This is a genomic window from Pseudoalteromonas luteoviolacea NCIMB 1942 (genome assembly GCF_001625595.1).
GTDB classification, from domain to species: Bacteria; Pseudomonadota; Gammaproteobacteria; order Enterobacterales; family Alteromonadaceae; genus Pseudoalteromonas; species Pseudoalteromonas luteoviolacea_A.
Window position 1 is genome coordinate 1 of sequence record NZ_AUXT01000007.1, and the last position, 57671, is coordinate 57671.

General features: G+C 43.5%; 56 protein-coding genes and 2 pseudogenes (1 of these 58 running past the window's edge). 12 read left to right on the forward strand and 46 right to left on the reverse strand.

The features are described 5' to 3' along the window. Positions 1 to 202: 202 nt before the first annotated feature. Positions 203 to 796: an outer membrane beta-barrel protein gene (locus N482_RS00895; RefSeq protein ID WP_063375307.1), complete on the forward strand. Its 594-nt coding sequence runs from the start codon at positions 203 to 205 to the stop codon at positions 794 to 796. Between the two features lie 91 nt (positions 797 to 887). Here N482_RS00895 and rplQ read toward each other — a convergent pair whose 3' ends face one another. The 32 genes from rplQ to N482_RS01055 form a co-directional block, all read right to left on the reverse strand. Next, positions 888 to 1289 carry a 50S ribosomal protein L17 gene (rplQ, locus tag N482_RS00900; RefSeq protein WP_063375308.1) on the reverse strand — a complete coding sequence of 134 codons (402 nt, stop codon included), beginning with the start codon at positions 1287 to 1289 and terminating at the stop codon, positions 888 to 890. 38 nt (positions 1290 to 1327) lie between these two features. Then, positions 1328 to 2314 (reverse strand): DNA-directed RNA polymerase subunit alpha, encoded by a 987-nt coding sequence (locus N482_RS00905; RefSeq protein ID WP_063371527.1) that lies wholly within the window; start codon positions 2312 to 2314, stop codon positions 1328 to 1330. Positions 2315 to 2338: 24 nt separating this feature from the next. Continuing rightward, complete coding sequence (rpsD, locus tag N482_RS00910) at positions 2339 to 2959, reverse strand: 30S ribosomal protein S4 (protein ID WP_017218390.1); 621 nt, start codon at positions 2957 to 2959, stop codon at positions 2339 to 2341. A 22-nt stretch (positions 2960 to 2981) separates the two neighbouring features. Next, positions 2982 to 3368 (reverse strand): 30S ribosomal protein S11, encoded by a 387-nt coding sequence (rpsK, locus tag N482_RS00915; RefSeq protein WP_063375309.1) that lies wholly within the window; start codon positions 3366 to 3368, stop codon positions 2982 to 2984. A 13-nt stretch (positions 3369 to 3381) separates the two neighbouring features. Beyond that, a complete protein-coding gene (gene rpsM / locus N482_RS00920; RefSeq protein ID WP_010386936.1) occupies positions 3382 to 3738 on the reverse strand; it encodes a 30S ribosomal protein S13 in 357 nt (118 codons plus the stop codon). 129 nt (positions 3739 to 3867) lie between these two features. Further along, positions 3868 to 3981 (reverse strand): 50S ribosomal protein L36, encoded by a 114-nt coding sequence (gene rpmJ, locus N482_RS00925; RefSeq protein WP_002959476.1) that lies wholly within the window; start codon positions 3979 to 3981, stop codon positions 3868 to 3870. A 21-nt stretch (positions 3982 to 4002) separates the two neighbouring features. Next, positions 4003 to 5331, reverse strand: coding sequence for a preprotein translocase subunit SecY (gene secY, locus N482_RS00930; protein WP_063355767.1), 1329 nt, complete (start codon positions 5329 to 5331; stop codon positions 4003 to 4005). Positions 5332 to 5342: 11 nt separating this feature from the next. Further along, on the reverse strand, positions 5343 to 5777 hold the full coding sequence (rplO, locus tag N482_RS00935; RefSeq protein WP_063355768.1) for a 50S ribosomal protein L15: 435 nt from the start codon (positions 5775 to 5777) through the stop codon (positions 5343 to 5345). 4 nt (positions 5778 to 5781) lie between these two features. After that, positions 5782 to 5961: a 50S ribosomal protein L30 gene (gene rpmD, locus N482_RS00940; RefSeq protein WP_010378276.1), complete on the reverse strand. Its 180-nt coding sequence runs from the start codon at positions 5959 to 5961 to the stop codon at positions 5782 to 5784. Between the two features lie 6 nt (positions 5962 to 5967). After that, on the reverse strand, positions 5968 to 6474 hold the full coding sequence (rpsE, locus tag N482_RS00945) for a 30S ribosomal protein S5 (protein WP_063355769.1): 507 nt from the start codon (positions 6472 to 6474) through the stop codon (positions 5968 to 5970). Positions 6475 to 6483: 9 nt separating this feature from the next. Beyond that, positions 6484 to 6834 carry a 50S ribosomal protein L18 gene (gene rplR, locus N482_RS00950; RefSeq protein WP_063355770.1) on the reverse strand — a complete coding sequence of 117 codons (351 nt, stop codon included), beginning with the start codon at positions 6832 to 6834 and terminating at the stop codon, positions 6484 to 6486. A 9-nt stretch (positions 6835 to 6843) separates the two neighbouring features. Next, the gene (rplF, locus tag N482_RS00955; protein WP_063375310.1) at positions 6844 to 7374 is read right to left on the reverse strand and encodes a 50S ribosomal protein L6; all 531 of its coding nucleotides are present in this window, start codon (positions 7372 to 7374) and stop codon (positions 6844 to 6846) included. Between the two features lie 13 nt (positions 7375 to 7387). Then, positions 7388 to 7780 (reverse strand): 30S ribosomal protein S8, encoded by a 393-nt coding sequence (gene rpsH, locus N482_RS00960; RefSeq protein WP_063355771.1) that lies wholly within the window; start codon positions 7778 to 7780, stop codon positions 7388 to 7390. A 20-nt stretch (positions 7781 to 7800) separates the two neighbouring features. Beyond that, complete coding sequence (gene rpsN, locus N482_RS00965) at positions 7801 to 8106, reverse strand: 30S ribosomal protein S14 (RefSeq protein WP_063375311.1); 306 nt, start codon at positions 8104 to 8106, stop codon at positions 7801 to 7803. Between the two features lie 10 nt (positions 8107 to 8116). Further along, positions 8117 to 8656, reverse strand: a complete 540-nt coding sequence (rplE, locus tag N482_RS00970) for a 50S ribosomal protein L5 (protein ID WP_063355773.1) — start codon at positions 8654 to 8656, stop codon at positions 8117 to 8119. A gap of 15 nt (positions 8657 to 8671) precedes the next feature. After that, the gene (rplX, locus tag N482_RS00975; protein ID WP_063355774.1) at positions 8672 to 8986 is read right to left on the reverse strand and encodes a 50S ribosomal protein L24; all 315 of its coding nucleotides are present in this window, start codon (positions 8984 to 8986) and stop codon (positions 8672 to 8674) included. Positions 8987 to 8996: 10 nt separating this feature from the next. Continuing rightward, entirely contained in the window at positions 8997 to 9365 is a 369-nt protein-coding gene (rplN, locus tag N482_RS00980) for a 50S ribosomal protein L14 (protein ID WP_063375312.1), read from the reverse strand. Between the two features lie 271 nt (positions 9366 to 9636). Next, complete coding sequence (locus tag N482_RS00985) at positions 9637 to 10473, reverse strand: polysaccharide deacetylase family protein (RefSeq protein WP_063375313.1); 837 nt, start codon at positions 10471 to 10473, stop codon at positions 9637 to 9639. 146 nt (positions 10474 to 10619) lie between these two features. Further along, positions 10620 to 14069: a glycosyltransferase gene (locus N482_RS00990; protein WP_063375314.1), complete on the reverse strand. Its 3450-nt coding sequence runs from the start codon at positions 14067 to 14069 to the stop codon at positions 10620 to 10622. After that, positions 14066 to 15148 carry a BtrH N-terminal domain-containing protein gene (locus tag N482_RS00995; protein WP_063375315.1) on the reverse strand — a complete coding sequence of 361 codons (1083 nt, stop codon included), beginning with the start codon at positions 15146 to 15148 and terminating at the stop codon, positions 14066 to 14068. Before N482_RS00995 ends, N482_RS00990 begins: the two co-directional genes overlap by 4 nt. A 107-nt stretch (positions 15149 to 15255) precedes the next feature. Further along, a complete protein-coding gene (locus N482_RS01000; RefSeq protein WP_063375316.1) occupies positions 15256 to 17919 on the reverse strand; it encodes a family 20 glycosylhydrolase in 2664 nt (887 codons plus the stop codon). A gap of 148 nt (positions 17920 to 18067) precedes the next feature. Further along, positions 18068 to 18994, reverse strand: a complete 927-nt coding sequence (locus N482_RS01005; RefSeq protein ID WP_063375317.1) for a glycosyltransferase — start codon at positions 18992 to 18994, stop codon at positions 18068 to 18070. A gap of 76 nt (positions 18995 to 19070) precedes the next feature. Continuing rightward, the gene (locus tag N482_RS01010; protein WP_196763565.1) at positions 19071 to 19874 is read right to left on the reverse strand and encodes an ABC transporter permease; all 804 of its coding nucleotides are present in this window, start codon (positions 19872 to 19874) and stop codon (positions 19071 to 19073) included. A 2-nt stretch (positions 19875 to 19876) separates the two neighbouring features. Continuing rightward, the gene (locus tag N482_RS01015; protein WP_081227617.1) at positions 19877 to 20677 is read right to left on the reverse strand and encodes an ABC transporter permease; all 801 of its coding nucleotides are present in this window, start codon (positions 20675 to 20677) and stop codon (positions 19877 to 19879) included. After that, positions 20674 to 21660: an ABC transporter ATP-binding protein gene (locus N482_RS01020; RefSeq protein WP_063375318.1), complete on the reverse strand. Its 987-nt coding sequence runs from the start codon at positions 21658 to 21660 to the stop codon at positions 20674 to 20676. The genes N482_RS01015 and N482_RS01020 overlap by 4 nt, the downstream gene beginning before the upstream one ends. A 9-nt stretch (positions 21661 to 21669) precedes the next feature. Next, positions 21670 to 22752: a radical SAM protein gene (locus tag N482_RS01025; RefSeq protein ID WP_081227621.1), complete on the reverse strand. Its 1083-nt coding sequence runs from the start codon at positions 22750 to 22752 to the stop codon at positions 21670 to 21672. Between the two features lie 5 nt (positions 22753 to 22757). After that, positions 22758 to 23930: a radical SAM protein gene (locus N482_RS01030; protein WP_063375319.1), complete on the reverse strand. Its 1173-nt coding sequence runs from the start codon at positions 23928 to 23930 to the stop codon at positions 22758 to 22760. Next, positions 23914 to 25005, reverse strand: a complete 1092-nt coding sequence (locus tag N482_RS01035) for a hypothetical protein (RefSeq protein ID WP_063375320.1) — start codon at positions 25003 to 25005, stop codon at positions 23914 to 23916. Before N482_RS01035 ends, N482_RS01030 begins: the two co-directional genes overlap by 17 nt. After that, positions 25002 to 26297: an ATP-grasp domain-containing protein gene (locus tag N482_RS01040; RefSeq protein ID WP_063375321.1), complete on the reverse strand. Its 1296-nt coding sequence runs from the start codon at positions 26295 to 26297 to the stop codon at positions 25002 to 25004. The genes N482_RS01035 and N482_RS01040 overlap by 4 nt, the downstream gene beginning before the upstream one ends. A 3-nt stretch (positions 26298 to 26300) precedes the next feature. Continuing rightward, on the reverse strand, positions 26301 to 26570 hold the full coding sequence (locus N482_RS01045; RefSeq protein ID WP_063375322.1) for a phosphopantetheine-binding protein: 270 nt from the start codon (positions 26568 to 26570) through the stop codon (positions 26301 to 26303). Positions 26571 to 26800: 230 nt separating this feature from the next. After that, on the reverse strand, positions 26801 to 27565 hold the full coding sequence (locus N482_RS01050; RefSeq protein ID WP_063375323.1) for an SDR family NAD(P)-dependent oxidoreductase: 765 nt from the start codon (positions 27563 to 27565) through the stop codon (positions 26801 to 26803). Positions 27566 to 27776: 211 nt separating this feature from the next. After that, complete coding sequence (locus N482_RS01055; protein WP_063375324.1) at positions 27777 to 29729, reverse strand: AsmA family protein; 1953 nt, start codon at positions 29727 to 29729, stop codon at positions 27777 to 27779. A gap of 332 nt (positions 29730 to 30061) precedes the next feature. On the opposite strand from N482_RS01055, the gene N482_RS01060 reads away from it, so the two are divergent. Both N482_RS01060 and N482_RS01065 read left to right on the forward strand, forming a co-directional pair. Next, on the forward strand, positions 30062 to 31228 hold the full coding sequence (locus N482_RS01060) for a hypothetical protein (RefSeq protein WP_063375325.1): 1167 nt from the start codon (positions 30062 to 30064) through the stop codon (positions 31226 to 31228). 270 nt (positions 31229 to 31498) lie between these two features. Then, positions 31499 to 32185, forward strand: a complete 687-nt coding sequence (locus tag N482_RS01065) for a TorF family putative porin (protein WP_063375326.1) — start codon at positions 31499 to 31501, stop codon at positions 32183 to 32185. A gap of 47 nt (positions 32186 to 32232) precedes the next feature. Here the strand turns inward: N482_RS01065 and purT are convergent, their stop codons facing one another. Further along, positions 32233 to 33420 (reverse strand): formate-dependent phosphoribosylglycinamide formyltransferase, encoded by a 1188-nt coding sequence (gene purT, locus N482_RS01070; protein WP_063375327.1) that lies wholly within the window; start codon positions 33418 to 33420, stop codon positions 32233 to 32235. Between the two features lie 96 nt (positions 33421 to 33516). Next, positions 33517 to 34182, reverse strand: a complete 666-nt coding sequence (locus N482_RS01075; RefSeq protein WP_063375328.1) for a fumarylacetoacetate hydrolase family protein — start codon at positions 34180 to 34182, stop codon at positions 33517 to 33519. A 241-nt stretch (positions 34183 to 34423) separates the two neighbouring features. On the opposite strand from N482_RS01075, the gene N482_RS01080 reads away from it, so the two are divergent. After that, a complete protein-coding gene (locus N482_RS01080; protein ID WP_063375329.1) occupies positions 34424 to 35101 on the forward strand; it encodes a nitroreductase family protein in 678 nt (225 codons plus the stop codon). A 27-nt stretch (positions 35102 to 35128) separates the two neighbouring features. Here the strand turns inward: N482_RS01080 and N482_RS01085 are convergent, their stop codons facing one another. The 4 genes and pseudogenes from N482_RS01085 to N482_RS01100 all read right to left on the reverse strand — a co-directional run bounded on the left by N482_RS01085 (position 35129) and on the right by N482_RS01100 (position 40384). After that, complete coding sequence (locus N482_RS01085; protein ID WP_081227623.1) at positions 35129 to 36172, reverse strand: efflux RND transporter periplasmic adaptor subunit; 1044 nt, start codon at positions 36170 to 36172, stop codon at positions 35129 to 35131. Further along, positions 36156 to 39437: an efflux RND transporter permease subunit gene (locus tag N482_RS01090; protein WP_063375330.1), complete on the reverse strand. Its 3282-nt coding sequence runs from the start codon at positions 39435 to 39437 to the stop codon at positions 36156 to 36158. The genes N482_RS01085 and N482_RS01090 overlap by 17 nt, the downstream gene beginning before the upstream one ends. Before the next feature lie 16 nt (positions 39438 to 39453). Next, positions 39454 to 39750: an ArsR/SmtB family transcription factor gene (locus tag N482_RS01095; RefSeq protein WP_063375331.1), complete on the reverse strand. Its 297-nt coding sequence runs from the start codon at positions 39748 to 39750 to the stop codon at positions 39454 to 39456. A 372-nt stretch (positions 39751 to 40122) separates the two neighbouring features. Continuing rightward, positions 40123 to 40384, reverse strand: a pseudogene (locus N482_RS01100) (DUF6653 family protein). Positions 40385 to 40581: 197 nt separating this feature from the next. Between N482_RS01100 and N482_RS01105 the strand changes: the two are divergent. Then, positions 40582 to 42993: a serine hydrolase gene (locus N482_RS01105; RefSeq protein WP_063375333.1), complete on the forward strand. Its 2412-nt coding sequence runs from the start codon at positions 40582 to 40584 to the stop codon at positions 42991 to 42993. Here the strand turns inward: N482_RS01105 and N482_RS01110 are convergent. The 5 genes from N482_RS01110 to speA all read right to left on the reverse strand — a co-directional run bounded on the left by N482_RS01110 (position 42990) and on the right by speA (position 49100). Continuing rightward, positions 42990 to 43814, reverse strand: coding sequence for a substrate-binding periplasmic protein (locus N482_RS01110; protein ID WP_081227625.1), 825 nt, complete (start codon positions 43812 to 43814; stop codon positions 42990 to 42992). The two genes, N482_RS01105 and N482_RS01110, sit on opposite strands and share 4 nt — an antisense overlap. 264 nt (positions 43815 to 44078) lie before the next feature. Further along, positions 44079 to 45254 (reverse strand): mechanosensitive ion channel family protein, encoded by a 1176-nt coding sequence (locus N482_RS01115; RefSeq protein ID WP_063375334.1) that lies wholly within the window; start codon positions 45252 to 45254, stop codon positions 44079 to 44081. Beyond that, positions 45251 to 46168, reverse strand: coding sequence for an acetyltransferase (locus N482_RS01120; protein WP_063375335.1), 918 nt, complete (start codon positions 46166 to 46168; stop codon positions 45251 to 45253). The genes N482_RS01115 and N482_RS01120 overlap by 4 nt, the downstream gene beginning before the upstream one ends. Positions 46169 to 46218: 50 nt before the next feature. Next, a complete protein-coding gene (locus N482_RS01125; RefSeq protein WP_063375336.1) occupies positions 46219 to 47097 on the reverse strand; it encodes an acyltransferase in 879 nt (292 codons plus the stop codon). 122 nt (positions 47098 to 47219) lie between these two features. Then, on the reverse strand, positions 47220 to 49100 hold the full coding sequence (speA, locus tag N482_RS01130) for a biosynthetic arginine decarboxylase (RefSeq protein ID WP_081227627.1): 1881 nt from the start codon (positions 49098 to 49100) through the stop codon (positions 47220 to 47222). Positions 49101 to 49318: 218 nt separating this feature from the next. Here speA and speE point away from each other — a divergent pair, with 218 nt between their 5' ends. Continuing rightward, positions 49319 to 50182: a polyamine aminopropyltransferase gene (gene speE / locus N482_RS01135; protein ID WP_063375338.1), complete on the forward strand. Its 864-nt coding sequence runs from the start codon at positions 49319 to 49321 to the stop codon at positions 50180 to 50182. 57 nt (positions 50183 to 50239) lie between these two features. On the opposite strand, the gene hemE is transcribed toward speE, so the two are convergent. Further along, a complete protein-coding gene (gene hemE / locus N482_RS01140; RefSeq protein ID WP_063375339.1) occupies positions 50240 to 51307 on the reverse strand; it encodes a uroporphyrinogen decarboxylase in 1068 nt (355 codons plus the stop codon). A 680-nt stretch (positions 51308 to 51987) separates the two neighbouring features. Between hemE and N482_RS01145 the strand changes: the two genes are divergently transcribed. From N482_RS01145 to N482_RS01150, 3 genes and pseudogenes are all read left to right on the forward strand, one after another. Then, positions 51988 to 52458, forward strand: a complete 471-nt coding sequence (locus N482_RS01145) for an Rsd/AlgQ family anti-sigma factor (protein ID WP_063371498.1) — start codon at positions 51988 to 51990, stop codon at positions 52456 to 52458. Between the two features lie 199 nt (positions 52459 to 52657). Beyond that, positions 52658 to 52744, forward strand: coding sequence for a hypothetical protein (locus N482_RS26000; RefSeq protein WP_419555001.1), 87 nt, complete (start codon positions 52658 to 52660; stop codon positions 52742 to 52744). After that, positions 52738 to 53522 (forward strand): annotated as a pseudogene (locus N482_RS01150) (IS4 family transposase); the annotation flags it as partial. The gene N482_RS26000 and the pseudogene N482_RS01150, both read left to right, overlap by 7 nt. 40 nt (positions 53523 to 53562) lie before the next feature. On the opposite strand, the gene fkpA reads toward N482_RS01150, so the two are convergent. Beyond that, the gene (fkpA, locus tag N482_RS01155; RefSeq protein ID WP_063375340.1) at positions 53563 to 54318 is read right to left on the reverse strand and encodes an FKBP-type peptidyl-prolyl cis-trans isomerase; all 756 of its coding nucleotides are present in this window, start codon (positions 54316 to 54318) and stop codon (positions 53563 to 53565) included. Between the two features lie 275 nt (positions 54319 to 54593). Between fkpA and N482_RS01160 the strand changes: the two genes are divergently transcribed. Together N482_RS01160 and N482_RS01165 are read left to right on the forward strand one after the other, a co-directional pair. Further along, entirely contained in the window at positions 54594 to 55592 is a 999-nt protein-coding gene (locus tag N482_RS01160; protein WP_081227629.1) for a WD40 repeat domain-containing protein, read from the forward strand. Further along, the gene (locus N482_RS01165) at positions 55592 to 55804 is read left to right on the forward strand and encodes a SlyX family protein (RefSeq protein WP_063375341.1); all 213 of its coding nucleotides are present in this window, start codon (positions 55592 to 55594) and stop codon (positions 55802 to 55804) included. The genes N482_RS01160 and N482_RS01165 overlap by 1 nt, the downstream gene beginning before the upstream one ends. Before the next feature lie 44 nt (positions 55805 to 55848). Here N482_RS01165 and N482_RS01170 read toward each other — a convergent pair whose 3' ends face one another. After that, complete coding sequence (locus N482_RS01170) at positions 55849 to 56049, reverse strand: YheV family putative zinc ribbon protein (RefSeq protein ID WP_063371495.1); 201 nt, start codon at positions 56047 to 56049, stop codon at positions 55849 to 55851. 123 nt (positions 56050 to 56172) lie between these two features. On the opposite strand from N482_RS01170, the gene N482_RS01175 reads away from it, so the two are divergent. Continuing rightward, on the forward strand, positions 56173 to 57671 hold the 5' portion of the coding sequence (locus tag N482_RS01175) for an ATP-binding cassette domain-containing protein (protein WP_063375342.1). 424 nt of this gene lie beyond the right edge of the window; only the first 1499 of its 1923 coding nucleotides appear in the window; its start codon is at positions 56173 to 56175; its stop codon lies off the right edge, out of view.

A 57671-nucleotide genomic window follows, 5' to 3' on the forward strand; every position in this document is an offset into this window, starting at 1 on the left:
GCGCATTATAGGGAGTTCCCAAATTAGTGCAAGCAATTTTTTAATAAAAATGATAAAAACAATTTAACTGCTCAATATGTTGATGTGGCGTCGTTTACAAAGTTGGGCTGCATACGTGCCCTTCTTTAACTCACCTATTTTAAGTTCCCATCAATTAAGTCTAAAATACACCGACTTGTTATATAATAGGAACATTGATTCAATGAAGAAATCAATCTTAGCACTTACCTTACTAACAAGCATAAATGCTTTTGCAACGGAAGATGAACAAAGCAACGTAATCTTTTCTTTAACGGCTGGTTATGTGTTTGGTGGTGACACAGTTGGAGAACTGATATATGAAGATAACGACTCAGAAAGCATTAAAGCGGGTCAAGGTATCATTCTAGGTGGTGGGCTTTGGTATGAGTTCAATTCTAAATGGTCACTAGATGTTAGCGTAAATTATCAAGCTGATACCGCCACTGCAAAGCATGGTGATTTGTCTTTCGAACGACTAGCGTTTAACGCAGTCCCTTACTACAAAATTAATGACTCTTTTTCAGTAGGCTTAGGTCTAGGCGTACACACTGGCGTGGAATTAAGCAACGATTTTGGCTCTAATATTGAATTCAGTAACGAAAGCGCTTTTATTAGCAGCGTCCGCTATCATTTTGAAACTATCTCAGCCGACGTAGAGTTTAGACATACTCGTGTTGAATACTCAGTAGACCGTATTGGTAGTTCAAACTACTCCCCATATGATGTAACAGTAGACGGAAATAACACCGGATTACTTTTTCACTGGAAATTCTAATTAAGCCTGTTGTCATTTGTTCCACCAATTAGTGGGGTATAGAAACAAAAAAGCCGAGCTAATGCTCGGCTGTTTTGTGTCTTAAAAAGACTTACTCTGCAGACTGCGCGTCTTCTTGAACTTCATCAGTCGCAACTGGGCGATCTAGTAGTTCAATATAAGCCATTGGCGCATTGTCACCTGCACGGAAGCCACACTTAAGAATTCGAGTGTAACCACCAGGACGATCCGCGAAACGAGGACCGATCTCAGAGAACAATTTACCAACTACTTCTTTATCACGCGTGCGAGCAAACGCTAAACGACGATTTGCTACGCTGTCAGTCTTAGCCAGTGTGATTAAAGGCTCAATTACACGGCGCAACTCTTTCGCTTTAGGCAAAGTTGTTTTGATGATTTCGTGCTTCACCAAAGAACCAGCCATGTTGCTGAACATCGCTTTGCGATGGCTGCTGTTACGGTTTAATTGACGACCACTCTTACGATGGCGCATGACCCTATCCTTCTAACTAAACTAATATAGTAATCTGATTATTCTGCTAAGCTTGCAGGTGGCCAGTTTTCTAGGCGCATGCCTAGTGATAGACCACGAGAAGCTAGCACATCTTTAATCTCTGTTAGAGATTTCTTACCAAGGTTTGGCGTCTTAAGAAGCTCAACCTCAGTACGCTGTACCAGATCACCGATATATTGAATTTGCTCGGCTTTCAGACAGTTTGCAGAACGTACAGTTAGCTCTAAATCATCAACAGGACGAAGTAGAATCGGATCAAACTCCGGCTTCTCTTCTTTTTCTTCTGGCTCAGAAACATCACGCAAATCTACAAACGCTTCTAGCTGTTCAGCTAGGATTGTAGATGCACGACGGATCGCTTCTTCAGGATCTAGTGTGCCATTAGTTTCCATATCGATAATTAGTTTATCTAAGTCTGTACGCTGCTCAACACGGGCTGATTCAACCGAGTACGCAATACGCTCAACTGGACTGAATGAAGCATCTAGCAACAGACGACCAATTGGACGCTCATCGTCATCAGAGGATAAACGACTTGACGCCGGAACATAACCACGACCACGCTCAACACGGATACGCATGCTGATTTCGCTATTGTCAGCCGTTAAGTGACAAATAACGTGCTCAGGATTAGCAATTGTTACATCGCCGTCGTGCTGGATGTCAGCCGCAGTCACAGGGCCTACACCAGACTTAGTCAGGGTAAGGAAAACTTCATCTTTACCTTCTAAAGTAACTGCTAGACCTTTAAGGTTTAACAGAATTTCAATGATGTCTTCTTGTACGCCTTCTTTCGCGCTGTACTCGTGTAATACACCGTCGATCTCTACTTCTGTCACTGCACAACCCGGCATAGACGAAAGAAGAATACGACGTAAAGCATTACCTAAAGTGTGACCAAAGCCACGCTCTAGAGGCTCTAAAACTACTTTAGAACGGGTTGAGTTGATAGCGTCGATATCGACTAATCTTGGTTTTAGGAATTCGGTTACAGAACCCTGCATTTTATCCTCTCTTAACTCTTAACTTTACTTCGAGTAAAGTTCGACGATTAGTTGTTCATTAATGTCCGCAGACAGATCAGAACGCTCAGGTAGGCGCTTGAAAGTACCTTCCATTTTCTTACCGTCAACTTCAATCCAAGTTGGCTTTTCGCGTTGCTCAGCCAACTCTAGAGCAGCGATGATACGTGCTTGCTTTTTAGACTTCTCACGAATTACTACTACATCTTCAGGAGTAACAACGAAAGAAGGGATATTAACAACACGACCATTAACCATAATCGCTTTGTGGCTAACTAGCTGACGTGCTTCAGCACGTGTGCTTGCAAAACCCATGCGATATACAACATTGTCTAGACGTTGCTCTAGAAGCTGTAACAAGTTTTCACCTGTGTTACCTTTAAGGCGAGCAGCTTCTTTATAATAGTTGCGGAATTGCTTTTCTAATACACCGTAAATACGACGTACTTTTTGCTTTTCACGTAACTGTAAACCGTAATCAGATAGACGACCTTTACGTGCGCCGTGCTGACCAGGTGCTGTTTCTAGTTTACACTTAGAGTCAATTGCTCTTACGCCGCTTTTAAGGAACAGGTCAGTACCTTCACGACGACTCAGCTTGAGCTTAGGGCCCAAATATCTTGCCATGTTATTTCTCCTAACCTATTAATTATACGCGACGTTTCTTCGGTGGACGACAACCATTATGAGGGATTGGCGTCACGTCAGTGATATTAGTGATACGGAAACCAGCAGCATTCAATGCACGCACAGCAGACTCACGGCCTGGACCTGGACCTTTTATGAATACTTCTAGGTTCTTAAGACCGTACTCTTGTGCAGCTATACCTGCGCGCTCAGCAGCGACCTGTGCAGCGAACGGAGTAGATTTACGAGAACCACGGAAACCTGAACCACCCGCAGTCGCCCAAGAAAGAGCATTACCTTGACGGTCAGTGATGGTCACAATAGTGTTGTTGAAAGAAGCATGAACATGAGCCATACCGTCAACAACTTGCTTTTTGACCTTTTTACGACGAATTGGTGCTTTTGCCATAACTTACCCCACCTTATTTCTTGATAGGCTTGCGAGGACCCTTACGAGTACGCGCGTTAGTCTTAGTACGTTGACCACGTAGTGGCAACGAACGACGGTGACGTAAGCCACGGAAACAACCAAGGTCCATAAGACGCTTGATGTTTAGTGTTACTTCACGACGAAGATCACCTTCAACAGTGTACTTGCCAACTTCTTCACGAAGGATGTCAAGAGTTTCGTCATTTAAATCGCCGATTTTAGTAGTTTCAGCGATACCTGTCGCAGCTAAGATCGCCTTAGCGCGAGTTTTACCTACACCATAGATGCTTGTTAAACCGATAACAGCATGCTTATGGTCAGGAACGTTAATGCCTGCGATACGGGCCACTAACATATCTCCTATAAATAAACCTGATTATCATCTTGCTGGAAAGCCCGTATAGGATACCCAACCGACACTCAAGTTTTACCAATGAAACAGGCTAAGTAAACTACTTAGCCTGCACGACTAGATTTCTTAGCCTTGCCTTTGCTTGTGCTTAGGCTCACTGCAGATCACACGTACTACACCAGCACGTTTGATAACTTTACAGTTACGGCAAATTTTCTTAACGGAAGCACGTACTTTCATAACTCAACTCCGTAACAGACCCTATCGGCCGTAGCCTTTAAGGTTTGCTTTTTTCAGCACAGAATCATATTGATGAGACATCAAATGAGTCTGTACTTGTGCCATAAAGTCCATGATAACAACAACGATAATCAAAATTGATGTACCGCCGAAGTAGAATGGCGTTTGCCATGCCATGGTCATAAACTCGGGCACCAGACAGATAAAGGTAATGTACATTGCACCTGCCAATGTCAGGCGTGTCATCACTTTATCAATGTATTTAGACGTCTGCTCACCTGGGCGAATGCCTGGAATAAATGCGCCAGATTTTTTCAAGTTATCTGCTGTCTCACGAGGGTTAAATACCAACGCCGTATAGAAGAAGCAGAAGAAAATAATCGCAGCTGCTAGTACCATTGCATATAGAGGTTGACCCGGGGTCAACACCGCTGAAACTGCTTGTAGAGCATCAGCTAATGGACCTTCACCTTGGCCGAACCAGCTTGCAATTGTACCAGGGAACAGAATGATGCTACTAGCAAATATTGGTGGAATAACCCCTGCCATGTTAACTTTTAATGGTAGGTGTGTACTTTGCGCTGCAAAAACCTGACGGCCTTGCTGACGTTTAGCATAGTTAACAACGATACGACGTTGACCACGCTCAAAGAAAACTACCAAATAAGTTACCGCAACAACGATAAACGCAATAAGTGCTAAGATAAAGACATTCAAATCGCCTTGGCGCGCCATTTCTGCTGTCGAACCGATTGCAGACGGCAGGTTAGCTACAATACCAACAAATATCAGTACAGAGATACCGTTACCGATACCACGTTCTGTAATTTGTTCGCCCAGCCACATTAGGAACATGGTGCCAGTTACTAAACTCACAACTGCTGTGAAGTAGAAACCGAAACCAGGATTTACAACTAATCCATCCATCATATTTGGAAGGTTAGTCGCAATACCTACTGACTGAATAGTAGCAAGCACGAGCGTACCGTAACGCGTGTACTGGCTAATTTTCTTACGCCCTTGTTCCCCTTCTTTCTTAAGCTCTATCATCGCAGGATGTATGTGCGTTAATAGCTGCATAATAATTGAAGCTGAAATGTAAGGCATAATACCTAGCGCAAGTACAGATGCACGCTCAAGCGCACCACCACTGAACATGTTAAACATGGCAAAGATGGTGCCCTTTTGTTGCTCGAAGAACTCGGCAAGTACAGCGGCGTCAATCCCAGGGATAGGCACGAATGAACCTAAACGGTAAATAATGATGGCACCCAATACAAACAGTAAACGGCGCTTCAACTCCGCAAGCCCACTTTGTGCGCTTTGCATATCTTGACCTGGTTTAGCCATAGTGTACTTCCTTAGTCTTCTACCTTGCCTCCGGCAGCTTCGATAGCTTCGCGAGCACCTTTAGACACTTTAATGCCTTTAACAGTAACTGCGCGTGAAACTTCGCCAGATTTAACAACTTTAACGAACTGAACGTTCTTCTTAACGATACCAGCTGCTTGTAGTGTGCTTAGCTCTACCACGTCGCCTTCAACCTTCGCGATTTCGAAAAGGTTAACTTCAGCAGATACTAGTGATTTGCGTGAAGTGAAGCCAAACTTTGGTAGACGGCGTTGCATAGGCATTTGACCGCCTTCAAAACCAACACGTACTTTACCGCCAGAACGCGACTTTTGACCTTTGTGACCACGGCCACCAGTCTTACCAAGACCAGAACCGATACCACGACCAACGCGCTTACCAGCAGTTTTTGAACCTGCAGCAGGAGAAAGTGTATTCAATTGCATCGAATTAGCCCTCAACCTTAACCATGTAAGAAACTTGGTTGATCATACCACGTACTGCTGGCGTATCTTCTAGCTCAACAGTATGGTTGATACGACGTAAACCAAGGCCACGTAATGTAGCTTTATGCTTCGGTAAACGACCGATTGAGCTACGTACTTGTGTTACTTTAACTGTGTTTGCCATGGTTTCTTACCCCAAGATTTCATCTACGCTAAGACCACGTTTCGCAGCGATTCCCTCTGGAGAGTTCATGTTCTCTAGAGCAGAAATTGTTGCGCGAACGATGTTGATCGGGTTAGTAGAACCGTATGCTTTTGAAAGTACGTTCTGTACACCAGCAACTTCTAGTACTGCACGCATCGCACCACCGGCGATGATACCTGTACCTTCTGATGCAGGCTGCATGTACACTTTAGAACCCGCGTGGCGACCCTTAATTGGGTGCTGTAGCGTGTGACCGTTAAGATCAACATTTACCATGTTACGACGCGCTTTTTCCATTGCTTTTTGAATAGCAGCTGGAACTTCACGTGCTTTACCGTAACCAAAACCTACTTTACCTGCGCCATCACCAACTACAGTTAGTGCAGTGAAGCTAAAGATACGACCACCTTTAACCACTTTAGACACACGGTTTACCGCGATTAGCTTTTCAGCCAAATCAGGCTGTTGTTGCTTTGCTTCTACGTTAGCCATTGTCTACTCCTAGAATTGCAGACCGGCTTCACGCGCTGCATCAGCAAGCGCCTTCACACGGCCGTGATATTTAAAGCCACTGCGGTCAAAAGCAAGCTTTTCGATGCCTTTGTCTGCCGCGCGTTCAGCAACTGCTTTACCAACTGCTTGAGCAGCTTCGATGTTGCCAGTGCCTTTAACTGTTTCAGCAATTGCTTTTTCAACAGTAGAAGCAGCAGCCAGTACATTACCCTCAACGTTTACGATTTGAGCGTAGATGTGACGTGGCGTGCGGTGGATAACAAGACGTGTTGTGCCTTGTTCGATAATATTTCTACGAGTGCGCTTAGCACGACGTAGACGAGCTGTTTTCTTATCCATCGTCTTACCTTACTTCTTCTTAGCCTCTTTACGACGCACGTGCTCATCAGCGTAACGTACACCTTTACCTTTATAAGGCTCTGGTTCACGGTATGAGCGGATGTTAGCAGCAGTTTGACCAACAAGCTGCTTGTCTGCGCCTTTAACAACGATTTCAGTTTGGCTTGGAGCTTCGATTGTGATACCCGCTGGGATCTCGAAGTTCACCGGGTGTGAGAAGCCAAGAGTTAAGTCTAAAACTTTACCCTTAACTGCAGCACGGTAACCAACACCTACTAGTTGTAGTTTCTTTTCAAAACCTTCGTTAACGCCGATGATCATGTTGTTGATCAGAGCGCGTGCTGTACCTGCTTGAGCCCAAGCATTTGCTACTTCACGAGGAGATGTAGTGATAACGCTGTCGTTAAGAACAACTTCAACTGCGTCGTTAAGAACGCGAGTCAATTCACCGTTTTTACCTTTAACTTTGATTTCCTGGCCGTTAATTGCAACTTCAACACCGGCAGGAACAGCAATAGGAGCCTTCGCAATACGAGACATAGTTCCCCTCCGATTAAGCTACAAAGCCAATGATTTCACCACCAACACCAGCGGTACGCGCAGCGCGGTCTGTCATCAGGCCTTTAGAAGTTGATACGATTGCGATACCTAGACCACCCATTACCTTCGGTAATTCGTCACGTTTCTTATAGATACGTAGACCAGGGCGGCTAACACGCTGGATGCTTTCGATAACAGCTTTGCCTTCGAAGTACTTAAGTTCGATAGTCAATTCTGCTTTTACGTCACCTGATACTGAATAACCAGTGATGAAACCTTCGTTTTTCAGTACGTCAGCAACAGCTACTTTCAGCTTTGAAGTTGGCATAGTTACTGATACCTTCTTCGCAGACTGACCGTTACGGATGCGTGTAAACAAATCCGCGATTGGATCTTGCAAGCTCATGTCTTACTCCCGTGATTCTATTACCAAGAAGCCTTTTTAAGGCCAGGAATTTCACCGCGCATAGCTGCTTCGCGAACTTTGATACGGCTTAAGCCGAACTTGCGAAGGTAACCATGTGGGCGGCCCGTAATGTTACAACGATTACGTTGACGTGAAGGGCTAGAATCACGCGGTAAAGACTGAAGCTTTAATACCGCGTCCCAACGCTCGTCATCTGATGTATTAACATCGCTGATGATAGCTTTAAGTGAAGCACGCTTTTCTGCGTACTGTGCAACTAACTTAGCGCGTTTTACGTCACGCGCTTTCATTGAATTCTTTGCCATAACCCTACCCTTACTTTTTGAATGGGAAGTTGAACGCTTCTAACAACGCACGGCCTTCATCATCTGTTTTCGCAGAAGTAGTGATTGTGATATCCATACCGCGAACACGGTCTACTTTATCATAATCAATTTCTGGGAAGATGATTTGCTCACGTACGCCCATAGAGTAGTTACCGCGACCGTCAAAAGACTTTGCGCTAACACCGCGGAAGTCACGAATACGTGGCATCGCGATTGAGACTAAACGCTCAAGGAAATCCCACATACGCTCGCCGCGTAGGGTTACTTTACAGCCAATTGGGTAACCTTCACGGATCTTAAAGCCAGCAACTGATTTGCGAGCTTTAGTCACAAGAGGTTTTTGACCAGAGATAGCTTCTAGGTCTGCAACAGCATTTTCTAGAATTTTCTTGTCATTTAGGGCTTCGCCCACACCCATATTAAGTGTGATCTTTTCGATCTGAGGGACTTGCATGACAGAGCTGTAACCGAACTTTTCAAAAAGCTCTTTTACTACTTTGTCTTTGTACACTTCATGCAGTTTCGCCATCGTCTACTCCAACTATTAAATAGTTTTGCCAGTAGACTTGAAGAAACGGACTTTTTTACCGTCTTCAAATCTAAAACCAACACGATCTGCTTTGCCAGTTTCGGCATTGAAAATCGCAATATTTGATACGTCTACTGACGCTTCTTTCTCAACAATTCCGCCAGCTTGCTGTAGTTGTGGTACAGGCTTCTGGTGTTTCTTGATGATGTTGACGCCTTCAACAAATACACGACCAGTTTCAGTTACAACTGAAAGCACTTTACCGCGCTTACCTTTGTCTTTACCGGCTAGTACGATTACTTCGTCATCACGACGGATTTTTGCTGCCATGATCGACTCCTTATAGTACTTCTGGTGCTAGTGAAACGATCTTCATGAACTTCTCAGTACGTAGTTCACGAGTCACAGGGCCGAAGATACGAGTACCAATTGGCTGATGGCTATCATTTAAGATAACAGCCGCATTGCTATCGAAACGGATTAAAGAGCCGTCTGGACGACGAACGCCTTTCTTAGTACGCACTACTACTGCGTTTTTAACATCACCTTTCTTCACTTTACCGCGAGGAATTGCTTCTTTAACAGAAACTTTAATGATGTCACCAACACGCGCATAGCGACGGTGCGAACCACCAAGGACTTTAATACACTGCACTTTGCGAGCGCCGCTGTTATCAGCAACGTCCAGCTGAGTTTGCATTTGGATCATTGTATATGCTCCGGTGTAGTTAAAATTTACCTAGATTTTGTATAAAACCTAAGCATTTAGATTAATTTCCACTCAAAAAACGAGGCTTTCGTCTTTCAAGGGCGGGGAATTGTAACAGCAAAATCCAGCCAAAGATAGTTCAATTTTTAATTAATTTTATCTACCTATGGTGTCCTACTTGTTCACCCTACTTCATATGGGGGCGGCAAAAAACAATTCAAGAGTTAGCTACAAAAGCCAACCTTATGACTCAGTTCAAAAAACCACCAACTCATTTTGTTCTGTGTAGCTCAATATGAGAGGCAACTTCGTTTACCGTGGCAAGCCAAAATCCATTTTTTGGGTCTTTCAAATACACTATAAGTGCTTCTAAGGCATCTTTATCCACCGTGTACATGCCCTTATCACCCACATCATGGCCTGCCAAAATAATCCATTTATTGTCTTCCCTCTGTAACTCCAACATGTCTTTTATTTCTTTAAAGGTCATGCCATCCATTCGGTTACCCGTTAACTGTGCCAAGTCTGTGTAGGTCGGATTGTTTCCTGTTTCATCAAGCCATGTACGGCCGGTTTTAAACATTTCAGCAATGAGAGGGACATAGCTTTTAACCTGTTTTCCACGCCCGACAAATGTGTTGCCACATGGGTACGCAAAAGACTGGGGCGTGATATTGAATTGTTTTTGCAAAAACTCTGTTGTAGATTCAATATCCTTTCGCAACCAAGCAAGATCAACTTGTTCTAACCCTTGGCCTTTTTTTCGCAGCCATTCAAAATTACCTGTGCAAAGATGAGAGCTCGTGTGATTACCAAGCTCGTGCCCTTTTTTCACCGCCTTCTTCCAGCCATCTAGGCGATGCATGGCAAACTGCGGGTTAACATAAAAAGTGCCTTTTACATTGTACTTATTCAGAATGGGGATCGCGACATCAACTTGACTGTCTCGGGCATCATCAAAACTCAGTGAAATAGCATTTCGAGCATTATTGGGATAACTAAACTTACCTTCAACTAGCTGCTCAACGTTATCTGTAGCAAGGCTAGCAAAAGATAAAGTCATTAATATTGCAGCCATTCTGTGATTGATTAGTTTTATTTTGTACATATCAGCTCCATATTGCTTTGCGTGAAATAAACATGGCAAAACAGTTTGCTTAGGATTCAGATATTTCGCCATGATCAAACTATGAAGGAAATCTTATTTTCAGATGATATATAACAAGCTGCTGTAATTATTGCTATTTTATTGATTTAGAAGCGATACCATAGCGATAAACGATATTCAGCCTTGTGTGTTCTATCAGCCACTTCTTCACCAATTTTCAGATCATCAGAATAAAATTTCCTGGTTCTTATAAACCGACCCGTATTCATATGTGTGACTTCAAACCTTACTTTCACGCCATCTATTAAGGAAGATTCAAAGAAACCTTTCAATCTCTTATTACCTTGTACTAGCAAGGTTTCATGGGCGTAAAAGAAAGGCTCCGTATAATCACCCCAATATTCCAATCCCCATGAGCTTTTATAGTGAGGAAGGTCGTGACGAAAGTTCATCCATATCCAATCTGGAATATAGTTGCTCAAACGCTCAGTGCGATCACTTGGATTATTAAAGTCCGAATTTTTGTGTTCATAAGATATTTCAAATAACGCATTATCTAAGACAGGTGAAAGCTCAAAGGCCACCTCTAAGTGACTTCCCCAAAACCTTGCATCACCTACATTAGCCAATCCACCCGACGTTTGTGTGAACGCAATATGTTCTAATACATCTTTTTGCCATTGGTGAAACAGCTTTACTTTTACATTACCACGCTCAGAAAAATACCATTGGTATTGTGTCGCTAATTCTGTTGTTTGCTCTGGTTTAAGCCCTGTATTACCAATTTGGTTTCGTCCATCACCAGCATCAACACTGCGTGCAAAATCAGAAAAGTTAAGTTGACTGACACGATGTTCCGCAAGCCAGTTTAAACTGGTTCCCTTTTTAGGAGTCCAACTTGTTTGCCAGCGAGGTTTCCAATATGACTGTGATTGGCTTTCACCTTCCACCGCATCCACATTAATTTTTGAGGTTTCATAGGTAAGACCAAATTCACTTGAGAGGCTGTCAGTATGCGTGTAGTTGATATCAGCAAAAACTTCAGTTCTTAGCTCTGTTACATTCGTTACTTCTTCACGCCCCAGCGCTACCAAGTCAACAGCAGATTGCATTCTATTTTCAGCCACTTCGATACCGAAGCGAGGAGCTATATCATCCTTCTTCTGCATCTCTATCGTACTGCGCAGTATGAGTTCTGTTTTCAACTCTTGCTGGCGCCATAGCGCCAAATTCGCTGCCTGTGTGCCCTGATTAAAAGTTATATCATCGTTGGCATATTGCTTGTCATCAACAACAAAAATCCCCATATTTTGCCACCGATAGGTGCCCAAGTTCAGTGTCCAATCTACGCCCAATTCAGCGTTACGCGTATCATTGTCAACTTTAAGCTCTCGAGTGGTTTTGCCCAAATGCCCCGATATCTGTTGAGCACCGTAGCGTGTCGTATCTCCAAGGTAGCTTTCACCGCCCACTTTACCTGTCAGTACTATCTCACTTTGGCCCGATGATTGTTTGAGTTGACCCGTAAACTTCAGGCTCTCAGTCTCTTCATCTAACACCTCAAATTCTTGGTTGATTACTTTGCCTTCACGGCTGAGCTGTCTAATGAGGGCAGTACGGTATCCAGGCGCACCACTCGCTTCGAGCCCCACTGACGTTTCCCAACCTAACCATTGAGCACTCAATTGTAGTGCAAGTTTTGGTAAGATACTGCCATCATAAAATTGTGTTAACTGTCCCTCTAAAGTGCCACTGGTTTTAGACTGGATTAAGATCACATCCGCGACCATAACTTTTCCTGACGTAACTAAGGGTATTTTGCTACCTCGGTACACATTGATTTTTTGAACTTGGGCAGCGCCAATTCTCGACAATATTTTGTCTAGGGATTCGGATTTCACTACAGGTCTTGCACCATTAATCAGCACATTCCCCGCATTGCCGCCAAACCCCCTTGCTGAATCGGTATTTTCAAATGCGAAACCTGGCAGTCGGTAAACCATATCAAGTGCCGTCTGGGGGTTGTACTGGCTGAAAAACTCAGCACTAAAACTCTGTTGCTCCACACTGTCGGCGCTCTGGTTTGCTGCCACGTGCCAAGTGGGGAAAAGTAAAAAGCATATGGACACGAGCAACATCACAGCCATTGGTACACCTTTTAATAACTTGGCAATATCCAGTTCGTCATACAGCTCCTTAATAGCCTCCCTTTGATAGGGGAACCATTTGGGATCGTTTTCATTGTTGGGAATAGGTGCTTTTTCTTCTGCGAAAGCTAAGAAATGTTCTAAGTGTTGGTGAGGTTGAATATTGAACCCCAAAGCCCGGTTAAAACCCCTATGCTTTTCCAGATAAAATTCCTTCGTACAACAAAGCGACTCACTATGGAGCCACGCTGTGATTTGATTGTCTGACGCTATGTATTGCCAGAACTCTTGCTGACTCGGGAAAAAGAAAAACGGTTGAGACAGTCCTGTTGCATCTAATCTATGTTGTCTCAGATAAGTATATTGAATTTCAAGCCAGCGCTTTGACACCCAAGCCTGCGAATTGGGCCAGTTCATGACATAGTCACAATTAATGAGCCCCGCAAGCTTTTCTTCAAACCATGTAGATAAATGAATCCCCTGCTCATAAGGTAAGTAATTGATGCTATTCACAGTGCAGCACAAGTTTTCAATAAGTAACTCATCAGGGTGATATACAATCACCTCGTGAGGTTTCACAGTCTGCTTTTCAAGCAATGTGAACGCACGCTTTAGCTGCGCGAGTTCTGTAACATGCAACACACAACTCAATTCAACAACTTGTGAACCTTTAGCAGTAAGAGGCAGCAATTCCGGATATTGTGAAAAATGCGCTTGTTTTATCTGGTGATAAAAAGATAAATCATCATCAAACCAATCCGGAGTCGAAACTTTTCGCCATGCGCTGGCCTGAATTAGCTTGCCACTCACGAAGCTCCAAGTGTTGTTTAGGTGCCTTAAGTAAACAAAATGCGCGTACCCATCCACCGCAACGAGGTTTGCGCCAGCACTAATCATACATTCCATAAAGTCGGCGTCTTCACGCAATGAACTATCTTGGTAGTCCAATCTTCCCTCGCTCCAATACTCGCGACTGAATACTAAGGTACCGCCCGCAATACCACGTCGAAACATCGTATCAAATAGTGGTTTATCAGCGCGCCAAAACTGAGTGCGCCAAACATCAAAGAATAAATGATTGTTTAAACCTGTAATATCAGCTTTACCATTAATGATCGGTTCTAATTGAACGGCTAATCGTTCACTTGAATACCAGTCATCATCATCCCACTGTGCTATTAAAAGGCCTGCTGCACTCTTTGTTCCAAGACTTCTTTTATATCCAATTGACGCATTCTCCGGCGCTTGAACTAATTGAATATTGCCTTGAGTGGGGAGCTTGTCAGGCAAGTCACTGTTCTGCTCGTAGACGATAATCAATTCTTTATTGGCATAACTCTGTCGATTAAAATAGTCGATACTTTGCAACAGGTAGTGCGCGCGCCTGCAGGTTGGCATAACGCAGCTCACTAACGGTATCGCTTGATGCTGGCTATGTATTTGCGTCATGATGGGTACCTTTGGCTGTACAACCAATCGCGCAATTCAAACCACACCGGTATTAAAGCAAGCTCAGTTTCGCACAAGTGCACAATACGTTGATAAATTTGACTGCCTGTTACTGACTTTGAACGACATGAAAGGCGCATCAAAACTTCGACTTCTTTCCAATTTTTAGCTAGGTGAGGCAAAGCATCTGTCATCGGCGAACAAATGTGCTTGAGCTTTGGATCCGGAAAATCCTTTTGTAATGCCATTAACCAATCAAATGTACTGGCCCGTTGCAAAGAAAATACCCACAGACCAGGAACAACATAAGGTCGCTCCATTGTTTGTAAACATGAAATATACTCTAAACTCTCTGATATCGCTGATGCCCCAACGTGCGCTTGATCTGAGCTCAGCCCTGCTATATTTTGCTCGACTTGCTTTAGTGCCCACTCGAGTGTCAATGGACTAGAGGGCCCAACTTGCTCTAATTGATAAACACGTACACACCCTTCATGGGCAAGTACATTTTGAAATGAAAGCTGATAGTCCAATGCACTAATGTAGACATCTTGCTTTAGCGCGTCATCAACCATAAATGACCCAGAGTCCTTATCACAAGCTTTGAAAGTCAATATGTGGTAGCCATAATGCTTATGGTAGTCTTCAATGCGATACGGCACATGCTTAGCACTAAACTCGCAAATTACTCGCTGATTTTTGGCAAGCTGTGTTGCCAAATAATGATCTAATGTCTCTTGTTTTGAGAAGGATAAAGCTATGACTTTAAGCCCATATAACGCCAATAGTTTATCACCCAAGTAACCCGAAAGCGTATCGTCTTCAAGGACATAATACTGACTGTCTTCATATCGACCAAATAAGACATCTAAGCCTTTTTTTTGCTTGCAATCGAAATAGTACGAATGTTCTCCAAATAACCTCGCCATATCTGGTATTGCAAACTTTTCTCTCGCTTCTAGTTCGATTGCCATAAAGAGACAATCTGGCAAACACGACTGCCAAGCCTGTATTGTATTTGCGACGCCCATTCCTATAGCACCTTTATCTGTTACTCCTTGCCCCTCTGTTAATTTCATACTTCACCATTTCCTTATTGCCTTTTCTAACCCTCACACTATTTCTTAATCACAACCGCTCAGTATGGTGGCACGTTGCAATGTGCCACCATACTGATACTTAAAACTTATAGGTTTGTTTGATTTTCTATATCAGCCAGCTCGATCCGCCCTGGGCGGCGTCTGTCCGGAGATAAAGCTCTCAACTCAATATTTTTACCAGCCTTTAAATCCACAGGTGCGCTGTACTCTAGCCAGCTGCCGTTACCAACACGGTATTGGATAGGTAGTCCCGGGATGATAGTCGACGCATGTAACTTGTTATCGATGACTTTACTTACCACATTAGGGATGCGATAAAACACACCTAATTTATCGAATTTTTCAAGCTCTTTGTGACCGACAGCATGAATAAAGTCGTGCCACTGTCTGTCGCGTAATGCTCGCTTCTGGGCAGTTAAAAAATTCGTCGTATGGTCATACTTTTCACCCGCATAGTTATATGGCACTTCCCAACTCGCGCGGTGCCATGCTTTTTCAGCAAGCGCTAGTAAACGTGGAAATAGCATGTACTCAGCAAGGTGATCTTTGCGAATAACTTCAGACCACAAGTGACCTTGAATACCTGTCACACGGAACCCTTCTGGCAAAGGTTGGTGCACGAACTTACCATTTTCATCGACTTGCGTACGGTCATCAGCCACGTAATTTCGACCGATTGTGTCTTTCTTAAATTCAGCATTGGCCGGCAAATTATCTGGCATAAACTCGAAGATGGTTTGACTGTTAGTACGCCTAGAACCCCATTTATATCCACTCTCTTTTGGATCGAGTTCATATGGAAAATCTAAATAAGTGACATCAGGCGTTGCTAAAATAATATCCCATCCACGTCTGGCATGTGCACTCACAACTTTATGTGCATTTTGTGGCAAAGTCGCCCATACATATGACGCCACCTTATTTGGCATCTTGTCTTGTCTCGTTTCAGACAGGCCATCATTCCAGCCAGCAACTTCTATCCCTTTCGCCGCGATCATTCTCGACACACGCTCAATAAAGTAACCCGTCAACTCTTCGACTTCATGTACATCGTTTGATTTATCTGCAATGAACTGCTTACAAGCTGGAGATTCGACCCAAGCTCCCGCAGTCTCATCAGCACCGATGTGATAGATATTTAACGGTGAGCCTGCTTTTTTGTGCTGATTGGCCACTTCCGAAATTACTTTATCCACAAATGCGTAAGTTGACTCCATACACACGTTCAACGTGTTGTCGTTGTAATGTTGGATAGATCGGTACTCGGTCACGTCTTTAGGATCGCTCACTAAAAACTGTTTTGCAGCGGCATGTTCACCTTGTTTACTCAGCGTGTAGAAGCGCTTTTCCATCGCTTTTACAGCAGCACGGGAGTGACCTGGCATATCCAATGAAGGGATAACCTCTATGTGATGCTGTTTAGCAAAGTTCAGAATTTCCTGATAGTCACTCAAAGAATAGTAGCCATCACGACCGGCATTCAAAGCTGACCCTAACTGCGGCTGTAGGCAATCTTTATCATCTAAATCAATACAGCGATGAGACGACAACTCTGTTAACTCAGGTAGGCCAGGGATCTCAATTCGCCACCCTTCATCGTCTGCTAAATGGAAATGTAGTTTGTTTAATTTGTAAGCTGCCATTTTACCCATAAGGCGCAGCACGAACTCTTTTGAGCGGAAATTTCGAGCAACATCCAAGTGTAAACCTCGGTACTCATATCTCGGTTCATCAACCACCTTAACCGCTGGCACTTGCATGGTATCTAGTGACAGTAAACTCGCCAGCGATTGAAGTCCATAGAAAGCACCTTCGCTGTCTTGCGCTTCAATAAATACTTTGCCTTTTCGTGTATCAAGTTGATAACTACCCGCAATGCCCTCTGAAGTACCTGAGACTTTTACAATGACCTTAACGCCATCATGGCTTTGCTTTGCACCCAATTCTGCCAAGCGCGACAATGCCGCAGCAACCTCGCCGTACTCTAATCCTACAAGGTGTACATTGAGGCCTTTTTTGAGGTTAAGAGATGCTGATCTTTCAAATACTTCGATTGCATTTGGTGTGGGTACGATGGCGTGTTTAACCGAGTCAACGGGGTAGTTATCAATTGTATACTTCTCAAATAAAGCCGCCGATGTATGCTGCCCATATTGGTCTTCAGGGTGTGATTTCATTACACTTTCACTGTCACTAACGGCAGCATAAGGTTTAATCTCTAGCCCTGTATCCGCTTCAATATACGATTGAGTACTTTTGATCACCTTGGGTGCTAAGCCGTCCGCAGTCAAAATATAATTTGGCATCAGTTCGCCTTCATTTAATAACGAACTACCCACCCACATCTCGATAACTTGGCTTTCACCCGCTTTGAAGCCATTAAATGCTTGATTGGGCGCAATATGGTTCAAGTCCCCATTAAAATGACGCAAAGTAAGCTGCTGACTTTTGGTCTCTGAAGAAGGATATACTTGACTGTAAAGGATTTTCCAGCCATCAACGTTCACTGTGAAAGGGCTGGTGAGCTCTATTTGAGCATGATAACAAAACTCTGCTGTTGAACCAGGGCACTGCTCTGGCATGTTACTTAACAAACGATACTTCACATCTAATGTGTCGGCCAGTCTGTCGAGTTGCTGTTGATTTATCTTGGTTAAGCTGTTGTTTGCCCACACTGGGCTTGCCAACATAATTGAAGGCAACAACATAGCTACAACACGTCCTGTTAATGCTCTTTTATGTACACGCATAAGTCAGATCCTGCTTTATCATTTTAATTTAATACATTAAATTGGCTAAAAAATAGCTAAACCAAATCAATCTAGTGGTTTTATAAACTTGTTTCAATTTCAAAACATTCAAGTTACTTTGAATAATTTAGTTAATAACAACAAAGTGTTAAATTGCGTCCACACTTGCGTTTGGTGTACTGCTTTCACGCCTCTGTTTTAAAGAGTGGTGACAGATTTCAGACCAACTCTTTGTCGTCAACATATCGATCCATTGATCAGAGTACTTGTTCATCAAGTAGGCAACGTTCCTTTTGGCCTGTTGCTCTTTATTTTCGATGTCTTTCTCATGAGGGTAATGAATTGTCAAAAGCGATTGATCTAAAACAAATTTACAACCTTGGTGAAAGAGTCGATAACCTAGGTCAACATCTTCCCCACCCCAAGCACAAAAGTTTTCGTCATAACCACCTGCGCGTGCCACATCACACCGTGACACGCTGATACAACTTGTCCAAAAGATCACCCACGGCGCATTAAAAAGCGCTAAATCGTAATCAAACTCAGCAAAGAATCGCCCTCTACAATCCATTAATTGATGATTTTTTGAGAACAATTCAAACACTTTACTTATCTCGTTTTCTGCCACAGTCGATTTAATGAGATCGCACTCACTCAACTCCACAGCCTCAATACCATAAGACATGCCAATTAGTACTAAGTTGTTTGTTTTATTGTGACTATCGAGGTGACTAGCCAATAGCATTGGGTGGGCAATCATGCCACAATCTAAAAACAGTACGACATCAAAACATGCTCTAGACAGCCCTTTATTCCTAGCTTTAGCCACCTGAAACCCCTCATCTTGCTGGAATATGTAGTGGATGGTGGCTGCACTTTTATATCCTTCAACCATCTCACCTGTACCGTCACTTGAACCGTCATCCACAATGATCACTTCATAATTTTTAGTGTCTAGCATCTGATTGCTGAGTGAGTCTAAGGTCCTTTTTAGTAATTCTCGGCGGTTATAAGTTGGGATAATCACCGATATACCTGTTCCTCTTTTTATAGCGCCAATATGATTTTTATTCATTTTTGTACCTGTCACTCCTTTAGCCAATAACAAAACCGATCTTTAAACGACGTAAACAAACATATATTTTGGCACTTTACCCACCACCACTTTCATATGATGAGATGGCGCGTCGCCACCCCCTGCAGGTCAAAAGGAATAACAGCAAGGGAGCCAAAACACCCCAAATCATTTCTACTAAGCTTAACTGCCCCATAATCGCCAGAGGCGAAAAGTTAGTGATCAAAAAAATGGGGAAAAACACAGTGCCTATTATTTGTATGGGTGATGGAAAAATACGATGAGGTAAATTATTGAAGTCCCATAAAGCCCATATCAGGCTATGAAACGCGGAAATATTGTGTAGCTTGAATGCTAATAACAGTGGTAATGTAAATACACAGTACATGGTGATGATCCCAAGCACTGCATACAACAAATATAGCCCGACATGGAGTAAATCAAATGCGATACCTGATGCGTACCACCCATATCCCACCAGTCCAAGTCCAACGATAACATTAGGTATTACCATCCAAGTCTCAACATATTTTAGCGTCGCTAAAAATTGTGCCGATACCGGTTTGGTCAGTATGAGATCAAACTCCCCTTCAATAACTTGCCTATCAAATGCCATGATATTGAACTGCAACATTGCAACAAAGAAGACGGTCATCAAAATAAATGTGCCGATAAATAAATATAAGCTTTGAGGTGCAAACCCTGAGATATGCACACCGGTATCATGAATGATATAGGCATAAAGCAACTTAACACCTAAATATCCAATCTCGACAAGTAGCCCAAGTACGATATTTACTCGATACTCCAATTGACGCATGGCGTTGAGCTTAATTAGTAGCGCATAAATTTTTAAATGCTTCAGAAACTGCCGCCACATAGCTAGCCTCCTAATGCGAGATAGGAGCGACTGCCTCGTCGCCATACAATGATGGACAACAGCAATAAAGCGGTGATCCAGAACAATTGCAAGACTAAACCTGACAGCACTTGCTGAATACTCAGAACACCAGTAAGCGTTTGTAATGGGAAATATATAAGGTATTGAAATGGGAGTAAGCTAAGATAGTATTCGAGCGACGCGCCAAAGACGCTAAGTGGTACCACTCCCCCAGACAGCACCAGGCTGATTACTCGAACAGACTCAAACAGAGCCCAAACCTCATGGAGCCAAAATGCGGTCAGACTCAGCAAATAAAAAAGCATAAATTGTAAAAAAAAAGCCCCCATAGCTGAGAGTAAAAATAGTGCGACATGGGCCACTTCAATCGATAACGCCCAGTATGTTGTAGCAACCCACAGAGCAACCGCCATCACTATTAGAGTTGCCACAAAGTAGCCCAAATTAGTACCAACAAATACACTCAGCCGGTAACCAAAATACGATAATGGCTGTACGATAAAACGGTTTAAACCACCACTTTTAATGTCTTCTGCCATTTCATACTCAAACCCTGTGCGCAGGGCTTGCGCCATCAATGCAGCCAGAACTACATAACTGAGCATGTCGTAATAAGACAAGCCATATAACTCGTCTGCTTGGGTATAAGTGTAAATTGATTGCCACAACATCCACTGCAAAACGATAGGGAACGCCGCCGCCAGTATAGTTACTAGATAATTGACGCGATAAGTCAACGCTTTTTGCAACCCCATACCCAATAACCACATGTACTTATTCACGCTACCTGTCCTTGAAGCTGGTACAAGCGTTCTAAACTGTCTTCAAGAGGAGGCGCGGTTATTCGCACATCCTTCACCATGATATCTTTGAGTAATTGCTGTAATACCTCATTCGCGACACCATCACTCACTTCGAGTTCGGCGCGATGAATTTCATTACTGATCACTTTGCCATACCGATTGAGATGATCAGAACGTAGTGCCGATTCACTTTCGATATGGATCCGCCGCAATCCACCCAAGCTATCTTGTAGATTTGCAATGCAATCATCAAAAATTAGTTGGCCATTTTGAATAACTAATACCCGCTCACACAGCGCTGATATATCTGCCATATTATGACTTGTGAGCAAAATTGTGAGATTGTCTTCCTTTACAAGCTGTTGTAAGAATCGCATCACCGCACGCTGTGATAAAAAGTCCAAGCCAATGGTCGGCTCATCTAAAAACAATAATTCAGGCCCATGCAGCAAAGCGGCAATCAGCTCCATTTTCATTCGCTCTCCCAAAGACAAGCGACGAACTTGAATGTCCAACAAATGAGAAACACCTAAAACTTCTGACAAACGAGTCAGGCGCTGCCTAAAAAGTGACGTTGGAATTTCATAAATACGCTGACATAGGGCAAAGCTATCTATGGCTGGTAAATCTGGCCACAGCTGATGCTTTTGCCCCATTAAAATGGAGAATCGCTTTTTAAATTGATCTTCTCTATCGCTAGGAGTATGACCCAAAACCTTCACCTTCCCTGTTGTTGGGTGCAAAATCCCAGAGAGCATTTTCATCGTTGTCGTTTTACCTGCCCCATTGGTTCCCAAAAAAGCAACGACCTGTCCTCTTTCGATATTAAATGAAACATCTTTTACCGCTTCTTTGAACTCAACTTGCCGCTGCCATAAGTTTTTGAACGACGCGGTTAGCCCCTGAGGTTTACGATAGAACTTGAAAGTTTTACTCAGTCCTTCGACTTCAATTACATTCACAATTTTCCCCTAGCGTTTATTCGGGTCGGCATAGTAACGCGCACATGAGCCGCAGATAGGAAACAACCCGCCTTCACCTCTCAATCCTCTGCGCAATTGCTGCATCCTGTGACCACGCCAAATTTCCTGCACTGATTGCTCATTCACATTACCGATAGAGTAGTCATAGAACGTATGGCAAGGCGTTACATCGCCATTGGCTGCCACTTCCATGTAAATCCATGGAAAATGACATTTATCTCGGCGATCATCTAGATTCTGATAATCTTTATTGAAGTAAGCTCGGTAGTTGTTCGCAGATATTGTCTTAGGGTAACAGACAAAGTAAATGCCACGTTTTTGGCACTCCCTTTCCACCCAAGCGATTTGTGATTCAATCGCCTTAAAGTCCATCATCGAAAATTGATGTAATGGAGCCACCATGCCCTCAGCACAAGCGGTGTCAGGTACATCGAATAAGCGCTTAAACAAACGACGATGCTGTTCGTGCTCGTCCTCAGTAGCAAAAGTCTGAAATTCAATACTAATATGATCCACTTTATCTAAATCGAGGCATTGCTCAAAAAAGCCTTGGATATAAAGATGTGTAAGTGGCGTAACGATAAATGTATAGCCAATCTTCGGCTCTTTTAAACCACGACTTTCACGGAGCTCAAAAAGAGTTTCCACGCCCTCTTGAACACTTTCGTAGACACCTTCACCACGCTGCTCATCGTTAATGTGCTTAGGACCATCCAAAGATACCCAAATCCGATTTGGTGCCGACTCCAAAAGCTTTTCGGCTTTTCGCTTTAAAAACATGCCATTGGTGGGAATATCCACGCGCGCGCCGCCCCTACGAATTCGATGAACCACCTCATCAAACCACGGGTACATCATAGGTTCCCCGCCAAATAAGGCGAAATACGGCTTTACGGGTAAGCATTCATCGATCACTCTAAACACGACGTCTTTTTCCAGCCTGTCGAGCTTTTTACCATGATAAGCACCGTTCTCGCCCCACTCATAACACATTTTGCAACGCAAGTTGCACGCATCTGTGAGCTGCAATGTCACCCAAAGGGGCAATTGATTTTGTAGTATGTTCGTCATGTTTTTCACCCAGTGCTATACAACAGAGTGCATTTAGAACAAACAGGCATCAAGCCACACTTAACCTTGTCTCTAAATGCATTAAATGCACGCCCTTGCCAAATATCTTTAAGTGGCAGAGCTTGAAGATTACCCACCTCTAACTCTGGGAAAAACTTACAACTGGATACAGTGCCACCGGGCAATACATCGATACGGTGCGTAATCGCGGCGCAGTTACGTTTCCCTTCAGCTGGTATCGTTCCTCCCAAAACAAATGGTTCCACTTCTTCCATACTGAGGTCGGGATGAAAGCGCACTCGGCAAGGCCAAGTACGCTCAGTTATTTCGGCGAGCTCGCGCTTCAGAGCCGCGATATTTTTTGGCGCAATTTTGTGGGTATAGCCATGCCAGCTGGATTTACTGAAGTCATGTATGTATTTGGCTCTGTATGGCAAGTGCGTTTGCACCCAAGTATCCATTTGCTCAGCCACCTGCTCTGGCATATACCAAGGGAATACGATGTAGATACTGTCTATCCCCAAGTCAGAGAAATACTCAATAAAGTCTGCTAACTTGCCAACAACGGCATCATGTAAAGTCAGGCAAATAGAAACCTTGCCATGATATTCGCCGCTTTTTCGCAGTTGTAACAAGGTGGAGATCCCTCTTACGACTTTCTCAAATACACCTTTCCCTCGGATCGCATCATTTTCAACTTCTAGGCCATCTAGACTCACCAACATGGCCAACTGCTTTGACACTTTCAATAAATGCGGCAGGTGTTTTTTAATTAACATGCCGTTTGTGCAGATAGTCAGCCACCTGGGATATTGCGTGAACAACTCAGCAAGCTCAGCCATTTTGGTATACATGAGCGGCTCGCCACCCCAAAGGTAAAATGCACTTTGACTGGACTCAGTTTGTTTAAGCAATTTTTCGATCAGGCCAATATCAACTTCATCGCGAACCTGCTGCTTTTCCATATGATGATGATAGCCATCATCATTCCATTCGAAACAATGTGCGCAACGTAAGTTACAGGTGTTATTCATTTTAATGCCGACTTGATCTGGCACTTCTTCCGACTTAAAGACACCGCTGTCATTTTGTCGCTTCAAACGTGAAATATTCTTTGCCCGCAGCTTGAGTCTGGCAAACTCTTCACGGGTAATTTTTTGCTCAGTCGCAGGTCTCATTGGATACTCCAAAAATTGGTGAAACTGCAGAATGGTTCAGTAAGTTGTTATGTAATTCTTTCAACACATCAAACGAGTACCCACTGTCTTGCCACTGTTCAAAAGTCACTGCAAATCCCAGTGACAACCAAGTATTGGCATTTTGTTTTTCATACTCCCCAAACGCGGGTAACAGCACTAAAGGTGTCGCAAGGTTGATACTATCCAGTAGACTCGCCCCACCCGGTTTGGTAATGATGGCGGGCGCACTTCGGGCTAATTGCTCAAAGTCGATGTTAGACGGAGGTTCATTTGAATTTGCCTCTGGTAAAACCGTAAGGTCGGGTAGTTTGTCGAGATTTTCCCACGGATGATAGTTGTGATCGGTTATTAATATGCGCTGATATATTGATGAAACGAGGGCTGTATCCGCAGGTAAAATCATGTTGCTATAGATAGCCTCACGATTAAACAATGCATTCAACGTCGCCAAATCACCCATTTGCCAGCCACCACCATGACCAAGCACCCTTGAAGATCGTGACTGCCAATCAAGTGGCTTCTCAACCGGATATAAAGTGAAAACACTGTTGCGGTTATTTTGGTATAAATAAATATCGTTGACCGATGCCTGCACTGCCTGACTATGCGTTTTGGCATGCAACCAAGAACTGGATGGCACCGCATCCATATGGATCGCATCTATTCTTTTTGTAGGTGAGTATCCTGCAGTCATCACCGCCAGCGCAGAGATCCAAAACCCACTAAATACAATACAGCGCGTAAACTTCTCTTGTTGCCAAATGTGCATCATCGTGTCGAACTTATCGGGATCGATAATGCTTGTTAGGTCTATTCCACCTTGTTCTACTACTTTTTGTAGTAACATTGCTTTTCGAAAGCTTGCTCGACAGTGGGCACGCGTTTGCTGATGTTTGTGTACAGCATACTCATCGAATAACTGCTCTATGCAGTACAGATGAGTCGCCGCTCCTTGTGAACGCAAATAGGCTCTCAATCTAAACGCAGGGGCAAAAGAACCCAATCCACTGGATGCCGTTAAGATGAGTACGTTTTCTCCACGCCAACTACTCATAGCAGAGATGCTCCAACTTCAGACAAACACGCACTCAAAGCTTTGCGGTAACACTCACTGTTTTGAGCGCTACACTCAAGCTGCACCCAGCGTCCTTTCGATAAATTTGAGTTTGTCGGTAATAACAGGCTCGCAGCAGTTAAAGGCACAATCCCATCTTCAGAGTTAAACAATGCGCCTCGCTTGGACAACTTGCTCAGTATGTCTTCAAGCTGTAATGCTGACTGATATTGCACATCGTATTGACGCAACCGGATATCCTCATTCAATGACAGCTTTTGTTGCCATCGCATCGCGATACTGCCCATAGATTCGCGTGCATTCACCTCAATGACTGGATAAATAGTGCCATCTTTAAGTATTGCAGAGTCAACACATACAGGCCCAAAGTAACCATGCTTAAATAGCGCAGATAGTAGTAATCGCACTTGCTCAAAATATTGAGACTGCTCAATGGTGTGCATCAATGCATTGCAACAGAGGTCAATACCAGCAAATCTAAACCCCGTATTAACCACTTGGCACAAACCAAGAAACCGAATCTCTCCGTTACTATCGATGCGCCACTGACTGGAAAAGTCTATTTCAATATCTAGCCAAGGCTGAGCAATCAAGCCTCCATGTTTGCCATTGTCAATTTGCTTGCGAAAGTGGCGTAGCAACCGCTCAGTGATGCGTGATTCTTTAACTAAATACGCGCCCCTACCTGATACACCAAATGCTTCTTTCAATACATATGGATAATCTAGTTTTTGAAGCTTGTGCAGATCATTCTGTTGTTCAATTACCATTCCTGAACAAGGGATCTCCAACTGTTGGCACAGCTGCGTAATCGTCGACTTACTATTGGCAAATTGAATGGCATTAAGATCTGGAAGTGTCTGCTCACTTGCAGCAGGCGCAATGGGCAAATATGCATATGACGTCTGAAGATGCGAAGACAAAAGCTCATTAACCGCAGAAAAATGGCTGCGTGGCCCTAAAGACTGAGCTATTGATGAGAATACATCTGGCCAAGATGGTTTGTTTTCTGCCAGCCATGCTTCAGTACTTTTAAACACCGATTGGGTTCGATAACTCCCTCCCAAACTGACATGGTATTCATGTAGCACTTGGCATTTAGGTAGCATTGTCAGCGCAACATCTTGACTCCTGGCCGGCACAAAAATTTCGTCCAGCAAGGCTAAGTGCAATGCGCTTTTGGCGCCCATAGGCGAAGGCAGTGATAAATTGTTTGCACAGTTCCAGCTCGCTTCTGGATCTAAGTGCGCCCAATACACGTGAGCCGGCACAACTTATGCCTCTGTTGCACTGTGAGAGCGAATATATTCAACCAAGCGCTTAGCCGAGGTTAAATTATCAAAATCAAAAGTATCAAAATCGACCTCGATATCAAATTGACTCTCTAGCTCCAGCATAAAGTCAACGATATCGAGAGAATCAATACCAAAGTCTTCAATAAAGTTACTTTGCTCTGTTACTTGTCCAGCAAGGTTGGGATCATTTTTTATATTGCACAGTAACTCATTAATTTCGGAAAAATAATTTACTTTTTGCGCTTCCATTGTTTTTTCTATTTTGGGTAGACTATTTAATAGACTTAAACGACTACTGCGCAATTTTCAATCAAAAATATCACATGTAAAACACATTGTTTACAATAATGAAACTTGGGTAAGTTTATTACTTGCTAAAACGGGTACTTATGAAATATAAGCCAATAAAAACTGCGAAAATAACAATAAAAAAATTAAGGTTATTTCTTTATTTTATTAGTAAATATGGCTTGTCGGATTCAACCTATATGGTAACCACCATCAATACGCAGTGTATCTCCCGTGTGATAACTTCCTGCGCCTGACATCAAATAAACAACAGCCCCGACCATTTCTTCGGCAGACGCCCAACGCTTTAACGGCACTCTTAACCTCTTTATTGACTCAAATTGCCGTTTATCTTGCTTAATGTCTGTGTTCATCTCGGTATCAACCCAGCCAGGCATTATGCAATTTACGTTGATCTTGTATGGCGCCAACTCAATAGCCAATGCCCGACATAAACCTTCAATGCCAGCTTTTGCACTGCTGTAATCGGTGAAGAGGGCATTTCCATGTAGTGCGGCGAGACTAGAAATAGCTATAAGACGTCCTTCTCCTTGTGCTTTAAGTGGTTTAATGGCTGCTTGAAAAGTATTCATTGTCCCTTCTAAATTGGTATTGAATGCTGCACGCCAAGCCATTGCATCCACCTCATCCAGCGCACAACCTGCACCGCGAACACCGGCATTAGCGATGCAACCATACAAACCACCCGCCCACTCCTGAGCCTGCTCAAATGCACGAGATACACTTTTTGTACAGGTCACATCACAGCTCACGGCTAGGACTCGCTCCCTCTCAGGAGAAATAGCTTCACATGCTTGCTGGCTACGAGTGTGATCTCTTGCCGCTATTATGACTCGAGCACCAAACTGATGAAGGCCTTTCGCTAAAGCAAAGCCAATACCTCGGTTTCCCCCCGTCACAATGACGGCCTTGTTATCTAGATCAAATAATTTCATTTCCTTCGAGATCCTTATAGTCGCAGTTTTGCTTTATTAATTCACAGATCACGCTATTGAGAAAGTGAGAAAATGTATTTTAGAGGCCTTGTTGAGCACAAGTATGTAGAAAAGCTGAGGAGATGTTAAACAATACAATACGTCAAAGTTAGGGGACAAAAGTACGGCGGTGAACAACCCATTCTACCGCCGCCTGACACATTAAAGTGCACTACCCACCAAACAAGCCCTTAAACTTGTCTTTCAACTTATCTTTGATAGTGTCTTTTGCTTTATCTTTTGCCGCACTGCTGAAATCAAGGCTGGTTTCAACTTGATGAAATGGCCCTTTAATACGTGCAGGAACTTTAAATCCAGTACTGGTATCATGGCTGCTTTGACCCTCTATCGTGTCCACAATACCTGTCACTAAACGATAATCAACAAAGGTTTTGGGGAGGTCCACAGTGCCCGAACCCGTAACACGGATCAAGGGACTCGCCAATAACAGATCGTTATTTTTACCAACCCCTTGGTTAAAGCTAAAGCTGCCAGTTAGTGCAGAAAAATCTGTTTTTTGCTCCGGATCAAAATCAGCATTGATACCCTCTGATAAACCTGAAAAGTTTCCTTTAAGCATTTCTTGGCCTTTACGTACCATCTCAGCTAAGTTTACGCCTTTTACACCACCGTCTTTAAATTCAAATGCTAATTTGCCACCTAGCTGCGAAACAAACTGCTTCTGGCTCACTCCGAGTGTAGTCAGGTTCCAATTGATACTGCCCTTACCTAACACTTTATCAAAATCGACGGCATCAGTGAGTAGCGGTTCAGCATTGATCGCTTTAAGTGCAAAGTTTGTTTCAATTACATAGGGCTTTGTAGCCGCATTGACTGCTATCGCGCCGCGCCCACTGCCTTCATAAGCTTTAAATTTATCCAGTGAGATCCGCGCTTTACCCTGATCCAATTGAACAGATAACTGGTTTTCACCCAATGTAATTTTACGTGCTTTTAACCCCGTTGAACGGACTTTCAAGTTCGCATCAAGCTGATTCAGTGCAGATAAATCAATTTCCGTATCATCCCAAACGATAGGTTGAGCCGGTGTATTTTCTTGTTCGGTGGGCACCTCTTCAGCCACCTTCACAGGCTCTGGTAAATAAGGGTTCAGGTCGAGCATGCCCAAATCAACATCTGCACTAACCGACATGCGTTCCTTCAAATGAACACTCGCGCTGCCTTCTATCTTCAACGCATCCAGCTCTGCGCTAAATCGACTCAAAGTAAATACACTATCAGCAAATTGCATCGCGCCATTTATTTTGAATTGATTGAATGCATTGTCTTTCGCATCTAATGAAATGCTTTGCCATGTAGTGAGTGCTTTCACCGAGTCGCCTGAGACCATTAACTCACCTTTAAAGCGTTTAGCCTGCTCAACTATCTCACCGTTAAAGTCTAAATTAACTAACTCATTTCTCAGTTTTTTGGAAAATTTGAAGTCTTCGCTTTGTATGGCTTTCGCAGGGTCATCTACTGCCAACTCTAATTCGAAACGCTGTGCGTGATAGCTGATCGCTCCGTGGATCGTCAAAGGCTGATATAGTGAGGGCAGCATCACGCTCAAATCCAAATCATTTACTTTTTTCTCGGTGTTAGTCTGCGCGTCTTTATAGGTAACAGAGCCACCGTATATGGCTACTTCCCCCAGAGAAATATCGAATCCAGCGGGTAGTTGCGTGGCGCCACTTTGCTGCTCACTCTCACCAGGCGGTTTGTCTGCCTCCGGTGCAGTTGGGAAAAGTTGCCAGTTCGGTTGCCCTTTGGTGTCTACCTCTAGTAACACTTGCGGGTTGTTTATCACAAAACGTTCAAGCTTAAATTCACCAGACAACAGCGATAGCCACGGAATATGTACAGCCAATTGCTCCATTGTTAGCATGTTTGGTTGACTGCCTGTTGGCATATTTGCGAATTCCACTTGATTCAACGTGATATTAAGCTCAGGGAAAACAGATAACTCGCTGTCTCCTGAGATAGTGAGCGTTCGCCCTGTTGTTTTTTCTACTTGCGATGTTATTTGCGAGACAATTGTCTCTGTTGGGATTAGTAACGGAGCGAGTATTAACAACGCTACGATTAACACCACAACACCTATAACACCTTTCACTATTGCCTTCATCGACAGTCCTTCCACTGAAATAAACCTCTATGCATTATCATAGCGAGGTGAATAAAAAACCACAAAAAAGTCGTAAATTCCTGTTTGATTTCACCGCCGCGCTAGGGTTACTGCATGTCTCCCTAAATTGGTATGCCTTTATAAAAAAATTAAGAATCGGAATAAAACAATCAAGCTTACTTGTGCCGAGGCGAATTCACACAAAAAGAACAGTAAAAGCGCATTGCAACTGAGCTAGATCTAGGTATGATCCTCGCCCTTGTCAGTTTAATGATCCATTCGCTAAACTGCACAGTCTAGATTTTAACTTAACGTTGGAGAGTCCCCGCAGCATGAAAAAGTTGCTCATATCACCGTCAAATATGGCTTTGGGCGAACAAGAAAGTCAGATTTATCAAAATATTTTAAAGCAATCTACTGAGATCAGTCTCAATCTGATGGCTGTAAAGGTAGAAAATCACCCAGAAGATTTTCTGGGCTGGTGTTATGAATTACTTGATGTAGCAAAAAACCGTATTAATTTTGATTTACTAGATGACCACCAGCTACCAACTGTAAAAAAACTGCAGGATATGTTGATATCTGCAATCAGCTTTTTGCAGGTTAAAACGCTGAGAATTGCTCCTTGGCCTGTTGTCAGTGAGTTCATCGCCGAGCGCAAAGAGCACCTTGCGTTAGAAGAGCAACTCAAGCTTATGGAATACATAAGCACACTGCGCGAAACCCCGCTACAGGAAATGATTGTTGAAGATCGCCTAGCATTCGTTGGCAAGCATACAGCCAATCACGATGTCAGCGTTTACCAATTTGATGTTGAATGGTTTGCTTCTACCAAGAGCGCCAAAGGGTTTCATCAACAATTCGCTGACTTACCTGCTGAATTTGATCAGGCTTTAGGGCATATTCCTCTTGACGGTACGGTAAGTGAATCAGACTATCAAGCATTTATGATCGCTTACCTTAGTGCATTTAACGCCAGTGATGAAAAACCAACCTTAGCGCCGGCAACACGTTTATTGGCAATGCGCCGCCCAGACGTATTTACGCCGATAGTAAACAACCGCTCAGATGCATTGTGCCAAGCTTTAGGTATTACGCGCTTAAATAATCGAGATTTTGAAAGGTACTGGACAGATATCGTTCAAACCATTACAAGAATGCCATGGTGTGCAATGGCAACAGCTACAAATGATTTAGAAACAGAGCTGGTTAAGATTAAAGCGCTGATCCCAACGTTTTTCTATTATGTTGATAAATACACACCCACCTCATCAAATTATTACAAATTACTGCATAAACCAAAGCGCACAAGCACCGCGTCTGGCAGTAGGTCTGTCAAACGAAGTAAAGAATCTGCAGCGACGCTTGTTGATAGAGCACTCAGTAATGAGAATACTCCAGAACACATCAAAGCAAAACGTGATTCGATTATCGCGGAAGTGGAAAAAGGCCGAAGCGTTGATGAAACCATTCAATTAATGCGCACAATCTTTGGCTAATTAACTCAGATAGCCTGCATAAAAACAGTGCAGGTTATCTAAATCCGCACCACCTAAGTGCAGCTTTTTGCTGTCACGTCCTTGCACCTCACCACACCCTGCTATAATTATCGTTTTCAATTTCAATCAGATATTAAAATTCTCACGCAGCTTTTTTGTACTGGCGTAAAGATTGCGTTTGCAAGGGACTGTTGACTTTTATGCTGCATCTAAAAGTTCAATGGCTCTAAGTTCAAATTACAAATTTTTCTGTGCCACATAGGAACCATTATGACAAATAAAGCTTCACTAATTGCTTGCACCTGTTTAGCCATTTTAAATTTTGATGTATTCGCAGCCAGCGGCCACAGTGTGACCGCTAATGTAGCTGCCAGTTCCAACTATTTTTGGCGAGGTCTCACACAGTCTGACGATAGCGCGGCTGTTTCTGGTGGGATTGATTACAGTAACGACTCTGGCTTTTACATTGGAACATGGGCATCGAATGTCGATTTTGGCGACGCCGCAAGCACAAGCTACGAATTAGACCTGTACTTAGGTTTTAGCGGTGAGATCCAAAAAGTACGCTACGATATTGGCTATATATATTACGCTTACCCAGATGCCGCTGGAGATACAGATTTTGGAGAAGTATATGCTTCATTCGGCTGGCGCAATGTTGATTTCAAAGTGAGCTATTTAACCCATGCCCAAAATGACAGTAGCACAGAAGAAGAAATGCTCTATATTGAGCTCAATGCCAGCTTTCCCGTATTTAAAGATTCTGAACTCGAATTTCATATCGGCAACTCAAGTGGTGATACCGTTATGGAGTGGACTGGCGAAGATGATAGTTATATGGACTACAGAGTCAGTTTAAGTAAAGACGGTTATACCTTCGGTCTTGTGAAGACAGACTTAGATGCAGATGATGATGTTAAGGTGTACGTCAGCTACGCCCTAGACTTTGATTTATAAAACTAAGTTGCTGCAATATCAAAGGGCCAAAAGGCCCTTTTTCATGGTTATAGCTTAACGCCAATTGTTGCGCTCACTTGTTTCGCTGACGCAACGGCAGAATCAACGCTCTCAGCACGGGCAAGTGAGACCCCCATTCGGCGGGTGCCCTGCACTTCTGGTTTACCAAAAAGACGCACATCCGTATTAGGCACGGATAACGCCTCTGCTATATGCGTAAATTGTACTTCTCTCGAGCTCCCTTCTACCAAAATAACACTCGAAGCCGATGGGCCATTAAAGTGAATATTTGGGATCGGCAATCCAAGTATGGCGCGTGCATGCAACGCAAACTCACTTAAATGTTGTGAGATCAAAGTCACCATCCCTGTATCATGTGGCCTTGGCGACACTTCGCTAAAATACACTTCGTCTCCCTTGATGAAAAGTTCGACCCCAAATAACCCGCGTCCACCTAACGCGTCGGTTATCTTACGCGCAATTTCTTGGCTAAGTTTCAAAGCGGTTTCACTCATGGCCTGTGGTTGCCAGCTTTGTTGATAGTCACCATTTGCCTGCACATGGCCAATTGGTTCGCAGAAGCTCGTGCCATTAACATGGCGAATGGTCAAAAGGGTGATTTCATAGTCAAAGTCGACAAACCCTTCAACAATCACTCTGCCTTGGCCCGCTCGTCCCCCTTGTTGTGCATACTCCCAAGCCGATTCAATATCTGCATCATACTTAACCACACTTTGTCCTTTACCTGATGAGCTCATAATAGGCTTCACAACACAAGGCATCCCAATTTTATTGATGGCCGCTCTAAAGTCAGACAAATTATCAACAAATTGATAAGGAGAAGTCGCTAAGCCTAATTCTTCTGCAGCCAAACGGCGGATCCCTTCTCGGTTCATTGTTAACTGCGTAGCTTTGGCCGTCGGTACCACAGTAAACCCTTGTGCTTCCAATTCCACTAGCTTGCTGGTCGCAATCGCTTCTATCTCAGGCACGATGTAATCGGGTTGCTCTTGTTGGATGATCTCTGCAAGTCTTTCGCCGTCAAGCATAGATAAGGTATAACTGCGATCCGCTACTTGCATAGCCGGGGCATGTTCATATCTATCTAATACCACAACCTCCGCACCAAGGCGTTTAAATTCAATCACGGTTTCTTTGCCCAGCTCGCCGCCACCGCAAAATAATATTTTACAAGCCGCCTTGCTAAAAGGTGTCCCCAGCAATTTTGTTTTCATAACTTTTCCTGATAAACGTAATCTCACACCAACATAGCCTACTTGCAGCCTATACCGTCAGTCCAGCACTATTAACGATACTCAGGGGAATGTATATCAGGATTGATTAACCACCCTGCTGCAATATATATTGCCACCCCCTAATTGCAGCTTGAGTTCGTCACCAATGCTTAAAGCACCAACCCCCTCAGGGGTTCCGGTCATCACAATATCTCCCGGATAGAGGGTAAAAAACTGGGCAATGCTGGTGAGTAAACTCGCCATGCTGAAAATCATGTACTTACTGTCCCCGCGTTGCTTTAACGTACCATTTTGCCAAAATTGATATGTTAAACCTGCTTCAAGTGTATCCATATTCACTGGGATAAAAGGTGTAATGCAGCCACTGCCGTCAAATGCTTTGGCCGTTTCCCAAGGGTGACCTTTTTGTTTCAGCTCAGTTTGTAAATCTCGCAGTGTGAGATCAAGTCCTAGCCCCACTCCCGCAATGTGTCTCAGGGGCGCAGTGCAGCTACTGTCAATCTTGCTGCCTACTAACAATATCAACTCAGCCTCATAGTGATGTTCACCTAAGCTTAAATTGATAGCTGTCTCAGGACCGAAATCGCATAGCGCACTGTTAGGTTTTATAAATAATAACGGTGCATTCGGCACTGGGTTGTTGAGCTCTTTGGCATGAGCGACATAGTTACGGCCAACACAAACTGCCTTGCCTACAGGCAATACCATTTCCACGTCAGACTGCCACTTATGATGGTACATATTACACTCCTTAAAACGCTCGGACTATCTGTATATTATTATAAAAACAATTAAAAACAGAATGTTATCCATTCATACTGACTATACATCCCATTTATCACGTGGCGTGACCCAAATACATAAGTAAAGTTTTTTTGCCACTATTTGCACTGTTAAATGTTAATAAAGGCGCTGCAAAAGTTGAAAGCTTTATAATCACAAGTTATAAAAAGCGCTATGCAAGTAACTAGGAATCACAACCATGAAAGCCCATGACAATATCCCTTTGACAGATTTTGTTGAATATACTCCAGAGGAAATGCAACAGCGCGCTGACGACAACTTAGCACTGATGAAGCGACGCCACACAGTCCGTAGTTTCAGCGACAGACCGGTCCCTAAAGAGGTTATCGAGGCCTGTATTAAAACTGCCGGCTTAGCACCGAGTGGTGCAAACCACCAGCCTTGGCATTTTGTCGCAATTCATAGCAGCGATGTGAAGAAGCAAATTCGAGAGGCAGCTGAGCAATTAGAGCGTTCTTTTTATGAAGGCCGAGCTGGTGATGAATGGTTAGATGCCCTGAAACCTCTTGGCACTGATGCTGAAAAACCTTATTTAGAGCACGCACCTTGGTTAATCGCCATTTTTACTCAGAAAAAGGGGGGGATCCATACCGAGGACAAAAATACGAACTACTATGTGCATGAATCAGTTGGAATCGCCACTGGGTTTTTAATTCAATCTTTGCACAATGCGGGATTAGCAACACTTACACATACCCCCAAGCCCATGAGTTTTTTAACCGAAATATGTCAGCGCGACAAAGACAATGAACGTCCTTATATGTTGTTGATTGCCGGATACCCTGCTGAGGACGCAACAGTACCAGAGCACGCGTTAGTTAAAAAAACACTTGAAGAAATTGCATCCTTCATTTGATATAAATGACCCAAATGAGATATTGGCTTAAATGGCCAATATCTCACCGTCACTCAATCCCGATATCACCATAACTTTTTCATCATAACTTGAGCCTAAGCGTATTAACCTACGAGACTTCACACCACTCTCAATCACATCGACCATAGTGAGCTGTCCTGCATGCTTCACCAGTTTACGAGGGATCAGTACCCTTCTAACTCGTTGCGCTGGTAAGTAAACTTCAGCATACATGCCAGGCTTGATACCCGCTGGAGTCACAACATCTAGCTTAATTAAAAATTGCCTCGCTAAATTATCTGCAACAGGCACTATCTCACTAATTTTGCCACTCAGGGTACGTTCTGAAGCACCGATTCTTACGGACAACTCAGCCCCTACTTGTAGTTTTCCAACCAAACTAGCCCCGACGGATGCTGTAATTTGCAAACTTGCAGGATTAAACAAGTTTAATACTGGTGTACCTGGTGTAACCATGTCACCAGGTTCAACTAGACGCTCTACCACTACGCCGGAAATAGGTGCCACGATTTGCGTATAGCCCAACGCAACCTTTGCGCCTTTAAGTTGCTCCATTAATGCCGTACGCTTTGCGCTTAATTCATCCACACTGCTTTGCCAATTATCCACCAGATCTCTGGCCACCAAGCCCCTATCTAATAGAGCACTTACTCGGTTTAATTGCTTTTGTGCTTGCGCTAATTGAACCTCATTTGCCTCGCTTTGCGCGCTAACTTGCTTTACAGTGGCTTGCAACTGTTCATCCGCTAAGTTTGCAATGACTTGACCTTGTTTAACGGCTTGCCCTGCACGCACTTCTATAGTTTTAATCTGTGCCAAAATACGACTCGCCACACGCGTATTTTCTTGTGCAGAGACGTTGGCACTAATAGTATCTTGCAGTTCAATAGCTTGCGCTGTGACCAAATAACGCTCCCCCGTATGTAGTTGAGATGGACGCAAATTTATGGGGCTGAGTTTATCCTCAAAGGCACCTGTAAAAATAGCGAGTGTCAAAACCAAAGTGCACATTGCAGCAATGGCCACCATTTTTTTATGAACCATCGGCATACTTTATCTCCTCTTTAGCTTCGTCGTTAAACACCAAGTAATACACAATCGGCACTACCACCAAAGACAATAGTGTCGATGCCAAGGTGCCAAAAATAATCGCCAGTGCCAAGCCACTAAATACGGGGTCGAATATGATAACGATATTACCCAGCATTGTGGTTCCAGCAGTCAGTAACACCGGCCTCATTCTCACCTCACCAGCACGGTATAGCGCTTCTTTAATCGCTACCCCTTGCGTCCTTAATTGATTGACAAACTCAATCAAGATCAGGCTATTTCGCACAACAATACCTGCAAGCGCGATCATACCTATCATAGCAGTTGCGCTAAACAGCACAGGATCTGGTGCACCAGCAATACTGCGCTCGCCAAATTGATTCAATAGCCAAAACCCTGGCATAATGCCAACCATAGTCAGCGGGATGGATGACATAATAATCCCTGCCAGCGCGCTCGAATCGGTTTGCAAGCGTAAAATTAAAAAGATTGCGCAAAGGGCAAAAGCGAATGCTATCCCCATATCACGAAACACATCCACGGTAATACGCCACTCACCCTCTCCCGAGAAGGTGTAAGAGGTACCTTTTGGCATGCGCCACTCAATGCCTGCACCACTGCTCAAAAATGTGCGCTCAAACCAATCTTTGGCATGAGTTTGAGCACGCCCTTCATCACTCACAACATCTGCAATGACGGCAGCTGGTACTCGACCATTCAATTCAGCAGTGACGTAAATCACTTCAGCCAAATCTTTTCTGTATATTGGTTGTTGTGCAGCTCTTTGTTGCCACTGCCCAAGCTCATAAATAGGTACCAGTGGACGAGCGGCTTCTTCCAATGCCCTGTTCGCCGATGTCTTAGCTAGCTCATAGCGACCACGCACTTGGAGTGCGTTCAATTCAGACCATTGATTACGATCAACATAGGACATCTGTAGTTCAATCGTTAATGGCTCAGCTTCATAAGGCACATGCAGCAAGCCCGCCTCAACACCTGCGCTGGCTATCTGTAGTGTGTGGTTCACATCCTGCGTACCAATACCTGACAATGCTGCCTTGCGCTTGTCCAAGACAAAGCGATGCACTTGAGATTGTGCAGCGATACTCGTGTCTACATCTATCACATGAGCTTCTTGGCGCAGGCGCTGAGCTAGCGTCCTTGCAGCCTGTTGATGTAAGGACTTATCGGCAAAAATATCTTCTTTATACACTTCAGCAACTAAGGTAGACATCACGGGGGGTCCAGGTGGTACTTCCACCACTTTGATATGAATCCCTTCTTGTATCGCAGATGCAAGTATTTCTCTCATCCGTAAAACAACGGCATGAGATTGATGTTCACGAAGGTTTTTATCAATCAGTAGCACTCTGATATCAGCTAAATGACTGCCATGACGTTGGTAGTAGCCCCGCACCAAACCATTAAAATCCATGCTAGATGGTGACCCCACATAGGCAGCAGCCGAACGGACCTCTGGTAACTGCCAGAGTTTATTTTGTACCTTTTGTGCAACACTTGCTGTGTATTCGAGACTACTCCCCTCTGGTAAGTCAATCAGTACCTGCACCTCATTTTTGTTATCAAAGGGCAGTAACTTTAAAGGTACTGCACGCATAAGAGGTAGGCTAACACTTATTATAAAAGCACCGAGTACCAACCATAAAAGCCACTTCGCTTGTCGAGGATTGGTTAATAACGCGGCCAACAAACGGCGATAAGTACTCGTATCAACCCGTGGAACCAAATCTTCTGCGGAACTCTTACCACTGAGTAGCTTCATTGCCAACCAAGGTGTAACAAAAAGCGCAACCAATGTTGATACCACAACACTCAAGGGGATGTTAAATGCCATAGGTGCCATATACGGCCCCATCATGCCCGTGATAAACCCGAGCGGAATAAAGGCCACAACAATGGTTAAAGTAGAGATCAACAGCGGTGTTTTCACCTCTAGCATAGCCAGTGTCACAACCCTCGGCTTGTTCCCTCTGCGGCTTACAAAGCGGGTAATATTATCCATCCCTGTGATCGGGTCATCGACCAGCAGACCCAGAGCTAATATCAGCGCAAACAACGTCACTCGATTAATGGTATAACCAAAAAAATATCCAACAATCAGTGTGATGCCATAACAAATCGGAATTGCTAACCCCACAACAATCGCAGGGCGCCAACCCAAAAATATGCCAACAAAAATAATCACACTGAGCACCGCGAATGCTAAACTAGCGGTGAGATTATCCACTTTAGCATCGGCTGTTTGGCCATAATTCCGTAACACTTTATAACTTACACCTTCAGGCAATAAATGCGATTCGAGCTGCGCCATTCGTGCCAAGACTTGTTGTGATACTGTGACCGCATTACTACCCCGTTGCTTAGCTACACTGATAGTCACCATGGGCAAGTTTTCACTACTCCTACTTTGTGACAACCATTGATATCGAGTCGGTTCACTCGGACCATCTTTAACAGTTGCTACATCCGTTAGGTAAATTTGTTTTCCATTGATAACATTGACCACAAGCATTTTAAGCTCAGCTTCACTGCGCAGCACATCACCCGTTTGCAATTGCCACTGGGTTTTACCCGCAACAAACGATCCCACTTGCTGCAATTGGTTGGCATATTGAATCGCATTGAACACATCTAAGGGGGTGGTGTGATGAGCAGCCAATGCTGTGGCGTCTAGTTCAATTTGTACCTGCCGTGTGCGACCCGCCAGTACTTTTACTTCATTGGTGTTGGTGATGGTTTGAAGCTGAGTTGACACCTCTTGTGCTATGCGTGTTAACTCATAATCACTATAACGTGCGGGATCTTCACTGAAGATACCCAACATGAGAATGGCAACGTCATCTACTTCAACTGGCTTGATTTGCCAATTTGACACTACATTTGCCTTGCTATCTTCATTGGCATAAAGCTTGGTATAGGTATTAAGAATAGCGCGCTCTCTGTCCTCACCAACTTCAAAACGCAATGTTACTGTCGTTTTGCCAGTTACAGTGGTGGAGTACACATGCTCTACTTCTGGAATTTGCATCAGCAGCTTTTCCAAAGGCTCAGTCACGAGTCTTGTCACCTCAGGTGCATCAACATTAGGCACCTCCACATGAACATCTAAAATAGGTACGGCGATTTGCGGCTCTTCTTCTCTGGCTGTGTATTGCAGCGCGAATAACCCCAGCATAAAACTGGCAAGTAAAATATAAAGCGGCACTCTGCTTAACAATATACGCCGACTAACGGATACAAACATCACTGTCCCTCACAGATTAAACTTGGCAAAACAACTCGTACAATTTTTCAAGTATTGCTGCGACATTTTCATCAACCACTCGATAGTATATTGTTTGACCTTCACGTCGCGTTGCGACTACTTCTGCCTTTCTGAGCCCAGCTAAGTGTTGTGATAATGCTGATTGCGCGAGAGGGATTTGCCTATTCAACTCAGTGACACTCATTTCTGACTGTTGTAAACAACATAAGATCATCAAGCGATTTTTATTGGCCATAATTTTCAGTAGCGCTTCTGCTTTGGCCGCATTGCTTGCCATGTCTTGTGGGATCATTTGAATACTCTTTGCAATTAATATGGTAGCGAGTATATATATTTACATTAGAAATATCTAATATTAGAAATATCTAATGTAAGTATCGGTGTATATTAAAGTGCTTACTTCAACACAATCTTTAATTCAATCTGTTAAAAAGACCATTAGGTGCTTGGATGTCTATCAGGCGCAATATGGATGATGAGTAATAAAGCGCTGCTGGTCGATGTACGTGAACCCATTGAGCACCTACAACAGGCACCCAATGCTGCCATGCACGTACTTATCGGTTCGTAAAAAAAGAGCCCCACAACGCACAAGGCAGTAAAAATAGTCAATAGGCTAGTAATGACGGTGAGCGGCCACCTTGTCTCGCTGATAAATCAATACTCACTCTCCGAGTACACTTTGCGACGCCCAATTTTCAGTATTTAACGGCTTTTTAAAGCACCTAGGATTAAACCAACACCATAATATCAACACCACTAATAAGGGCCAAAACCCGCCCTGTAGCGTGTTTCGCCACCACATGCATGCCAACCAGCAATGGTAAACAACTATATCTTGTCCATACACTCCAAGGGTTGGCGTGACAAGCCCAAACGTCATCGCTCATGGCGAAGTATTTCGCAACAAAGTTCTCAAACTTCATCACAACTTTCCTTATAGATCTAAAGTGTATTACAACGTAGCGCTGAAGTTCACAGGAGACTGTTTAAAAATGTAGCAGCTTTACAACAATTGCTGACGCTTTTTGCCAACTCCCTAACAGCACTCAAAAACAACTATTTGTAGACTCAATGTTTCTTTTACAAACACAACATCCACAACCACAAGGGACTGTTTATCATGACGCCGACATCAGGGTACCCATCAATTTTAATTGCGACGATATTACTTTTAAGCGGCTGCCAAGATAATCAGGATCATCGCTCAGATTTACAACGTTCAGCTGGTATATGGCAAAAGCCCGCTTATGGAGAAGCGCTCAATATCACCATGAACAGAGTTATACGCTATGAATACAACCGCTATGGATGCCTTCAGACATCAGAGCAGGCACACCTTGAAAAAACAGCTCAATTAGACTCCATCGCACTTTCCCAAGCTAGACGTTTACGTATGGAAAAAAAGGGGCAAGTTTACCCAAATTACTATGAACAACTCGATGCTCTGCCATCTCAGTGTAATCATCCACTGACCATTTCTGGCTCATCCCCCCCCAGTGTAATTTTTGATTACTTTTGGCACACATTTAATGATTACTATGCTTTTTTCTCTCTAAGAGATGTTGATTGGCAAGCACAGTATGACCTATATCGTCCTCAGATCACGCACGCTATGTCAGATGACGAACTTTTTGATGTACTCGCAGAAATGGTGGCCCCTTTGCAAGATATGCATGTCACAATTTCATCGTCACAACAGGAGTTCTTCACCAGTAAACCCACCCCCATACTTGATGCCATTCAAGCAGACGCAGATCAACTGCGCTCCCAAGGGAAAGCGAATGATTTACCCAGTCTATTTGCCCAATATCAAAGGAAACTACAAACCATTAGCCAACACTACATTGCTCCTGAAACTTTGAGCACCCAGCCTCAACAGAGCGACAATGCGACCGTAATGTGGGGAAAGACCTCATCAAATGTTGGCATATTGGTGCTCAATAATATGGACGATTACGCCACACACTCAACCGCGGATGAACAACAACACCTAAAAGCTGCGCACGAGATGATGACCCGAGTAATCACAGATCTAAAAGACACCGAAGCGATGATCATCGATATACGCCATAATATAGGGGGCGATGACGCCATTTCTTTGGCCATCGCAAGCTACTTTGCTGATCGCGATGTACTGGCATTCAATAAGCAGGCCATCAATCAAGCTGGCAGAGGCATCCCTATGCGTCAAAAATTAACCGCCAACCCACTCGCTTATACTAAACCCATTTATTTGCTTACTAGCCAGCTTACGGTCAGTGCTGCGGAAGTATTTACCATGGCGATGGACCAATTCAAACAAGTCACCAAAGTAGGTGAAGAAACCGCAGGAGCACTGTCAGGCGCATTGCGGTTCACCCTCCCTAACGGCTGGAAAATCAGCTTGTCTAACGAGGTCTATCGCAATGCACAAGGGGATGCTTTTGAACACGTTGGCTTTATACCTGATCATCAAGTGCCCGCGTTTAGCCGACACGACCTCGAAGTGCAGCGATTCGAAACCTATGACTTCGTCCTCAACAAACTTCATAAATCATCCAATAATGAGATCGATATTCTGGATTTTGAAAATCAAGTTATTGCGCTGCAATCGCAAGGCAATATTCCAAACATTGCGGTCAATATTATCGCACACGGTCAATCAGTCTACAGTCAAGGATTCACAATGAATAGCGAGCACCCAGTTGATGCTGATACCCCATTTTATCTCGCATCTTTGGACGAAGTATTTATTGGAGCCGCCATTGCCACAGCCAGTTTGGAAAAGCACCTAGATTTAGATGAATCAATTTACCCACTGCTGCCCTTTACAATAGATTACCCTGAGAAAATTAGCTCTGAACTAACACTTACCCAATTGCTTACTCACCGTAGTGGTATTATTGATAACCCTGCAGTGCTTAGCTGCTCAGAAACAGACGCAGAACAGTCACGGGTATTGTTATTTCCTTGTACCAATACGCCAGTTCAGCGCGAAGAGTTTTTACAAGCTTATTTGACTTCAGCAGGCGAGTTATATCATCTCAGTAACTTCTCAAGTCACTATGGCTTGATTCCAGGGGAGTTATCCACATATTCACATGTCGGTGTTGAATTGGCCACTTTTGTTTTGGAGCAAAGTCATCAGGAAAGCATTTCTGCATTGACCCAACGCTACGTTTTCGAGCCACTTAATATGCATAACACCTATTGGCAAGCAACTCAAAAGACAGAGTTTGCTAAAGGCCAGCTTATCTCAACAGCCAATGACCTCAGTCATTTTCTAACAACGCAATTAGAGCAAAACAAAATGGCTCAATTACCTATAGCCAACTATTTTTGGCGAGTAGACAATCAAAAGTCTTATCACCGTGGTCAAGGGAGTGCGTCTAAATCTCATTTGTTTGCTGATTATTACAATCAAACCGGTTATATCTTGTTAACGGATGCCAACACAGAATCAAAAGAGTCCGCGATAGCATATCAAAAACTTGAGCAATTAATGTTTAAAATGGCTTTACAACTGAGCCATCGCTCTCAACACCCACATTAATGAGGCGAGAACGAAGCAGCAGAGGGTTTTGGTGGCTCAATTAAATGTGTGGGGATCTTAGGTAAATGATATGGCGCCACAAGCTTATCTAAGGTTTTATCTATCGCCATTTCATGCATTTGTTTTGATATTAACGAGCCTAATTGAGAGCTTGCAAAGTCTGCACTCATCACCATATACCCGTAGATCTCTTGTGTATGACGATATTTCATTTTTTTCAATTTATGGATAGGTTGATCCAGAGCACTCATAGCAACATCGGCCGTGTCTTCAACCGCGATAACAAGGTCGACTCGTCCTCTTAAAACTAAATCAACCGCGACGCGCTCCGAGGGAACCGCGACCTTATTGAGGCTGTTATCTTTGTCGAATTTTGGAAAAAAAGCGCCCCCACGCATTACCGCAATGCGCTTGCCACGTAAGTCGTCATAGCTATTCACTTCTACTCCGCTGACTTCTGTACCGTAGAAAACAAAAGAGGAAGATAACACCATGTAAGGTGGTTCGACAAAAGACATAATTTTCTGACGTTCAGGCGTTTTAATAAGTCCCCCCATGACATCCACTTTTCCTTTGCTGAGAAGACGAACACAGCGAGAAAATGGACAAGGAACGGTATTAATTTTGTACTTTTTCTCACTCGTTAACTGGGCATAACGCAAGATATCCAGAATCAGGCCCTGAGAGCGGCTGTCATCGCTAAGGCGACTATAGGGGGGAGCATGATCAATGGCAACGTGCACTACTTGATCGACCGCTTGGCTTTGTGCGCTATATATCAATACTAACAAGCTCTGTATGAGCACGGCATAAAACTTCATTCAATCACCTACTCAAAAACCACGCACACATAATGCTATATACTCAGCTTAACTGCAAAAATACTTAATTATTCCAAAACATAAAGAACTATAACATATATTATCGCCACAGAAACGCAACAACAAAATACATTCTCTGTAATAACCATATCATAAGCATAGAGCAGAGACTCATCATTTTTTAGTAATCATGAGGTTGTTCACTAATAGCGGCGCTTCTAGCCTCGCTATGAGAAGCGGTAGGGCTTTAAAATACGGTGGCAGTCACTTGAAAGAAGCGCTGATCACTTGATATGGACGCAGCTCAAACTCAGCCATTAATACGAGCATTTGATCTAGAATATCAGCTTGAATATGTTCATAACTCACCCAGCTTTTGTCTCTACTAAAACAGTAGAACTCGACAGGCAATCCATGCTCAGTCGGAGACAATTCTCGCACCATACATGTGCACTGCGTGTTTATCTCAGGCCGCTGCTTCAATAACCATTCAGCATACAGGCGGTATAGGGTTAAATTACTACATCGGGTAGGCAGAGATAGCATATCGAAGGCCGCAAATTTATGCTTGTAATCTGCTAGCTGTTGCGCATCAATTAACTTAACACTATTCATATCAACCGCGATTGCTCGCTTAATACGGCGCCCTGGCGACTCCTGCATCGCTCGCCAGTTCTTAAAAGAGTCAGAAATCAACGCATAGGTTGGAATGGTAGTTACTGTATTATCCCAATTTCTCACACGGACTGTATTTAAACCCAAATCAATGACTTCACCATCAGCCCCAAAGGTATCAACCTGGATCCAATCTCCTGTTGCAACTAACCGATTGGCCGCGATTTGAATACTTGCAACCAAACCTAAAATGGTGTCTTTAAACACCAATAGCGTCACTGCTGCTATAGCACCGAACCCAGACAAAATATAAGTCGTTGATTTATCTACCATAGTACTCACAACTAATACACTGGTAACAATGAAGATCATCAGTTTGACCAGCTGAACAATGCCCTTGATTGGCACATCTTTGGCAAATTTCTGCTGTTGATAAATTGCATGTGCAATATTAATCAATGAACTAATCAAAAAACCAAAAGCGATGATCAAGATAACTTGCGCAGCAACTTTGAGTTGTACCATGGCCCAAGACGGTGCAATAAACATGTGCTTATAGATCACCACAAATAAAATGCTGCAAATGAGTAAAGCGACTCGGCCACTCAACTTGCTTAGTTGTGGTGCAAGAAATGCGATTTTGGCACGTGAAAAATTAGACACAAATTGCTTTACCTTAGGTACCAGTGCCAGCTTAATTCCGGCAAAAACAACCAGCAATAGGCCAAAAGACACAAAATTAGTAATGATAGCCAAAACATAAGGGTGTACATCAGCACTGCCAAAGAGTGGCACGATAAAGTCTTGTACATGCCCTGCATTCATAGCTGTCCCACCTCTTCCTCGTAATCACTACTAACAGTGTGATACTTGTCTTCAATAGCTGCAATGCGTACCGATTTTTCTAACCAAAGGGCATTCATATACGCCTGAAATTGAATACGGTATTGTTTATCCGTTTGGTAGTCTCCCTCTGGTAATTGCGCCATAGGCGTATATTCCACCACTACCGTAATGGCGTCTAATCTACCTAGCATAAAAGCGCGACATATATGGGACTCTGTACCGAGATACACCAAGGTAGTGTTCAGTAGCCCGTCAATTTGAGAGCTCAATACATCCAAGGCAAAGGCAGTTCCACCAGCTTTTGGCTTTAATAAATTACTGTATGGGCTCGACTGGTGCTGTTGCTTACTTTGCGTAAATCGAGTGCCTTCGGCAAAATTAATCACCGTTGTAGGATGGTGTCGAAAGTTCTGACAGCTTTGCTTGGTGCGCTCAACATCCATACGCTTTAACTTCGGATTTTTCGCAATTTCTGTTTTGCTTGCGCGTTTCATAAACGGCATATCCAGTGCCCATGCACCAGTGCCGATAAGTGGCACGTATTTCAGCTCATCTTTTAAAAAGAATTTAGGGGCGGGTAATACCTCTTGTGCGCTCAGCACCACGATATCAAGCCAACTTATATGATTTGATATCAATAGGTACCAACCATTAACTGACACCTCTTTTGGCATCGTAACACGCAGTGATACTCCACCCAGTTTAAGCCCGACACGATTACCAACACACCACTTGTGGTAAGCCCAGTGCAATAGCGATGACAACAACTTCATACGTATGGACCACTTTAACACCCCTAGTATTAGTATAATCAGGCCCCAGACAACAGTATTTAATATTAAATAAAGCGCACCCACCGCCCCACAAAACCACTTTGGTAGCATACTTTTCATTGTCTCGTTTCCCTTGTACTTCGACTTACCATAACTTCTAACAGCTCACGCTATTCTGTGGCTTCTGCCAGCTGTTCCATACGCTCATCTTTTTCTGACCATAAACGATTGAGCTCCCCCTGAAACTGAACACGAAATTCATTATCACCGCTGTAGTCACCAACCAGCTTTTCACTCACTGACATCAGTTCTACTTGGACATTGATTTCTCTGACTTTACCAGCAACAAAGTCCATAAAGGTTGGCACCCCATTCGGGTAGTGAATTGTGACGTTAACCACCTTATTAATCTGATCACCCATTGCCTGCATCACAAACGCGATGCCACCAGCCTTTGGCTTCAACAAATGTTTGAATGGGCTCTTCTGCCTTTGATGCTTTTCTTCGGTAAAGCGTGTACCTTCAACAAAGTTTACGATACTCACTGGCATGGTTTTAAATTTTTCACAGGCCTTGCGTGTCGTTTCGATATCTTTACCTTTGAGCTTAGGGTTCTTTCTAATTTGGCTTTTACTCGTACGAGTCATAAATGGGAAGTCTAGAGCCCACCAAGCAAGCCCAAGGAAAGGCACATACAGTAATTCCTTCTTTAAGAAAAAATTTAAAAATGGAATTTTTCGATGTAGCACACGCTGCAATACTAAAATATCTACCCAGCTTTGGTGATTGGCTATCACTAAATACCAATCTTTCTCGGTGAGGGACTCAGCGCCAGTTACTTTCAACTGATAAGGTGCAATACATTGTTGATTTACGTTATTACCCGCAACCCACATACTGGCACACCCTTTGGCCATTTTGCTTAGTAGCCTCTGCAATGCGGGAATGGGGATCAACTTGAGCAATCCACATATAAATATTGGTACAAACCAAAATAAAGTATTGAGGATATATAAAATTAACCCTAGGACTTGACGGACTAGCGACATGCGGAGTTCCTTTACTACTGTTATTCTCACTGACTACACTCAGCCGCATCTCTCACAAGCTTTACGGCTGGATGTATCATACGTGTTTTAACGCTCAGAAAAAATCAGAGCAGTGTGCTTATTTAATCTTCAAAATAAGTATAACCAGCCAACCCTGACTGCAGCTCCTGTAAATAGGCGTCTTTGGTTTGTTGTGTGGTACTTAGCCCTTGTACAGTTTTGGTAAAATTATCAACCAATTGCTGCTTATCGTAATGAACAAAACGCAATACATCTTCTACACAGTCCCCCTTCAAGGCGTTGGTGAGCTTATAACCTTGCTCATCAAGCTCAACATGCACCGAATCGGTATCACCGAATAAGTTATGTAGATCGCCTAAAATTTCTTGGTATGCACCCACCATAAACATCGCCAAATGATATTGCTGTCCATGTTGGTATGGTGGCATAGGCAAGCTAGACTCGATACCCGCCCCCTCTACATAATCTCGTATCTGACCATCTGAGTCGCAGGTTATGTCTTGAATTATGGCTCTTTGCGTCAGTGGCTTATCCAAATCATTTATTGGCATCACTGGGAATAATTGTTCAATCCCCCATACATCCGGTAGTGACTGAAATAAAGAAAAGTTCACAAACAGTTTGTCTGCTAACTTCTCATTCAAGTCGTCCAGCACTTCACGATGTGCTCTTGATTGACCACTCAAGCTATCTCGTACACTGCGCAAGATAGTAAAATATAACCGCTCAATTTGCGCCCATTGCTGCATGCCGATTAAGCCATGAACATATTGATCATGGGCATCACCAAATAAGTGCATCGCATCATGATAGGTCTCTAATGCTAGTCTTGGCGTTAATCGAGACAAAGCTTCCTTCAACTCCTGTATAGTATGGTGCTCATCTTCACATGGCTGGCTATCAGTTGCATCGCTCGGGGCTGTTTCAATATCGATCACATCGGTAATCAAAACAGCATGATGCGCAGTCAGTGCTCGGCCAGATTCGGTGATAATATCAGGGTGTGGTAAATCATGTTGCTCAGCAACTTCTGCAAAGGCATTCACCACGTTTCTTGCATACTCTGCGACCGAATAATTCATTGAGCATGCACTACGCGAACCTGACCCCTCGTAGTCCACACCTAGTCCACCACCGACGTCGACCGTTTTAAGAGGTACACCAAGTTGGGTAAGCTCTGCGTAATGTCGCGCACACTCCCTCAACGCGCGCTGAATATCTCTAATGTTGGCAATTTGAGAGCCGATATGAAAATGCACAAGTTGCATAAGGTGTAGCTTATTTTGTTTGCGCAATGTCTCTACCGCATCGAGTACTTGGCCTGCTGTTAAGCCAAATTTCCCTTTTTCACCACCGGTATTTTGCCACTTACCTTTACCAATTGAGTTGAGACGGATACGGATACCAATTGAAGGTTCGATTTGTAGGTCGTCTATTTCATCAATCAACGCATCTAATTCAGAGAGCTTTTCAACCACAATGTGTACATGGTGCCCCATGGCTTGACCAATTAATGCTAGACGCAAAAACTCTCGATCTTTATAACCATTGCAAACAATGGTTATGGGTTTACTCGCAAGGCCAAGTATCGCCATAAGCTCTGGTTTAGAACCGGCTTCTAAGCCTACCAAACCACTTGGATGACTCAATAACTTACTGACCACAGAGCGTTGCTGATTCACTTTGATCGGATACACGCATGTGTACTTACCCTGGTAACTTTTCTGCTGGCGTGCATGGGTAAATGCATCAGTTAGTGTGTCGACTCGATTCTGTAGAATGTCTGTGAAACGTACTAGTACAGGCAGAGTTAAGCCCTGTGCTTTAAAGCGCTCAGTTAGCTCTGATAACGAGATCGGCGCTTTATTGCGATCACCATCTGGAAAAGCCACCAGCGCACCGGTGTCATCAATATCAAAATAACCATCACTCCAATGTGTCACATTGTAAGTTTCCCGTGCGGTTTCAACTCCCCACTTCATCATTGTCTCAACTATAAAAACCCAATATTGTGCTCATTTTAATACGCATATCCTTGTTTAGCGATAGGCAAATACAGCTTTTCTGCAAGACCTTCCCCTCCTCAATCGATAACTTTTTTGTGCGCAGACAAACTGACTGCTTTCGACTAAAATAGATTGAGCAAATTAGTCGGCGCTGGCAAAATTGCGCCAAGTAATAACTCAATGTGAAGGCAAAAATGTCTAAATTAGAAGCAAACCGTTGGTTTACAGAGATAAGTGATCGCGATGGCAGCGCTTTTTCTCTGCGAATAAACAAAAAGCTCGATGAAGTGCAATCTCCATTTCAAAAAGTAGAAATGTATGAGACCACTGATTTTGGCAACCTCATGATTATTGACGGTTGTACCATGGTGAGCACACGTGAAAACTTTTTCTATCACGAGATGATGAGCCACCCAGCCTTATTCGCACACCCAGCACCTAAAAACGTAGTCATTATTGGTGGTGGAGACTGTGGTACATTACGTGAGGTACTAAAGCACCCTGATGTTGAGTCAGTAACGCAGATAGACATTGATGAAGTCGTCACGCAAATGTCGTTGAAGTACTTTCCTGAGCTATGCGCCTCTAACGATGACCCACGTGCCACCGTTATGTTTGACGATGGTATCAAGTACATGCGTGATGCTGCCGCCAGCTCCATTGATATAATTATTGTCGATGGTACGGATCCTGTGGGACCTGGCGAAGGGTTATTTAACCATGCTTTTTACACGAGCTGCTTAAATGCGCTACGTGAAGGCGGTATTCTCATTCAGCAAAGCGAGTCACCGTTGATGCATATGCCGCTGTTGAAGGATATGCGCCGCGCGATGAAAGATGTTGGCTTTTCCGATCTGCAAACCTTACCTTTCCCACAACCAATTTATCCGAGTGGTATTTGGTCTGCGACGCTTGCTCGTAAGGGTTCTGAATTTGCGGGCTTCAGAGAACAAGACGTAGACAATGCAGAGTTTGCGACTGAATATTACAACAGTGGTATTCACAAAGGTGCACTCGCAACACCTAACTTTATGCGTCGCGCATTTGATAGCGAATAATCGCTCACCAATAAAAAACCCAAGCACTGCTTGGGTTTTTTACGCTATGTCACACTTCTACTTCTGATGATACTGGCGGCTAAATTCATGAACAGAGTTAATGAATACACCTGCATTTTCAGGGTCAACATCAGGCGTAATGCCGTGACCTAGGTTAAACACGTGACCACTGCCCTCACCAAAACCAGCTAAAATAGATTGAACTTCTTCGCGGATACGTTCAGGTGTACCGTGTAGCATTGCTGGATCCATATTACCTTGCAGCGCAACCTTATCACCCACACGACGTTTTGCATCCGCAATATCAATTGTCCAATCTAAGCCAATTGCATCACAGCCGGTTGCTGCAATCGACTCGATCCACTGACCGCCATTTTTAGTAAATAACGTCACCGGTACTTTGCGTCCATCATGGTCACGGATCAGGCCGTCTACAATTTTGTGCATGTATTGCAAAGAGAACTCTTTGTAGTCTTTTGGACTTAATACACCGCCCCAAGAATCAAAAATCATCAACGATTGCGCACCCGCTTTTACTTGGGCGTTTAAGTAATCAATGACCGAGTCAGCGACTTTATCTAAAAGCAAATGCAGAGTTTGCGGCTCAGCAAATGCCATCTTCTTAATCTTACCAAAGGTCTTGCTACTACCACCTTCAATCATGTAGGTCGCCAATGTCCACGGAGAACCAGAGAAGCCAATCAGTGGGACTTCACCTTTCAACTCTCTACGAATTGTGCTTACCGCATTCATCACGTAACCAAGATCATCATTTGGATCAAGTTTTGGAAGCTTTTGTACATCGGCTAAAGACGTAATAGGTCGCTCAAACTTTGGACCTTCACCAGTTTCAAAGTAAAGTCCTAAGCCCATTGCATCTGGAATGGTTAAAATATCACTGAATAAAATCGCTGCGTCTAAAGGGTAACGACGCAATGGCTGTAGTGTCACTTCGCAGGCTAGCTCTGCATTTTTGCAAAGACTCATAAAGTCACCTGCTTGAGCTCGGGTGGCTCTGTACTCAGGGAGATATCGACCAGCTTGGCGCATCATCCATACAGGAGTAACATCAACCGGCTGCTTCTGCAACGCGCGTAAGTAACGATCATTTTTCAACTCGCTCATAGCGTTATTCAATTCCAGTGCTGTAAAAATTGCTCGAATTGTATCACCTTATGGTCAAGCCCCCTAGCTGTTCACTCGTTAAAATAGCGCCAATATGATCTAGATTAACATTCACTATCTTTTAATATGCAACACTCAAAAAACAGCTGATTAATTTTTGTGTTCGAAATACAAAGATAAATATCATACTAATCAAAATTATATGTGTCAGATAGCAAAAAATGCGACGAGCGCATTTGCACCTTATTAGAAACCTTGCTATAAAATGCCTGCGCAAAACAACAACAATAAACACCTTCTAATAAGAACAAGCGAAAAGCTAAACTGTATTAGACCACCCTAGGGTGGTTTTTTTCTTGGCGCGTTCAGAATCATGCCAAGAAAAAAGTCTTTGTTAGTTAATACTTAATTAGAATTATTAACAACCACACTCAATAAACCCAACTAAGGTACAAATGCAAGAAAATCTCCACTTTTTGCAAAAAGTGGTTGATCTTTTCATCAGTTTTCCTTTTCATAGAGGGCAAGATAACGTATTCGGTAGTACCAAATTGCTGTCTTTTTTTGGGTCCAAGCTCACATCAAGTTTTGGGCGTTCTTAAACACAGTGTGTTCTTTGAGAAAGTGCAATTTGGTCATTGCAGGGCCTAATAACAAAACGACCCGCTAAGGAGATAACTATGCTTTCACGGTTAGAACAAGCCCAACAAAAATGGGGAGGGAGCCATAGTGTAATCGACAATTGGCTTATGGAACGTCAGGAGCTGTTGCTGCTGTACTATAAAGTTGCGGGACTATCTCCATTCGAAAACAGCGATAACGCACTGCCTGAGCAGGTTCAAATCCAGTCTTTTTGCCAAATATTAATGGATTACTTATCCGCAGGGCATTTCGAAATTTATGACAACATCGTCGCAGCATGCAAAGAGAAAGGCCCTGAAAGCCTGAAACTAGCGCGCTCCATCTACCCAAGAATCACCGCTTCGACCGATTTAGCATTAGACTTCAATGACAAATATGCAGAAGCAAAAACAGATAGTGGGCTAGAGGACTTTGACAAAGATCTTTCATCACTTGGAGAGGCTTTAGAGCAGCGTTTTGCGCTTGAGGATGAATTAATAGATAACCTCTTCGCCAATCACAGCGAATAGTACTTAATTAATAAAGGGCCCAAGGGGCTAATGCCGATCAGTTTAGGCATTAATTGTTCGAGTAATAGAACGATCTTTTGAGTATGTAAGAATCCGATAGACTATGTTTATCGGATTTTTTTATGCTCGTATCTCAGGTCATAAATAGTTATAACCTAATCAGGTAGAAACGCTTGCTGATTGACTCCCTTTAGAGTGGATTGAAGAAGCTTACTCTCGTACCGATACCGTCACGCTTAGAAAGCGAAAGTTGACGTTGGAGTCTATGGCTTGGCTGTTGCTGTAAATGAAATGGTATTGGCCGAGCAACCAATAGAAAACACGCCAGATAACAACTTAACCATGTTTGACCGAGACTTTTATTCGTTAGGTTTATTACATAAATGGGCAAATACAGGTGTGGAAAGACATTGGTTAATCCCCTTGAAAAAGAATGTTCAATATGGAGTTGTCCGCAAACTTGGGCAGCAAGATAAACTAGTTAAATTAAACAGCAGTGCAAGAGCTAGAAAGTTATGGCCTGATTTAGCGAACGCACTCGTTGTTCGTGTAGTATCTCGAAACATACAAGGCAAGCAGTACGATGTTCTTACCTATTTCTTACCTATATGACTGACCCAATGAAGTACCCTTCAGCAGAGATATCTAATTTATATAGTCACCGTTGGGAAATAGAATTGGGTTATCGAGAACAAAAACAGTATATGTTTAGCAACCGCCTTACACTTAGAAGCCGTTTGCCAGAATTGGTCAAGCAACAACTCTGGGGGGTACTACTGACATATAATCTCATTCGATATCAGATGACACAAATGTGCATGATGTTAAAGGGAGATTATTTACCGTATCAACTTAGTTTTAATGGTGCGCTTGGCCATATAATGAGATTAATAATTGGACTGCCGCATTCTTCACCTGGTACTTTACCAAGGCAGCTCAAAAACTTTTATGAAATAACAGAAAGCTTGATTCTGGCTCCTAGATGACAAAGGACATTCTCTAGATGGCTAAAGAAGCGACCAAGTCGCTACCCTACAAAAAGAAATGCCGCTCACCTTAAGTGAACGGCATTGGACCCAAGGGGCCCTTTTTTAATGCTGCAAATTACTCTGCTGGCTTTTCTTTATCTTCTTGGATCTCAAGTAGCTCAACTTCAAAAACAAGTGTTGAGTTAGCTGGGATCTTACCAAGGTTACGCTCACCATAACCAAGCTCTGAAGGAATTGTGAACTTGAACTTTGAACCAACAGGCATTAACTGTAGACCTTCAGTCCAACCAGCAATAACTTGGTTAAGTGGGAAAGTAGCAGGCTGGTTGCGAGAGTAAGAACTATCAAACTCAGAACCGTCTAGTAGAGTACCTTTGTAATGTACTTTAACGATGTCTGTTGCAACAGGCTTTTTACCTTCACCCGTTGACATCACTTCATACTGAAGACCAGACTCAGTAACAGTTACACCATCTTTCTTCGCGTTTTCAGCAAGGTACTTTTGACCTTCTTCTTTATTCTTCTTCGCGTCAGCTTCTCCTTTAGCAGTTTGCTTTTCACGTACAGAACTATCTAGTGCAGTTAACACTTCACGAATTTTTTCATCGTCAAGTTTCGCGTTACCAGCAAGCGCATCTTTAAAACCGCGCATTAACAGCTCTTGATCAAGCTCGATACCAAGTTCTTTTTTGTCAGCAAGGTCTTTTTGCAAGAAGTTACCAACTGAAGCGCCAATACCGTACGCTTGTTGTTGAATTTCAGTTTCAAGTTTTACTTCTTCAACCTTTGCAGTTTCCTGCGCCTTTTGATTACAAGCAGTTAGCGCAAGTACTGAGGCTGCAATTAAAGACAGCTTAATAGTTTGTTTCATTTTATTCTCTCCGACATCCGAGCAGCTAGAAATCAATGTTGCTCTCTAACCTCATTGTCTTGTTAAATAATTATTAATATAAAAAAGGTGATGTCACATTATCACTCATTGCCGTCAAAGCCAAGAATCTCACTGCTACAGCTCCACCAAGGGAAATATCAGTGTGATAGACGACATTAGTTCCCTGATACGCTAATATCAGGTTTGTGGGCCAATCAATTTTACCACTAGTCTACTCGGTGAAAATCATAGAGTTAAGGGGAAATACCGAATTTATGGCCAAATTTTTTAAAATGCACATACTGCTCTTATTTAGTGCCGCAATTGTTGCAGTATCTGGATGCTCACCGGACAGCTCAAAAGCAAATCTTACGGTAGAACATGCTGCGAGAGGTGCATTTGCTGCTGCTATTTCACACGACGGTCGTTACAGTTTAGTGTCATCTGTAGAACACGGTGTGGTTTTATGGGACAACACAGCTCACGGACTGCAATATCAGTGGACACATTCAGATCAACCCGACGACCTAGTCCACTCCCTTGCTATTGCACATGATAACTCAACAGCAGTCACAGCAGCCAGCAACCGCTTTGCTGTTTGGCGTTTATCTGACGGCAACAATATTGGTTATTATCAGATAGATACCGGCACAATTCGAGACATTGCAGTGAGCAATAATGGTCGCTATGTACTCTATGGTCGCAGCGACAATGTGGTTGTCCATCTCGACTTAGATAGCGGAAGACGCTTAGAGTTCCTTGGACATCAAGAAAAAATTAATAGTATTGCTCTATCCCCTAATGGTCACTTTGCGCTGACAGGCGCTAATGACTATAGCGCTTACTTTTGGGATACACGAACAGGGCAAGTGCTCCATCGTTTCAATCACCCCAGTAGAGTCACCAAAGTTGCACTCGATCCACAAGGACGCTACGCATTTACTGCTGATAGCATGAAAAAAGCCAGCATATGGCAGCTCACTTCGGGTGATCTTGTCGCACAATTACAGTATATTGCTCGCCAGAAAATCTTTAGCGCCGTGCGCTTTAATCAGCAGGGAGATCTTCTCGCAACAGGCTCACCTAATCGTCAACTCACATTATGGCGAGTAAGTGATGGTGTCAAATTGGATACTTGGCTCGTTAAACCCCGTGAAGGAAGCCGACCCAAATCAGCCGTCGTGTTTGATGTTGCGTTTGCGAAAAGAGATTCACTGCTTGTCACAGAAAGCTCGAGTGGCTTAATGGAACAATTCGAAAGAGTAAAAGAGTAATGACAGAATTAGAAAATCGGGTGATCGAACTGGAAGCAAAAGTCGCGTTTCAAGAAGACACCATCGAGACACTCAACGATGAGTTAAAAGTTCACCAGTCTCGACTGGCGACTATGCAGCATCAAATTAAGCTGCTGGCTCAAAAAGTTAGTGAAGGTAAAGACAATAACATGATGCCAATTGAGCAAGAGCCACCACCACCGCATTATTAACCTTCATCAGTGATAATGCGCCTTGTTGCGCATCATAGCCTCTGTTATTGAGGCTTAAACACGCCAATCACTTGCTCAAATTGACGGGTTGATGCCTGCACTGCTTCTTCTGGCTGTGTCATAGAATGACCGCACTCTACACATTCTACTTTTTCAACATCATGTTCTTTGTATAACATCATTACGTCCATTTTGTTACACGCTGGGCATGATGCGCCCGCAATAAAACGCTTTTTAGTTCTCACAATACTACCCCGCCTTCTCTGTGAAAGGGTTATTTTATATTAGTTCACCGCGCTTTGATACGCTTGTCGCTGAGTAATAGATCCATGTTATCATGCAGTCAGAAGATTTAAGTCGAGCATATTATGATCCAACTTTCTGATATTGAACTGTTACGTGGCGGTAAAACACTGCTAAAAAATGCCAGTGCTACTCTTTTTGCCCAACATAAAGTCGGCCTAGTCGGTGCCAACGGCTGCGGCAAATCCTCACTATTCGCTTTGTTAAAGTCGCAATTGCACGCTGATGCCGGTGATTTTCAGATCCCAAAAGATTGGTCTATTGCATCCGTAAAACAGGAAACACCTGCGCTATCCATTTCTGCGCTTGAATATGTGTTACAAGGCCATCGGCAGTATTATGCATTACGTGAAGCACTTCACGAAGCAGAAGCCAAAGCAGATGGTGAACAGCAAGCTAAAATTCACCAACAGTTAGAGCTTGTGGGCGGGTATGGTATTGAGGCCAAAGCAGGAGAGCTTCTTCACGGACTTGGCTTTAGCAACGAGCAACTGGCATTTGCCGTCAGTGAGTTTTCAGGTGGTTGGCGGATGCGTCTAAATTTAGCTCAAGCCCTGATCAGAGATGCCGACCTATTGTTGCTCGATGAACCTACCAACCACTTAGATCTCGACGCCGTATACTGGCTAGAACGCTTTCTAAAAGCGTATCAAGGGACTTTAGTGCTGATCTCCCATGATAGAGAATTCTTAGATGCTGTCATTGACCAGATTTGGCATATAGATCAACAGTGTATCAATGTCTATAAAGGTCATTACACGCAGTTTGAACGCCAAAAAGCGGAGCGAATGGCTCAGCAGCAAGCGATGTTTGAAAAACAGCAGGAGACTATCGAGCACTTAGAAAAGTTCATTACGCGCTTCAAAGCTAAAGCCAGTAAAGCTAAACAAGCTCAAAGCCGAGTGAAAGCACTCGAACGGATGGAGAAGCTCGCGCCAGCGCACGCAGATTCACCCTTTAGCTTCGAGTTCGTAAACCCAGAAAATATCCCCAACCCGCTGATGACGCTTGACCAAGCCCAAGCAGGGTACGGTGAAGTCACCATACTGCACCAAATTAAACTCAATCTAGTGCCAGGTAGTCGTATTGCACTGTTAGGTCGAAACGGTGCGGGTAAATCAACGCTTATCAAACTACTAGCTGGTGACATAAAACCTCAAGCGGGAGAGGTATTTCAACACCAGGGGCTGAAAGTGGGTTACTTTGCTCAGCATCAATTAGAGTCTCTAGATTTACAAGCCAGTGCGGTCACCCATTTACAACGGCTAGACCCTCACGCCACAGAGCAAAGTCTTAGGGACTTTCTTGGCGGGTTTGCTTTTCATGGTGACAAGGCACTTGAACCAGTTGCTCCTTTTTCGGGCGGAGAGAAAGCTCGTCTGGTACTGGCTATGTTAGTGTATCAACAACCTAACCTCTTATTGCTAGATGAACCCACCAACCATTTGGACCTAGAGATGCGTCATGCCCTCGTGATGGCACTACAGGGTTTTGAAGGCGCCATGGTAACTGTTTCGCACGACCGACATATGCTGAAAAATACCGCTGACGAATATTACCTTGT

What these genes read in the sequence shown, in the direction of transcription:
- N482_RS00895 (WP_063375307.1), top strand. Translation starts at nt 203, where the DNA reads ATGAAGAAATCAATCTTAGCACTTACCTTACTAACAAGCATAAATGCT.
- rplQ (WP_063375308.1), bottom strand. Translation starts at nt 1,289, where the DNA reads ATGCGCCATCGTAAGAGTGGTCGTCAATTAAACCGTAACAGCAGCCAT.
- N482_RS00905 (WP_063371527.1), bottom strand. Translation starts at nt 2,314, where the DNA reads ATGCAGGGTTCTGTAACCGAATTCCTAAAACCAAGATTAGTCGATATC.
- rpsD (WP_017218390.1), bottom strand. Translation starts at nt 2,959, where the DNA reads ATGGCAAGATATTTGGGCCCTAAGCTCAAGCTGAGTCGTCGTGAAGGT.
- rpsK (WP_063375309.1), bottom strand. Translation starts at nt 3,368, where the DNA reads ATGGCAAAAGCACCAATTCGTCGTAAAAAGGTCAAAAAGCAAGTTGTT.
- rpmJ (WP_002959476.1), bottom strand. Translation starts at nt 3,981, where the DNA reads ATGAAAGTACGTGCTTCCGTTAAGAAAATTTGCCGTAACTGTAAAGTT.
- secY (WP_063355767.1), bottom strand. Translation starts at nt 5,331, where the DNA reads ATGGCTAAACCAGGTCAAGATATGCAAAGCGCACAAAGTGGGCTTGCG.
- rplO (WP_063355768.1), bottom strand. Translation starts at nt 5,777, where the DNA reads ATGCAATTGAATACACTTTCTCCTGCTGCAGGTTCAAAAACTGCTGGT.
- rpmD (WP_010378276.1), bottom strand. Translation starts at nt 5,961, where the DNA reads ATGGCAAACACAGTTAAAGTAACACAAGTACGTAGCTCAATCGGTCGT.
- rpsE (WP_063355769.1), bottom strand. Translation starts at nt 6,474, where the DNA reads ATGGCTAACGTAGAAGCAAAGCAACAACAGCCTGATTTGGCTGAAAAG.
- rplR (WP_063355770.1), bottom strand. Translation starts at nt 6,834, where the DNA reads ATGGATAAGAAAACAGCTCGTCTACGTCGTGCTAAGCGCACTCGTAGA.
- rplF (WP_063375310.1), bottom strand. Translation starts at nt 7,374, where the DNA reads ATGTCTCGTATTGCGAAGGCTCCTATTGCTGTTCCTGCCGGTGTTGAA.
- rpsH (WP_063355771.1), bottom strand. Translation starts at nt 7,780, where the DNA reads ATGAGCTTGCAAGATCCAATCGCGGATTTGTTTACACGCATCCGTAAC.
- rpsN (WP_063375311.1), bottom strand. Translation starts at nt 8,106, where the DNA reads ATGGCAAAGAATTCAATGAAAGCGCGTGACGTAAAACGCGCTAAGTTA.
- rplE (WP_063355773.1), bottom strand. Translation starts at nt 8,656, where the DNA reads ATGGCGAAACTGCATGAAGTGTACAAAGACAAAGTAGTAAAAGAGCTT.
- rplX (WP_063355774.1), bottom strand. Translation starts at nt 8,986, where the DNA reads ATGGCAGCAAAAATCCGTCGTGATGACGAAGTAATCGTACTAGCCGGT.
- rplN (WP_063375312.1), bottom strand. Translation starts at nt 9,365, where the DNA reads ATGATCCAAATGCAAACTCAGCTGGACGTTGCTGATAACAGCGGCGCT.
- N482_RS00985 (WP_063375313.1), bottom strand. Translation starts at nt 10,473, where the DNA reads ATGTACAAAATAAAACTAATCAATCACAGAATGGCTGCAATATTAATG.
- N482_RS00990 (WP_063375314.1), bottom strand. Translation starts at nt 14,069, where the DNA reads ATGACGCAAATACATAGCCAGCATCAAGCGATACCGTTAGTGAGCTGC.
- N482_RS00995 (WP_063375315.1), bottom strand. Translation starts at nt 15,148, where the DNA reads ATGAAATTAACAGAGGGGCAAGGAGTAACAGATAAAGGTGCTATAGGA.
- N482_RS01000 (WP_063375316.1), bottom strand. Translation starts at nt 17,919, where the DNA reads ATGCGTGTACATAAAAGAGCATTAACAGGACGTGTTGTAGCTATGTTG.
- N482_RS01005 (WP_063375317.1), bottom strand. Translation starts at nt 18,994, where the DNA reads ATGAATAAAAATCATATTGGCGCTATAAAAAGAGGAACAGGTATATCG.
- N482_RS01010 (WP_196763565.1), bottom strand. Translation starts at nt 19,874, where the DNA reads ATGTGGCGGCAGTTTCTGAAGCATTTAAAAATTTATGCGCTACTAATT.
- N482_RS01025 (WP_081227621.1), bottom strand. Translation starts at nt 22,752, where the DNA reads ATGACGAACATACTACAAAATCAATTGCCCCTTTGGGTGACATTGCAG.
- N482_RS01030 (WP_063375319.1), bottom strand. Translation starts at nt 23,930, where the DNA reads ATGAGACCTGCGACTGAGCAAAAAATTACCCGTGAAGAGTTTGCCAGA.
- N482_RS01035 (WP_063375320.1), bottom strand. Translation starts at nt 25,005, where the DNA reads ATGAGTAGTTGGCGTGGAGAAAACGTACTCATCTTAACGGCATCCAGT.
- N482_RS01045 (WP_063375322.1), bottom strand. Translation starts at nt 26,570, where the DNA reads ATGGAAGCGCAAAAAGTAAATTATTTTTCCGAAATTAATGAGTTACTG.
- N482_RS01050 (WP_063375323.1), bottom strand. Translation starts at nt 27,565, where the DNA reads ATGAAATTATTTGATCTAGATAACAAGGCCGTCATTGTGACGGGGGGA.
- N482_RS01055 (WP_063375324.1), bottom strand. Translation starts at nt 29,729, where the DNA reads ATGAAGGCAATAGTGAAAGGTGTTATAGGTGTTGTGGTGTTAATCGTA.
- N482_RS01060 (WP_063375325.1), top strand. Translation starts at nt 30,062, where the DNA reads ATGAAAAAGTTGCTCATATCACCGTCAAATATGGCTTTGGGCGAACAA.
- N482_RS01065 (WP_063375326.1), top strand. Translation starts at nt 31,499, where the DNA reads ATGACAAATAAAGCTTCACTAATTGCTTGCACCTGTTTAGCCATTTTA.
- purT (WP_063375327.1), bottom strand. Translation starts at nt 33,420, where the DNA reads ATGAAAACAAAATTGCTGGGGACACCTTTTAGCAAGGCGGCTTGTAAA.
- N482_RS01075 (WP_063375328.1), bottom strand. Translation starts at nt 34,182, where the DNA reads ATGTACCATCATAAGTGGCAGTCTGACGTGGAAATGGTATTGCCTGTA.
- N482_RS01080 (WP_063375329.1), top strand. Translation starts at nt 34,424, where the DNA reads ATGAAAGCCCATGACAATATCCCTTTGACAGATTTTGTTGAATATACT.
- N482_RS01085 (WP_081227623.1), bottom strand. Translation starts at nt 36,172, where the DNA reads ATGCCGATGGTTCATAAAAAAATGGTGGCCATTGCTGCAATGTGCACT.
- N482_RS01090 (WP_063375330.1), bottom strand. Translation starts at nt 39,437, where the DNA reads ATGTTTGTATCCGTTAGTCGGCGTATATTGTTAAGCAGAGTGCCGCTT.
- N482_RS01095 (WP_063375331.1), bottom strand. Translation starts at nt 39,750, where the DNA reads ATGATCCCACAAGACATGGCAAGCAATGCGGCCAAAGCAGAAGCGCTA.
- N482_RS01105 (WP_063375333.1), top strand. Translation starts at nt 40,582, where the DNA reads ATGACGCCGACATCAGGGTACCCATCAATTTTAATTGCGACGATATTA.
- N482_RS01110 (WP_081227625.1), bottom strand. Translation starts at nt 43,814, where the DNA reads ATGAAGTTTTATGCCGTGCTCATACAGAGCTTGTTAGTATTGATATAT.
- N482_RS01115 (WP_063375334.1), bottom strand. Translation starts at nt 45,254, where the DNA reads ATGAATGCAGGGCATGTACAAGACTTTATCGTGCCACTCTTTGGCAGT.
- N482_RS01120 (WP_063375335.1), bottom strand. Translation starts at nt 46,168, where the DNA reads ATGAAAAGTATGCTACCAAAGTGGTTTTGTGGGGCGGTGGGTGCGCTT.
- N482_RS01125 (WP_063375336.1), bottom strand. Translation starts at nt 47,097, where the DNA reads ATGTCGCTAGTCCGTCAAGTCCTAGGGTTAATTTTATATATCCTCAAT.
- speA (WP_081227627.1), bottom strand. Translation starts at nt 49,100, where the DNA reads ATGAAGTGGGGAGTTGAAACCGCACGGGAAACTTACAATGTGACACAT.
- speE (WP_063375338.1), top strand. Translation starts at nt 49,319, where the DNA reads ATGTCTAAATTAGAAGCAAACCGTTGGTTTACAGAGATAAGTGATCGC.
- hemE (WP_063375339.1), bottom strand. Translation starts at nt 51,307, where the DNA reads ATGAGCGAGTTGAAAAATGATCGTTACTTACGCGCGTTGCAGAAGCAG.
- N482_RS01145 (WP_063371498.1), top strand. Translation starts at nt 51,988, where the DNA reads ATGCTTTCACGGTTAGAACAAGCCCAACAAAAATGGGGAGGGAGCCAT.
- fkpA (WP_063375340.1), bottom strand. Translation starts at nt 54,318, where the DNA reads ATGAAACAAACTATTAAGCTGTCTTTAATTGCAGCCTCAGTACTTGCG.
- N482_RS01160 (WP_081227629.1), top strand. Translation starts at nt 54,594, where the DNA reads ATGGCCAAATTTTTTAAAATGCACATACTGCTCTTATTTAGTGCCGCA.
- N482_RS01165 (WP_063375341.1), top strand. Translation starts at nt 55,592, where the DNA reads ATGACAGAATTAGAAAATCGGGTGATCGAACTGGAAGCAAAAGTCGCG.